Raw genomic sequence first — 55,774 nt, forward strand, 5'->3', positions numbered from 1 at the left:
GGCGCACCGGCGCCGGGGTCGCGGGCGCCGCCGGGCGCGACACGGGGAACTCCGCCCGGACCGCGGCTGCCAGTGCCGCTCGGCGCTGACGGGCCGCGCCCAGCCGATCGGCGAGCCCCTGGTACGTCGCGCGGGCCCGCTCGACCTCGCCGCCGAGCGCGACGATCTCCCGGTCGAGCCGGACCACCTCGGCGGCGGCCGGGTGCGGCGGCCGGCCGCACCCGGAGCAGCCGGAGCCGAGGTCGGCCGGTGCGCCGCAGGCGGGACAGGGGTAGCCGGTGTTCTGCACCCGGCCATCATGGTGGCCGGGAGATCACCTGACCAGAGTGCGGGTACTCAGGGCCGGGTGTGCTCGTGCACCCAGGTGGCGTAGCCGGGGTCGCCGCTGTCCACCCGGGTCACCAGGATCTCCGGCACCTCGTACGGGTGGCTGGCCCGGATCTGCTCCACCAGCGCGGCGGCCCGGTCCGGCGCCGTCTTGAACTGCACCGACCACTCGGTGCTGGTCTCCACCCCGGAACGCCACCAGTAGGTGCTGTCCACCTGGCCGCCCACCTGCGCGCAGGCCGCGAGCCGACCGGCGACGGCCGCGGCCGCCATCACGTCAGCGACCGAGCGGGCGTCCACCACAGTCGTCACCACGCAGATCTGGTCCACCAGCGCACCCTACGCGGCAGCGTCCCGGTTGGCCGCGATCCACTCGTCGATCCGGGCCCACCAGTCGAAAAGCCAGTCGATCCGCTCCTGGCGACCGGTGGGCACCTCCTCGGGCGGCACCGACCAGAAGCGCATGGTGATCCGCTTGTCCATCGGCAGTTCCCGCCACACGTCGCCGACGGTGAGCATCCGGTCCAGGCCGGTGTGCGCCACGAAGATCACCCCGGCGTCGGGCGCGGCGTCCAGCGCCGCGAGCAGCCCGCCCGGCTGCGGGGCGAGCACGTGCCGCATCCGTTCGGCGCGCCGCGCCATCCGTTCCAGGCCGAGGCCGCGCAGCCGGTCGATGGCCCGCAGCCGGCGGCCGGGGGTGAAGTTGCCGCCCTCCGGGAAGATCACGAACGCGTCGTCGTCGTCCAGGCCGTGGGCCAGGTGCCCGATCTGCTCGGTCAACGATCCCCGGCCCTCGGGGCCCGGCGCGAGGAAGCGGTTGGGCAGCCGGTTGAGCAGCACGTCGACCGCCGGATCCCACTGAAGGCTGTCCTTCAGCACGATCCGCGGCTCCCGGTTGAACCAGTTGACCAGGGCGTGGATCAGGATGAACGAGTCGCCCGGGCCGGCGTGCCGGCAGAGCACCAGCTCGGGCCGGCCGGGCAGGGCCGTGTCGGGGTCGGTGCCCACCACGTCGATGCTCAGGTGCAGCGCCCAGCGGGCGTGCCAGAAGAGCGCCCGCAGGAACCAGCCGGCGAGCACGTAGTGCGCCCGCTGGAAGGCCGGCGACCGGACCCGCCAGCCGAAGCCGGAGGCGACCCAGAGCAGGAAGAGCGCGAGCAGCGCCGTCGCGTCCCAGACCAGGTAGACGCAGCCGAGCCAGAGCAGGCGCAGCGGTCGCAGCCGGCCCGGGACCAGCGGCGAGGCGGCCGCCGCGAGCAACGCCCACACCGGCAGGGTCGTCACCACCAGGAAGGCGAGCAGCACCACGCCGGGGGCCAGGAGCAGCCGGCGTACCCACTGCGGCGGCAGGGGCATCAGTGTTCCAACTGCGTCGCCAGGTAGCGCCGGGAGGCCGTGTAGGCGCGGCTGATCCGCCGCCCCACCGCCGCCATGTCCCGGTACGCCCACGGCGTGTCGTCGCGCGGCTCCAACCCGCCGGTGGGCAGCACGTGCACCTCCACCCCGTCGGGCAGGGCCGCCATCTCCCGGGCGAACCGGTGCCGCCGGGCGATCTCGAACGCGACCTGGGCGATCTCCCAGGGCCGCCGGGGCGGGCTCAGCTCCCGCTCGATCCGGCCCACCTGGAGGACGAAGATCCGCGTGGCCCCCACGGCGACCGCCTCGCCGATCGGGATGGAGTTCACGATCCCGCCGTCGACGTAGTGCTGGTCGTCGATCCGGGCGGGCGGCAGCAGCCCCGGCACCGAGGCGGAGGCGAGCACGGCCGGCACCAGCGGCCCGCTGTCGAACCAGTGTTCGGCGGCGCGTTCGATGTTGGCCGCGCAGCAGCGGAAGGGCACCTGGAGATCGGCGAAGGTGGTCTCCGCACCCAGCTCGGCCTCCAGCAGCTTGCGCAGCGGGCGGGGCGAGTGCAGGTGGGTGCGGGCGGCGAAGCGGCGCAGTTGGCGGGCCACCGAGTCGCCGTACACCTCACTGGCCTCGGGTGAGGCCCAGAGCCGGACCAGCCGGTCGGTGACCGCCTCGGACGGTTCGGCGGCGACCAGCGCGCCGTTGACCGCCCCGATCGAGGTGCCGAGCACCACGTCGGGCCGGATGCCGGCCCGGAACAACGCCCGCAACATGCCCACCTCGACCGCGCCGAGGACACCCCCGCCCCCGAGCACGAACGCCACCGGTCCCGACATGGCTTCATCCTGGCACGGGCGGAAAAGGGGCCGTCCGGTGCGGCCCGGCGAGGTGGCCCGGGGTGGCGCCGGCGGCCGGGCCCCGGTTCCGCCCGTCGGGGTCCGGCCCCGGAAGGTAGCCGACCGTTGACAGGCCCGACACATTCGCGCAACCTGATAGCGCTCCCACAGCGAGGCAGGTGCGATCCGTGAAGCCAGCACTGCACCCCGGCCGATTGCTGGCCCGCCGGTACCGGCTCGTCGACCAGATCGGCGCCGGCGGCATGTCGGTGATCTGGCGGGCGCGCGACGAGGTGCTCGACCGGGTCGTGGCGCTGAAGGTGCTCGCCCCGTCGCTCGCCGCCGACGCCCGCTTCCGCGACATGGTGCGCGAGGAGGCCCGCGCCGCCGCCCAGCTCGTCCACCCGCACGTCACCTCTGTGCACGACTACGGCGAGACGGTCGCGCCCGACGGGTCGATCACCTCGTTCGTGGTGATGGAGCTGCTGGCCGGCGAGGAACTGGAGGTCCGGCTCACCGAGGGGCCGCTGCCGTGGGCCGAGGCGGTCGAGGTCGGCGCCCAGGTGGCGGACGCGCTCGCCGCCGCCCACCGGCTCGGCATCGTGCACCGGGACATCACCCCGGCCAACGTGATGATGACCCGGACGGGGGTCAAGGTGCTCGACTTCGGCATCGCCACCCGGATCGGCGCGCCGGACGACGACGAGGACGGGGGCACCTTCGGCACGCCCGCGTACGTGGCGCCGGAACGGCTCGACGGGGCGCCCGCGCAGCCGGCCACCGACGTGTACTCCCTCGGCGTGCTGCTCTACGAGGCGCTGTCCGGTCGGGTGCCGTACCCGGCGGACACCTGGGAGCAGCTCAGCGAGGCACTCGCCGGGGACGGCCCGCCCCCGCTGGCCGCCATGCCGGGCCTGCCGCCGGAGGTGGCCCGTACCTGCCTGCGCTGCCTGGCGCGGGACCCGCTGGAGCGGCCCACCGCCCGCCAGGTCGCCACGGTCCTGCGCGACCAGTTGCTCCCCGCCGACCCGCAGGCCGCCACCATGCTCGCGCCGACGGTCACCCTCCCGACGCTGCCGACCCCCGCGCCCACGGTTGACTCCGCCCCGTCGACGGGTGCGGCGGGCGGCCCGGCAGGACCGGCCGGGGCGGAGCCGGAGGGCCCGGCGGCATTGGCCGGGGCGGAGCCGGACGGCGGACCCGAGTCGCGCAGCGCCCGCCTCGCCCGCGAGCGCCGCCGACGCCGGTTGCCACGGCCGGTGCTGATCGTGCCGGTCGTGCTGCTCGTGGGGGTGGCCCTGGCCGTGCCCACGATCGGTCAGGAGGAGGCGAGCCCGCCCCGGTCGCTGCCCACCACGGGCCCGTCCGACCCGTCGCCCTCCCCCACGCCGACGGCCGACGCCGCACCGGCCCCGGCGGCCTCCCCGACCCCGACCTCCACCCCGCCGGTCGCGCCCAAGCCGACCCGGACGCCCCCGGAGCGCGCCGACCTCATCGAGGCGGCCAACCGGGTCGACGGGCTGATCGACGCGGGCCTCGACGACGGGGGCATCCGCCCCGACGTCGGCCTCGACTTCCGCAACGAGCTGCGCAACCTGACCGACGCGGCGCGCGCCCGGTCGGGCGACCTGGGCGAGCGGATCGCCCGGCTCCGCGAGAAGGTCGCCATCCGGCGCGGCGAGGGCGCCGTCACCGACGCGTACGCCCGCCGGCTGGACAGCGCGATCACCGCGCTCGGGGCCGCGCGGCTCTGACCGCCGGGCGGTCAGCGGGTCCGGGCCCGGACGGGCTCCCGGGCCGCCGCGGGCGGGGCCGACTCCGCGATGAAGCGGCGGTACACCTCCTCGTACCCGGCGGCCATCCGCTCGGTGGAGAAGTTCTCCGCCACGTGCGCGACGCAGGCCGCCGGGTCGAGGTCCGTCGCCGCCCGCAACGCGCCGGGCAGCTCGTCCACGCGCTCGCAGATCAGGCCGGTCCGGCCGGGCCGGACGAGTTCCGGCACCGCGCCCCGGTCCAGCGCCACCACCGGCGTGCCGGTCGCCATCGCCTCCACCATCACCATGCCGAACGGTTCGTCCCACTGGATCGGCATGATCAGGCACCGGGCCTCGACCAGCAGCCGCAGCGCCTCGGCCCGGTCGGCGTCGAGCACCACCCGGACGTCCTCGCCGAGCAGGGGCCGGACCACCTGGTCGTAGTAGCGGTGCTCGGCCGGCTCGTTGCACTTGCCGGCCAGCACCAGCGGCAGGCCGGCGGCCCGGCACGCCCGGATGGCGAGGTCCGGGCCCTTGTCGGGGCTGAACCGGGCCAGCCAGAGCACCGGCCCGTGCCCGGGCGCGGTCTTGTGCGGGACGCCGCGGACGTCCATCGCGTTGTGCACCGTACCGACCCAGGGCAGCGGCGGATTGAGCCGGCGCTGGGCGTGCGAGATGGCCACCAGCCCGACACCGCTGTCGGTCTCGCTGAGCACGTCGCCGTACTCGCCCACGGGGTTGCCGTGCACGGTGGCCACGGTGGGCACGGCTCGGTGGCCGGCGATCAGCGGGCCGATGGTGGTGTGGTCGTGGACGACGTCGAAGTCGCCCGCGTGGACCCGGTGGTTGACCCGGGCCAGGTGGGCCAGCTCGGGCAGCGCCTCGCCGAGCCGCTCGAACTGGAGCTCGGGCACCGTGGAGACGAACGCGGCCGTGGTCCCGTGCTCGCGGCCGGCGCCGAAGACGGTCACCGCGTGGCCCCGGTCGACCAGCGTCTCCACCAGGCCGGTCACCACCTGTTCCAGCCCGCCGTAGCCGGGCGGTGGCACCGACAACCACGGTGGCAGCACCATCGCGATCCGCAACGGCCGCTCTGCCGATCGGTCGGGCGACGGACGGTCGACGGCCACGGACACCTCCCTGTCGGTCACTGCTGTGGAGCACCGGGCCGGCCTCGTCGCGACCGGTTCCCCGCTGCGCGGGCGGGATCGGCGACGGTTTCCCGTCGGCGGCACCACTAAACCGGACGATCCGGGCGCTCACCGCCCAGGAGGAGCCGCTCCCGCACCGCCCGCACCCCCTCGCCTGACCAGGCCACCCGCTCCGCCTCGTCCCGCTCCCACCAGGAGCGCACGACCCCGGTGAGCACGACCGTGTCCCCGTCCAGCTCGACGGTCACCCGCTCCGTGCCGACACCACGCGCCATCGCCCGCTGGAGGTCGCGCCGGGTCCGCTCGGGGTCGGGACGGGTGGCGGGCCGCACCTCGACCAGGTTGGTCACCCCCCGTACGCCCCGCAGCCGGCGCAGCTCGCGCTCGGCGGTGCGCCGCTGCCAGCCGAACTCCACCTGACCGCGGAGCATCACCCAGCCGTTGGCCACGGTGACGTCCAGCCGCTCCGCCGGGACGAAGCTGTCCCACTCCAGCGCCCGGCTCGCCGCGATGGCGATCTCGGCGTCCGTACGCCCCGGCTCGCCGGCCAGGTGCACCCCGACGTCGTCGGCGACCGCCCGCACCCCCCGTACGCGCTGCGCGCAGCGCTGCGCCGCCCACTTCCGCGCGTACCCGTCGACCCAGCCCGTCAGGGTCACCACGCCGTCGTGGACGGTCACCCCGATCTCGTTCGGCTGCACCTGGGCGTCCCAGGCCAGTTCGTCGAGCACGTCCCGCTGGATCCGCTCGTCGGTCCGAACGGCCGCTGCCGTGGTCATCGCACCCCTCCGTACGCCTCGCCGGGTCCTGCCTGTCCGACGGTGCCGGCGCGACGGGTGACGGCGGTTCACCCGGACCGGGTGAACCGCCGTCGAGAGGGAGCGGCGGGTGACGGAGCCAACCCCCTTGGCCCCGCCACCCGCCGCCGGAGGGAGGAGGAAAGTCTTCGGTTGCCGGTTACGACGTCTCGGCGAGCGTCACGGTTGCCCTGGCTTCGGTGCCGTTGCGCTTGTAGGTCACCTCGACCCGGTCGCCGACCTTGCCGGCCTGCACGGCGCCGACCAGGTCGTCCGAGTCGTTGACCACCTTGTCGCCGAACCGGGTGACCACGTCGCCGCGCTGCAACCCGGCCTTCTCGGCGGGGCTGCCCGGGGTGACGGTGGCGACCAGGGCGCCGCCGCCCTCGGCGGCGGTCACGCTGACCCCGAGCGACGGGTGGCTGACCTTCTCGCCCCGCTGGAGCTTGCCGGCGACGTCCTTGGCCTTGTTGCTGGGGATCGCGAAGCCGACGCCGATGTTGCCGCTGCTGCCCTGCCCGGCGGTGGCGATCGCGGTGTTGATGCCGATCACCTCGCCCCGGGTGTTGACCAGCGCGCCGCCGGAGTTGCCCGGGTTGATCGGCGCGTCGGTCTGGAGCAGCCCCGCGATCGAGCTGGCTCCCTGGCTGGGCTCCTGCCGCTGCTCGCCACTGCCCGCCTGGATGGTGCGGTCCCGGGCGCTGAGGATGCCGGCGGTGACCGAGCCCTGCAGGCCCAGCGGGCTGCCGAGGGCGAGCACCTGGTCGCCGACCTGCATCGCGTCGCTGTCGCCGAAGGTGGCGGGCTTCAGGTCGCTGACGCCGTTGGCCTTCACCACCGCCAGGTCGGTCTTCGGGTCGGTGCCCCGGATCTGGGCCTGGGCGGTCTTGCCGTCGGAGAAGGTCACCACCACGCTGCCGTCGGTGGCGGAGGCGACCACGTGGTTGTTGGTGAGCACGAAGCCGTCGGCGGTGAGGATCACGCCGGAGCCCTCGCCGTTGTCCGTGGCGATCGAGACGACGCTGGGCTGCACGGCGGCGGCGATCCGGGGCAGGTCGGCGCTGTTGATGACCGGCGCGGCGGAGTAGGTGCGGGTGATGCCCGAGTCGCCGTCGACGGCGAGCGCGAGCGCCCCGCCCGCGACGCCCGAGCCGAGCATCAGCGCGAACACCGCGACGCCGGCGCCGGCGAGCTTGGCGATCCGGCCGGGTCGAGGGCCCGCCGTCTGCGGTGCCGCCCAGGGCGGCACCGGCTGGCCGGAAGGGTGCGGCTGCTGGCCGTACGGCTGTCCCGGCTGGCCCCCGCCGCTCCAGCCGGACTGCTGGCCGTACCAGGGCGCGCCGGGGTGACCGGCGGCCTGCGCGTGGCCGGGCTGCGGATAGCCGGGCTGGCCCGCGACGTGCGGGTGACCGGGCTGGCCCGCGACGTGCGGGTGACCGGGCTGGCCCGCGACGTGCGGGTGACCGGGCTGGCCCGGGAACTGCGGGTAGCCGGGCTGGCCCGGGAACTGCGGCTGTCCGGGCTGGCTGCCGGCCTGCGGCTGGGGCTGGCCGGGGACCGGGTGCTGCGGAACGGCCGGGGCGGGCGCGAAGGGGCCCGGCGGGGTGGGCCGGTCGGGCGAGCCGGCAGCCTCGGGGGCGCGGGCCGGCTCGGCGGCGCGCGGGGCGCCGTCGCCAGCGGCCGGGTTGTCGGCGGCCGGGCCGGACTCCGCGGTACGGGGCGCCTCGCCGCCGGCCGGGGCGGAGCCACCGGCGGCCGGGGCAAAGTCGCTGCCGGGCGCGGTGGTGAAGCCGACGGTCGGGGCGGACTCGCCGCCGGACGCGGTGGCGAAGCCGACGGTCGGGGCGGACTCGCCGCCCGGCGCGGTGGTAAAGCCCGCAGTCGGGGCGGAGTCACCGCCCGGCGCGGTGGCGAAGCCGACGGTCGGGGCGGAGTCACCGCCGGCCGGGGCCGTCGGGGCGGAGTCGGACTGCGCGCGCTCGGCGCGCGGCAGCTCGGCGGTGGGGTGCGACGGCTCGGCGTCGGGGTGGGCCGGCCGGCGCTGCGGGTCGGACTCGTGCTCGGTCATGCGTCCACCTTGACGCGCGGCACTGCGATCCGCCTGGAACGCACCTGAATGTTGGCTGAAAGTCACTCGCCATCACCCTCGGCCCCCGGCACGAGCGGGAGTCGGACCCGGAAGGTCGATCCCCCGCCGGGGGTCCCGGCCACCTCGACGGTGCCGTGGTGGGCGCGCACCAGCGCCGCGACGATGGCCAGGCCGAGCCCGGTGCCGGTGTTGCCGCCGGCCCGCCGGGTCCGCGCCGCGTCCACCCGGTAGAAGCGCTCGAAGACGCGCTCCGCCTGCTCCGGGCTGAGCCCGGGGCCGGTGTCCACCACCTCCACCACGGCCAGGTTCCCGGGCTCGGACCGCAGCCGCAGGGTCACCGAGGCCTCCGGCGGGGTGTGCGTGAGGGCGTTGGTCATCAGGTTGCCGATGATCTGGCGCAGCCGGGCGTCGTCGCCGTAGACCACCAGCGGGCCGGACCCGGGCCTGACCTCCAGCTCGATCCGGCGCTCCGGCGCCACCACCCTGGCGGCCTCGACCGCCTCGCTGGCCAGCACGGGCAGTTCCACCGGAGCGAGGGAGAGCGGTCGCTCCCGGTCCAGCCGGGCGAGCAGCAGCAGGTCCTCCACCAGCAGCCCCATCCGGGCCGCCTCCTGCTCGATGCGGCGCAGCAGGTCGGCGGTCTGCTCCGGCGCCCTCGCCGCGCCCTGCCGGTAGAGCTCGGCGAAGCCCCGGATGGTGGTCAGCGGGGTCCGCAGCTCGTGCGAGGCGTCCGCGACGAACTGCCGCATCCGCTCCTCGGATCGCCGGGCCCGCGTCTCGGAGGCCAGTGCCGCGCCGGCCGCGTCCCGGGCGGCGGCCTCGGCGGACCGGGCGGCGGTCTCCGAGGCGGCCCGCGCGGTGAAGGCGACCTCGATCTGCGTCAGCATCGCGTTCAGCGCCCGGGAGAGCCGTCCCAGTTCGGAGGTCGGGCAGGGTTGCCCCTCCTCGGGGTCGGGCACTCGCCGGGTGAGGTCGCCACCGGCGATGGCGGCGGCCGTACGCTCTATCTCCACCAGCGGTTTCAGGCTGGTCCGGACGATCGCCGCGCCGATGGAGGCGAGCAGGATCAGCACCGCGCCGCCGACCAGCAGGTCTATCCAGACCAGCTGTTTCACGGCGCGGTCCACCTGGATGAGCGGCTGACCCACGGCCAACACCGAGCCGTCCTTCTGCCCCGCGTAGACCACCCGCCAGCGGGTGTGGCCGTCCCGGGACAGGACGGTGCGGGGCTCGCCCACCCGCGCCGCGAACCCGCTCCAGTCCGTGGGAAAGCTCGGCAGTTGCTCGGGGTCGAGGCTCTTGACGTCGTAGACCGTCGGGTACACCTGGTCCTCGTCGGCGATCGCGACGACGTAGCTGCTGGGCAGCATCGCCTGGACCTGGCGGCTGCGCAGCCCGGGAAGCGCCTGCCCGAGGCCCTCGTTGGCCGACTTGATCTGGCCGTCGACCTGGCCGACCAGGTAGTCGCGGAGAAAGAAGGCGGTCAGCGAGCTGATCACCAGCAGCGCGACGGCGACCAGGGCGAGCACCGAGGCGACCAGCTTCACCCGCAGCGGTACGCCGCGCAGCCAGGCCTTGCCCTGGTGGAGCGGGTTCACGCCGCCGGCTTGCGCAGGACGTAGCCGACACCCCGCAGCGTGTGGATCAGCCGGGGCTGGGTGTTGTCCACCTTCCGTCGCAGGTAGGAGATGTAGGACTCGACGATGTTGTCGTCGCCCCGGAAGTCGTAGTTCCACACGTGGTCGAGGATCTGCGCCTTCGACAGCACCCGGTTGGCGTTCAGCATCAGGTAGCGCAGCAGCTTGAACTCGGTCGGCGAGAGCTGCACCCGCTGGCCGGCCCGGTGCACCTCGTGGGTCTCCTCGTCCAGCTCCAGGTCGGCGAAGGTGAGCCGGGAGGGCGCCTGCTCGCCGCTGCTGGTCCGCCGCAGCACCGCCCGGATCCGGGCGGTCAGCTCCTCCAGGCTGAACGGCTTGGTGACGTAGTCGTCCCCGCCGAGGGTGAGCCCCCGGATCTTGTCGTCGGTGGCGTCCCGGGCGGTGAGGAAGACCACCGGCGTGCGGGTGCCACCCTCGCGCAGCATCCGGATGACCTCGAAGCCGTCCAGGTCTGGCAGCATCACGTCGAGCACCACCAGGTCGGGCCGGTGGTCCTTGGCGGCGTTGAGGGCGGCGCTGCCGCTCGTCGCGGTGGCCACGTCGAAGCCCGCGAAGCGCAGGCTCGCGGAGAGCAGTTCGAGGATGTTGGGATCGTCCTCGACGACGAGCAGTCGCGCCTCGGTCTGGGTAGCGGCCATGCCGCCCATCATCCGTGTTCTCGCTGCGTCCGCGCTGGGCGGTCGCTGGAAAGAACCTGTGAGCGGGCGCGGGGCTCAGCGCAGCAGCCGACGCAGCCCGTCCAGCGCGCCGTCGAGCAACCGGACGGCGGTACGCAGCTGCGAGTCGCTCGGCCGGCGCGCCCGGACCAGGGCGCCCACCTCGACGGCGAAGGCGGCCAGCCGCTGGTCGAACTCGTCCAGCGGGGTCGACCCGGGCGCGGGTGCGGGACCGTTCGCCGACGACGCGCCGGTGGGGGGTGTGGGTGAGGGGGCGGGCGTCGGGCCGGAGCCGGGGGGCGCCCAGCGGGTACGGCGGGTCTGCCGGGCCGCCTCGCGCAGCTCCCGCTTCAGGTCGCGGACGGAGCCGCGTACCTCGTTCTGGATCTCCCCGGCCAGCGCGGACAGGTCCTCGACCGAGGCGGCGATGTCCGCCTCCAGGGCGGTCAGCTCGCCGGTCCGCTGCCGAAGCTCGGCCCGGCCCGCCTCGGTGATCTCGTAGACCTTGCGACCGCCAACGGCGGTGTGGGTGACCAGCCCGTCGGCCTCCAGCCGCTGCAGACGGGGATAGATGGTGCCGGCGCTGGGCGCGTAGAGGCCGAGGAAGCGTTCCTCCAGCAGGCGGATCAGCTCGTAGCCGTGCTTCGGGCCGTCGTCGAGGAGCTTGAGCAGGTAGAGCCGGAGCCGCCCGTGACTGAACACGGCGGTCACGGCAGCTCCTCCTCGTCGTCGTCCACCGGGCGGGCGAGCAGCGCGATGCTGCCCGACGTGGCGGACGCGGAGAGCGTACCTCCACCCGCGCCGAGCACGGCTTCGCTGTCGACCATGCCCCCCGGGGCGGCGCTGCCCCGCACCTGGGGGAAGCCGCTGGTGATCCGGCCCGATGTGGTGTGCAGGCGGACCGCCAGGTCGCTGTCGGCGCGGACCCGGACGGTGATGCTGCCGGAGATCGTGTCGAGCCGGATGTCGCTGCGCCGGGGATTGTCCAGGTCGCAGGTGATCGCCCCGGAGACGGTCTGCGCGCGGACCTGGCCGGCCGCGCTGTCGGCGAGGGTCACCTCGCCCGAGACCGTCTCCAGGTCGAGGTCGCCGGCCACGCCCAGCGCCTCGACAGGGCCCGACATGGTCTTCGCCGACGTCCTGCCGCCCAGCCCCTTCAGGGCGATCTGGCCGGAGGTCACCTCCGCCCGGGTCCGGCCGCGCAGGCCCGACGCGACCAGTGAGCCCTCCACCAGTTCCAGGTCGGCCAGCACGTCGGCGGGGACCGCGACGGAGACGTCGACCCGGGGCAGCCGGGACAGCGGGCCCAGCCAGAAGACGAACTCCGAGAGCCGCCGGCGCCGCTGCTGGCGGACGGTGAGCCGGCCGTCGTGGTGCTTCACGAGGACCGGCCGGTTGCCGACCCCCGTGACGTCGACCCGGGCAGGACCGTCGGTGGCCACCACGTTGAGGCGACCGCTGAGCAGGCGTACGTCCAGGCGGGTGACCGTCCCGTCCAGCGTGATCCGCTGCGGGGCGTGCACGGTCCAGTCGGCCATCGGGTGTCCTTCCTCGGCGACGCGCCGCCACGGGCGCGTCGGATGACAGGACACTAACGCGATACATCGCGATATGACAAGCGGCGTCCCAGGTCACGCGGCCAGGTCGAGCCCGCGCCGGCGCCCGCCGGGCGGGGTACCGGCGGCGGCGAGGTGCACGACCGACTCGGCCGCCCGGGCGAGCAGCCGCCGGTCCGCGCCCCGGGCGGGATGCAGAGCGGCGGAGACGGTCACCCGGACCTCCAGGCCCCGGGCGGCCAGCACCCGACGCACCGAGCGGAGCAGGTCGTCGTCGCCGACGAAGGCGGCCGCCGTGGTCGGCGCGCCGGTCGCGGCGCACCGGTAGCCGATCCGCAGCGGCACCACCGGTGCCTGGGCGTCGACCGCCGCCTGGAACAGCGCCGGGCGGAACCCCCGGCCGGGCCGGCAGCCGACCGCGTCGGCGGTGCCGCACCAGGTCGTACCCTCCGGGAAGACCGCCACCGGGCGACCGGCGCGCAGCGCGGCGGTGACCCGGGCCACCGTCGCGGGCAGGTCGCGGGGGCGGGAACGGTCGACGAGGACGGTGCCGGCCGCGGCCGCGAGCAGCCCGACCAGCGGCCAGGACCGGACCTCCCGCTTGGCCACCATCCGGGCCGGCGCGACGGCCAGCAACGCCAGCACGTCCAGCCAGGAGGCGTGGTTGGCGACCAGCAGCGCCCGCCGCCGGGGCGACCGGCCGCGCACCACCAGGCGCACGCCGAACGCGCGCAGCGTCCACCGGGCCCAGCCGCCCACGGCCGCCGCCCGGCCGCCGGCCGGCAGCACCGGCAGCAGCGCCGCCAGCCCCGTGCCCGCCGCCAGCATCGCGAGGACCGCGAGCAGCCGGCCCGCCCGCCGGGCCGGCGACACGCCCGGCACCTCGCCGTCGACCGGGAGACATCTCGGCCCGCACCCCGACGCGGGCAGCCAGAGGCGTCCGGCCGCGCTCACCGTTCGGCCCCGCCGAGGAAGTGCCGCAGGTAGCGGGGGTTCATCCGGTCCAGGGAGAAGAGCACGTAGAAGTCGGCCACCCCGAAGTCCGGGTCGTACGCCGGCTCGCCGCAGACCCAGGCCCCGAGGCGCAGGTAGCCGCGCAGCAGCGGCGGCAGGGCTCCCGCCGCCGGGCCGTCGACCGCCGCCGGCGCGGTCGCCGCACCCGGCTCGGCGAACCAGGGGCGCCTCGGCCGTACGCGCAGTCGCGGCGGGGCCAGGTGCCGGGCGGAGACCTCGTCCCACACCCGCGCGACGGCCCCGCCCCCGTCGGCCACCGGCACCGATGCGCAGCCGCCGAGCCAGCGCGAGCCGCGCAGGTGCAGGTAGCGGACGATGCCGGCCCACATCAGGTTGATCACCGCCCCGGAGCGGTGGTCGGGGTGCACGCAGGACCGGCCGGCCTCGACCAGGTCGTCGCGCAGCGGGTCGAGCGCGGCGAGGTGGAACTCGGTCTCCGCGTACCGCCGGTCGGTGCGCCCCGGCGGGAGCAGCCGGTACGTGCCGACCACCTCCGCGGTGCTCTCCTGCCGGACGATCAGGTGGTCGCAGTACGGGTCGAAGTCGTCGACGTCGAGCCCGGCGGCGCCCGGGCGCAGGACGGCGCCGAGCTCGGTGGCGAACACCTCGTGGCGGAGGCGTTGCGCGGCCGCGACCTCGCTCGGGTCGTCGGCGATCAGCAGGGTGTAACCGCTGGTCGTCAGGGGTGCGCCAGCGGCGTGCAGAACGGCCATGGGACCTGTGTAGGCGGCCCGGGTTGCCGGCCGGCGGGGTGAGGGGTGTCGATGAGGTGAACGGCCCGTGCCGGTGTCGGGCCGACGGCGCGCGAGGCTGCCCGGGGGGCCTCCTCCGTACCCGCCCGCTCTCCCGCGACCCGCCGCGCGGGTGGCCTCGGTCCGGCCGGGACGCGGCCCCGTTTCAGCGGGTGACGCGCAGGTCCCGGGCGAGATGCGAGCGCCGGAACCCCACCGTGGCCAGGCGCCGCAGGTCGGCCCGGTTGTCGTGCATGAGCTGGACGTGGAAGTAGTTGACGTACTCGAGCGCGGCGAAGATGCCGAAGGCCAGCCCCGGGTACGACTGCGCGCCGGGCGCCCGCACGGCGGCCACGGCGCAGGCGGCGACCACGGCGGCCAGGAGGACCGGCAGGACCGCGCGCGCGGTGGCGAAGTGCCGCCGGCCGGGCAGGCGCGGCTCCCCGCGGCGCAGTTGTCGCAGCTTGAGCGCCCAGTACGCCGCGCCCACCACGAGCAGGGCCGCGAACGCCCCGAAGCCGGCGAGGTTCACCGCCGTCAGCGGCAGGCCCACCACCTGGAACCACAGCCACTCCTGCAGGGGAACGTTCAGCATCTCCCACCCGGCGAGGAAGCGGAGCCGACGCCGGGCCGCCTCGCGCGCCGGGCCGGCCCGCAGGTAGGTCCTGGGCACGGCCCCAACAGTGGCACAGCGCCGGGAGAACACCGGTAGGCATGGGCTGCCCGCAGCGGCGCCCCGGTCCCGCCCTGTCACGGGGTGACCGAGGTCAGTCTCGTGGGCGCACGGTTTGCGACGGCGCGGAGTCCGGGGGGCCGGGCAGCAGCAGGGCGACCGCTCGTCGTACGGCCTCGATGTCGTCCTCGCCGGGAGTCCCGTTGTCGCGCATGGCGCGGCGGGCGACCGCGTAGGGCAGGTCGACGACGGCCAGCACGACGTCCGCCAGGCGGTGCCCGGTGGCGTGGGCCACGGCGGTGAGGGCATCGCCGAGGGCGCGGTGGTGGGTCTGCGCCTGCCGGGCGAGCTCGGGTGACGTGTCGCCGCGCAGCAGGTCGCGCAGGGCGTGGCGCAGCAGGAGGGCGGCGTCCTCGGGTTGGGACCGACACCAGGTCAGGACAGCGACCGCGGCGCGGACGCCGGCCTGCGCGTCGGCGGGTGCGAGGGCCGCCAGGTAGACGCGGAGGAAGCGGTCCTGCGCCCGCAGCCAGGCGGCGGCTACGAGGTCGTCGCGGCGGGGGAAGCGGTGGTACACCGAGCCGCTGGAGGCGCCGGTGGCAAGACAGACGGCACGGGCGGAAGCGGCGGCCGGCCCGCCCGAGAGCACCAGCGTGCGGACGGCGTCGAGCATCACGTCGGCCGAGTGCTTGACCGGCTGCGGCATGGGGTAGAGACTACCCTCTACTTGAAATAGCGAATGTTCTCTAGGGGAGTCATGGTCCGCAACATCCACGAGCGGCAGCTCGCGGCACCTTCCGCAGCCGTGGGCGCGTTGATCGACTCCCTGGCCACCCCGGACGACCGGTTGTGGCCGCACGGGCAGTGGCCGGCCATGCGGCTCGACCGCCCACTCGGCGTCGGCGCCCGCGGCGGACACGGGCCGATCGGCTACACCGTCGTCGCGTACCAGCCCGGGGCACGGGTCCGGTTCGAGTTCTCCGCGCCGGCAGGCTTCCGCGGCCACCACGAGTACGAGGTCCTACGGGTCACCGACCAACGCTGCCTGCTGCGTCACTCCCTCGTCATGACCACGCGGTGGCCGGCGTGGGTGAGCTGGCCGATGGTCTACCGCCCGTTGCACGACGCCCTGATCGAGGACAGCCTGGACATGGCGGCCCACCACCTGGGCCTGGCCTCGACCCCGCCGCACCGCTGGACACGGCGGGTCCGGGCCCTGCGGTCACTGATCCGCCGACGGCGGCCCTGACGGCAGCGCCCGTGCCGGTGTCGGGCCGACGGCGTGCGAGGCTGCCGGGGGGCGTACCGGCGACGGGGCCGGGCGCCCTCGCCGGAGGTGTCTGATGATCATCGAGTCGCGCTTCAACGGGCCACCCGGCTCGGGCAACGGCGGCTGGAGCGCCGGGGTCTTCGCCGCCGGTGCCGGCGGCCCGGGGCCGGTCGAGGTGACCCTGCGTCGCCCGCCCCCGCTGGAGACCCCGCTCACTCTCGTCGACGGGGAGGTACGCGACCCGGAGGGCCTGGTCGTCGCCCAGGTCCGCCCCGCGGAGGACCCCCGGGCGGTGGTGCCGCCGGTGGACCTGCCGGCCGCGCGGGCCGCCTCGGCGGCGTACCCCGGGCTGGCCGACCATCCCTTCCCGGGCTGCTACGTCTGCGGCCCGGACCGCGCCGACGGGTTGCGGATCTTTCCGGGTCGGCTGCCGGACGGCCGCACCGCCGCGCCGTTCCGCGTGCCCGGGCCGGTCACCACGCCCACCGTCTGGGCCGCGCTGGACTGCCCCGGCGGCTGGGCCGTGATCGCCCCCGGCCGGCCGTACGTCCTCGGGCGGATCGCGGCGGTGGTCGCGGCGCTGCCCGAGCCGGGCGACGAGTGCGTGGTGACCGGCGTGATGGTCGGCGGCGAGGGGCGCAAGGCGCTCGTGCACACCAGCTTGTACGCCCCCGACGGCACCCTGCTGGCCTGGGCCCGGGCGACCTGGATCGCCGTGGCGGACGACGTCGGATAATCGTCCCTGGGGATGAGGGCCTCCTGCCTGAGGCGGAGGTGGATCTAGGAAGTGCGCCTGATTGACCTGGTTGCGCGCGCCCGCCACGCTGTGTCACGGCGTACCCCGACGCCACCGCACGAAGGAGAGCAATGACTGACGGGCAGAGAAGCCCCACCGGTGACGGTCAGATCGTGGTGTCCGGCCTGACGAAGCAGTACAAGAACGTCCGGGCCGTCAACGACCTGTCGTTCACCGTCCAACCGGGGCGGGTGACCGGCTTCCTCGGCCCGAACGGCGCCGGCAAGACCACCACGCTGCGGATGCTGCTGAACCTGGTCACGCCGACCAGCGGGACGGCGACCATCGGCGGGCGGCGGTACGCCGACCTGACCGACCCGCTGCGGCACGTCGGCGCCGTGCTGGAGGCGTCCAGCGCGCACAAGGGCCGCACCGGCATCAACCACCTGCGGGTGATCGCCGCGGCGGCCGGGCTGCCGAAGCACCGGGCCGAGGAGGCGCTGGCGCAGGTCGGGCTGACCCCGGCGGCGAAGCGCAAGTTCAAGGGCTACTCGCTCGGCATGAAGCAGCGGCTCGGCATCGCCGCCGGCATGCTCGGCGACCCCCGCGTGCTGATCCTCGACGAGCCCGCCAACGGGCTCGACCCGGAGGGCATCCGGTGGATGCGCGGGTTCCTCAAGAACCTCGCGCACGAGGGCCGCACGGTGCTGGTCTCCAGCCACCTGCTGTCGGAGATGCAGCTGCTCGCCGACGACGTGGTGATCATCGCGGCCGGGCAGCTGGTCCGGCAGGGCACGGTCGAGCAGGTGATCGGCTCGATGGCGCAGGGCGTCCGGGTCCGGGTCCGCACCCCGCAGGCCGACGCGCTGACCGCCGCCCTCAAGGAGGGGCCGGCCACCGTCGACGTCGACGAGCACGGCGTCCTGCTGGTGGGCGGGGTGGACGCCCCGACCGTGGGCCGCGTCGCCCTGACGGCGGGCGTCGAACTGCACGAACTGACCACGGAACGGCCCGACCTGGAACGGGTCTTCCTGGAGCTGACGGCCGGAAAGGCGGGCATCCGATGAACCTCGTCCGGTCCGAGCTTCTCAAGATCCGCACCACCAGCACGTGGTGGTGGCTGGCCATCGCCGCGTTCCTGTCGATCGTGCTGGCCTTCGCGCTCAACGCCTGGGTCGCCAACGAGACGTTGAGCGGCAAGGGCGACAACCTGGGCGTCACGGGCGACCAGGCCTCCGCGGGGGCGCAGGCCGCGAACCTCTACACCTCCGGGCAGTACCTGGGCCTGATGTTCGTGATGCTCATCGGCATCCTGATGGTCACCAACGAGTTCTTCCACCAGACGGCGACCACGACGTTCCTGGCGACGCCGCGGCGCACGTCGGTGATCCTCAGCAAGCTGGTCGCGGCCAGCCTGCTGGGCGTCGGCTTCTGGCTGGTGACCACGCTGATCGACCTGGCCGCCGGGGCGGTGTTCCTGTCGGCCAACGGCCACGGCACCCTGCTCGGCGAGTGGGCCGTGCAGCGGGCGCTGCTGCTCAACCTGCTGGCGTACGCGATCTGGACGGTCCTCGGCATCGGCATCGGCACGCTGATCACCAACCAGCTCGGCGCGGTGATCACCGCCGCGGTGCTCTACCTCGTCGGCACGCAGGTGGTGGGGCTGCTGTTCATGCTGCTGTCGAACGTGCTGGACAGCCAGGCCGTGGTCAAGTGGCAGGTGATCTGGCCGGCCGTCGCCTCGACGGTCATGGTCAGCGAGGGCCAGACGGACTTCACCCCGGCGTGGTGGGTCGGCGCGCTCGTGCTGATCGGCTACGCGGTGGTGAGCGGGGTCGTCGGCGTCCTGATCACCCGGCGGCGCGACATCTCCTGACACGTTGCGACGGCGGGGGTGGTGCCGAACACCACTCCCGCCGCCGCGCGACTGGGGCCGATCCCCACACCGGCCCTTACCAGCAGTCGCCCGGACACGCAGCGTTTGGTGAACTTCTGGCATCTTCTGTGAAACCGGCCACCCGGTGGAGGCGGAAATGCCTGTGCCATCCGCACGGCGTAGCCTGGGAGCCGTCTCGTGCGCGCTCGAAGGCAGGGCGTCACCGGACACCGCGTGACACACAAACCCGCGTGAAAGAGGCGATTACCGGCCGTGTCGACCCAGCAGACTTCGCAGGAGAACCCACTGGCGGGTTTCGGCCCGAACGAGTGGATCGTCGAGGAGATGTACCAGCGCTACCTCGCCGACCCCACCAGCGTCGATTCGGCCTGGCACGACTTCTTCGCGGACTACCGCCCGGCGCCCGGCGCCGGGAAGCCGCGCGGAGCTGAGCAGGCCCCGAAGCCGGCCGCCAGGCCGGAGCCCGCCGGGCAGCAGGAGGCGGCCACCGCGGTCGCGCAGCCGGCGGAGAAGAAGCCGGCGGAGAAGAAGCCGGAGCCCAAGCCCGAGCCCAAGCCCGAGCAGCCCGCCGCCAAGGCCGCCCCGGCCAAGCCGGCGCCCGCGAAGGCGGCCCCCGCCAAGCCCGCGGCGGCCAAGCCGACCGCGACCGGCCCGCAGACCACCCCGCTGCGCGGCGTGGCCGCGAAGATCGTCCAGAACATGGATGCCTCGCTGGCCGTGCCGACCGCCACGAGCGTGCGCGCCGTCCCGGCCAAGCTGCTGGTCGACAACCGCATCGTGATCAACAACCACCTCACCCGTGGGCGCGGTGGCAAGGTCAGCTTCACCCACCTCATCGGGTACGCGATGGTCCGCGCCCTGGTCGCCCACCCGGAGATGAACAACTCCTTCGCCGAGGTCGACGGCAAGCCGACCATGGTCCGGCCGGAGCACGTCAACCTGGGCATCGCGATCGACCTGGTCAAGCCGGACGGCAGCCGCAACCTGGTGGTCCCCTCCATCAAGGCCTGCGAGCAGATGGACTTCCGGCAGTTCTGGCAGGCGTACGAGGACGTGGTCCGGCGCGCCCGCCGCAACGAGCTGACCATGGACGACTACTCGGGCACGACGATCTCGCTGACCAACCCGGGCGGCATCGGCACCGTGCACTCGATGCCGCGGCTCATGCAGGGCCAGAGCGCGATCATCGGCGTCGGGGCGATGGAGTACCCGGCCCCCTACCAGGGCATGTCCGAGGCCACCCTGGCCGAGCTGGCCGTCAGCAAGGTCATCACCCTCACCAGCACGTACGACCACCGGATCATCCAGGGCGCCCAGTCCGGCGAGTTCCTGAAGGTCATGCACGAGCTGCTGCTCGGCGAGCACGGCTTCTACGACCAGATCTTCACCTCGCTGCGCATCCCCTACGAGCCGGTGCGCTGGATGCGCGACGTCGCGGTCAACAACGAGGGCCAGATCAACAAGACCGCCCGGGTGCACGAGCTGATCCACGCCTACCGCGTGCGCGGCCACCTGATGGCCGACACCGACCCGCTCGAGTTCAAGATCCGCAAGCACCCCGACCTGGACGTGCTCCAGCACGGGCTGACCCTCTGGGACCTCGACCGCGAGTTCCCGGTCAACGGCTTCGCCGGCAAGCAGCGGATGAAGCTGCGCGACATCCTCGGCGTGCTGCGCGACTCGTACTGCCGGCGCGTCGGCATCGAGTACATGCACATCCAGGACCCGGAGGAGCGGCGCTGGATCCAGGAGCGGATCGAGCGCAAGTACGAGAAGCCGTCGCCCGAAGAGCAGAAGCACGTGCTCAACCGGCTCAACGCCGCCGAGGCGTTCGAGACCTTCCTCCAGACCAAGTACGTCGGGCAGAAGCGCTTCTCGCTGGAGGGCGGCGAGTCGCTGATCCCGCTGCTCGGCGAGGTGCTGGAGGCCTCCGCCGAGGGCGGGCTGGACGAGGTCGTCATCGGCATGGCCCACCGGGGCCGGCTCAACGTGCTGGCCAACATCGTCGGCAAGCCGTACGAGAAGATCTTCTCGGAGTTCGAGGGGCACCTGGACCCACGCTCCACCCAGGGCTCCGGCGACGTGAAGTACCACCTGGGCCAGAACGGCAAGTTCACCACGCCCGACGGCGACCACGCGGTCAAGGTCTCGGTGGTGGCGAACCCGTCGCACCTGGAGGCCGTCGACCCGGTGCTGGAGGGCATCGTCCGGGCCAAGCAGGACCGGATAGACCTCAAGCTGGAGGGCTACACCGTGCTGCCGCTGGCGGTGCACGGTGACGCCGCCTTCGCCGGCCAGGGCGTGGTCGCCGAGACCCTCAACCTCTCGCAGCTGCGCGGCTACCGCACCGGTGGCACCGTCCACGTGGTGGTCAACAACCAGGTCGGCTTCACCACCGCCCCGGAGTACAGCCGCTCCAGCCTCTACAGCACCGACGTCGCCCGGATGATCCAGGCGCCGATCTTCCACGTCAACGGCGACGACCCCGAGGCCGTGGTCCGGGTCGCCCGGCTGGCCTTCGAGTACCGGCAGGCGTTCAACAAGGACGTCGTCATCGACATGGTCTGCTACCGCCGGCGCGGGCACAACGAGGGCGACGACCCGTCGATGTCCAACCCGCAGATGTACAAGATCATCGACTCGAAGCGGTCCGTCCGGAAGCTCTACACCGAGGAGCTGATCGGGCGCGGCGACATCACCGTGGAGGACGCGGAGGAGCTGCTGCGCGACTACCAGTCGCAGCTGGAGCGGGTCTTCAAGGCCACCCGCGACGCGGCCACCACGCCGCGGCAGCTCAGCCGCCCCAAGCGGGAGGACGAGCCGGAGCCGCAGGTGGAGACCGCCACCGACGCCGCCGTCGTCAGGGCCGTCGGCGAGGCCCACGTCAACCTGCCGGAGGGTTTCACCCCGCACAAGCGCATCCAGCAGCTGCTCGACCGGCGGGCCAAGATGTCCGTCGAAGGCAACATCGACTGGGGCTTCGGCGAGATCATCGCGTTCGGCTCGCTGCTGCACGACGGGGTCACCGTCCGGCTCGCCGGGCAGGACTCCCGCCGGGGCACCTTCGTGCAGCGGCACGCCTCCGTGGTCGACGCCCAGACCGGCAACGACTACCTGCCGTTGCAGTCGCTGACCGGCGACGGCGAGCGGTCCCGGTTCTTCGTGCACGACTCGCTGCTCAGCGAGTACGCGGCGATGGGTTTCGAGTACGGCTACTCGGTGGAGAACATCAACGCGCTGGTCTGCTGGGAGGCGCAGTTCGGCGACTTCGTCAACGGCGCCCAGTCGGTGATCGACGAGTTCATCTCCTCCGGCGAGGTCAAGTGGGGCCAGCGCTCCGCGGTCACCCTGCTGCTGCCGCACGGCCACGAGGGCCAGGGCCCGGACCACACCTCCGGCCGCCCGGAGCGGTTCCTGCAGATGTGCGCCGAGGACAACATGCGGGTGTCCATCCCGACCACCCCGGCGAACTACTTCCACCTGCTGCGCCGCCAGGCGCTGTCGCCGAAGCGCAAGCCGCTGGTGGTGTTCACGCCGAAGTCGCTGCTGCGGCACAAGCTCTGCGTCTCCCCGGTGGAGGACTTCACCACCGGCACCTTCCAGCCGGTGCTGCCCGACTCGGGCGCCCCGGCGCCGGAGCAGGTGAAGCGGGTGCTGCTCTGCTCGGGCAAGGTCTACTACGACCTGTTCCAGGCCCGCAACGAGCGCGGCGTCACCGACACCGCGATCATCCGGATCGAGCAGCTCTACCCGATGCCGGTCGAGGAGATCCGGGCCGCCCTGGCGGCGTACCCGAACGCCGAGGACTTCGCCTGGGTGCAGGAGGAGCCGGCCAACCAGGGTGCCTGGTCGTTCGTCGCTCTCAACCTGCTGGAGCACCTGGCGGACGTCCGGCTGCGCCGGATCTCCCGCCCGGCGGCGGCGGCCCCGGCCGTCGGCTCGGCGAAGATGCACGAGGTCGAGCAGACCGCGCTGATCGAGGCGGCCCTGCCCCGCCCGTGACCTGACGCACCACCCAGCGCACCGGGGCAGAGCCGTCGACACGACGGCTCTGCCCCGCTCGCCGTCCCGCCCGGCCCGCACGCGACGGCACCTGTCCGCACCGGCGCGAGAATCCGGCGGCGCCTGGCCACAACAGCACAAGGGCCCGGCGGGGCCTGGCCCCACCGGCGCGAGGGCCCGGCGGGGCCAGCCCGCGCGGAGCGCCGGGACGCACACCGACCACGAGGAGGCAACGGAGAGCATGTACTTCACCGATCGAGGCATCGAGGAACTGGTCCAGCGCCGAGGCGACGAGCAGGTCAGCATGGAGTGGCTCGGCGAGCGCCTGCGCGACTTCGTCGACCTCAACCCCGAGTTCGAGACCCCGATCGAGCGCTTCGCCACCTGGCTGGCCCGCCTCGACGACCCCGACGACGAGTAGCTCTACCCGAGTCAACGGGCGCGGCGTTACAGTGGCGTCGGTCTGTCCGCTCGACGGGTCGGGGTACGGCATGGAGACGCCCAGCGGCGCCACGATCGCGCCGGCCGACGGCGCCCACCGCCGTCCCGCCCGCGCGCGGGCCCCGGAGCGAGCGGGGCCCCGGAGCGACCGGCAGTGGGCCCCGGAGCGGGCGGGGACCCCGGAGCGGGCGGCAGAGGCGCCGTGACCGACGGCTGGGCGGACGTCGCCGAGGTTCCCGGCGCGCGAAAGACGCTGGAACGACACAGTCGCGTCCTGCGCGAGGAAATCCTCGGGGTCGCCGCCCACCTCGCCCCCGGGCAGAGGCTCCCCGTCCCGATGTCCCGGGAGCCGGAGGAGGACCTCTGGCACGAACCACTCTGGTACGCCCGCCGGGCGACGCTCCGTCTCACCACCGACTTCGGCTCGGCCGAGGTTGTCCAGCACATCGCGCACCGGCTCGCGGCGCAGGGCTGGCACACCGATCTCGACGCCTCCTCGACGGCGGTCGCCACCGCGTCGGCCACCCGCGACGGCTTCTTCCTCTGGCTCATGGCGTTCCCCGGCTTGTCCCGGGCCGACCTCGGCGGCAGCACCCCGCCCGTCCTGCTCTACGCGGATCCAGCCGGCATTGCCGTCGGCCCCCCTCCCCCTCCCGCGCCGCCGGAGCGGTTCGTACCGCCCGAGCCGGTCGTCACCGAAGCCACCCGCGAGCCCGGTCACGTGCTCTGCCTCGACTGCGACGGGATCGGCTGGTGCCCGGAGTGCCTCACCCGGGGATACCTCCTCGACGACAGCGGCGAGCGGCGGCGGTGCGTCGTCTGTTTCGGCTCGAAGGTCTGCCAGATCTGCGGCGGCTTCGGCCAGAAGCGCCTCGCCGACATGCCCTCCTGGATGCGCCGCCAATACCCCACCGACCCCACCCACTGACCCCACCCAGCGCCGTTGATCATGGCGTTGTCGGTAGCCGGTCCCGGCGTGTCGTGACGGCAACGTCATGATCGACGAAAGGGGGGCGAAGGACCCGAGCCGGGTGCCCGGCGATCTTCTAGGGTGGGTGCGTGGCCCGGAGTGTGTACCTGACCAGCGTGGGATCCGGCGGCGGAAAGTCGACCGTCGCCCTCGGCCTGGCGGAGCTGTTGTCCCGGCAGGTCGAGCGGATCGGCGCGTTCCGGCCGCTGGTGCGCGGGCACGGCCCCGACCCGATCCTCGCCCTGCTCAGTGACCGCTACCGGATCGAGCTGCCGCTGGCCGACCTGAGCGGCACCAGCTACGCCGAGGCGACCGCGCTGGTCGCCGACGGGCGGCGGGAGGAGCTCGTCACCGGCATCGTCGAGCGGTACCGGGAGGTCGAGCGGCGCTGCCCCGCCGTGGTCGTGGTGGGCAGCGACTTCGCCGACGGCGGCGACGCGGCCGGTCCCCGCGAGCTGGCCTTCAACGCCCGGCTGGCCACCGAGTTCGGCAGCGTGGTGGTGCCCGTCGTCGACGGCTTCGGGCAGGAGCCGGCCGCGATCGCGGCCGCCGCGCGCGGGGCGTACCACGATCTGGAGGACCTCGGGGCGACGGTGCTGGCGGTGATCGCCAACCGGGTCCCCGGCCCGATGACGCTGCCCGAGCTGCCCGTCCCCACGTACGCCATCCCGGAGGTGCCGACCGTCTCGGCGCCGACGGTGGCCGAGGTGGCGGCGGCGCTCGGCGCCACCCTGCTCGCCGGCGACGACGACGCGCTCAGCCGCGACGTGCTCGACTACGTGGTCGGCGCGGCGCACGTGCCGACGCTGCTGGACCACCTGACCGAGGGCGCGCTGGTGATCACCCCGGGCGACCGGGCCGACCTGCTGGTGGCGGCGAGCGCCGCGCACGTGGCCGGCCAGGTCTCGGTCTCGGGGTTGGTGCTGACCCTCGGCGAGCAGCCGGACCCGCGGGCGATGCGGCTGGTCGAGGGGCTCAACACCGGGCTCGCGGTGCTCTCCGTGCCCAGCGACAGCTACGACACCGTCGCCGCGTCCAGCCGGATCGAGGGACGACCCAGCGCGGCCAACCCGCGCAAGGTGGAGGCCGCGCTCGGCGCGTTCGAGCGCTGCGTGGACACCGACGACCTCGCCCGCCGGCTACGGGTCAGCCGCTCCGAGCGGGTCACCCCGCTGATGTTCGAGTACGACCTGATCGACCGCGCAAGGGCCCGGCGCCGGCACCTCGTGCTGCCCGAGGGGGCGGAGGAACGGATCCTGCGGGCGACGGAGATCCTGCTGCGCCGGGGCGTCGCCGACATCACCCTGCTCGGCCGCCCGGACGACGTCGCGCGGCGCACCCGCGAGCTGGGCATCGACATCACCGGCGCGCAGGTGGTCGACCCCGTCACCAGCGGGTGGCGCGACGAGTTCGCCGCCACGTACGCCGAGCTGCGCGCACACCGCGGCGTGACCCTCGACCTGGCCCACGACATCGTCGCCCAGCCCAACTACTTCGGCACGCTGATGGTGCAGACGGGCCACGCCGACGGGATGGTCTCCGGCGCGACCCACACCACCGCCGCCACCATCCGGCCCGCGTTCGAGATCATCCGGAACGTGCCGGGCGTCTCGGTCGCCTCCAGCGTCTTCTTCATGCTGCTCGCCGACCGGGTGCTGGTCTACGGCGACTGCGCGGTCAACCCCGACCCGGACGCCGCCCAGCTCGCCGACATCGCCATCTCCTCGGCGGAGACGGCCGCCCGGTTCGGCATCGAGCCGCGGGTCGCGATGCTCTCCTACTCCACCGGCAGCTCCGGGGCGGGCGCCGACGTGGAGAAGGTCGCGGCGGCCACCAAGCTGGTCCGCGAGCGCCGGCCCGACCTGCTCGTCGAGGGGCCGATCCAGTACGACGCGGCGATCGACCCGGCGGTGGCGGCGACCAAGCTGCCCGGCAGCGAGGTCGCCGGCCGGGCCACGGTCTTCATCTTCCCGGACCTGAACACCGGCAACAACACGTACAAGGCGGTGCAGCGCTCCGCCAGGGCGGTGGCCGTCGGGCCGGTGATGCAGGGCCTGCGTCGACCGGTGAACGACCTGTCCCGGGGCGCCACCGTGCCGGACATCGTCAACACCGTGGCGATCACCGCCATCCAGGCCGCCGCCACCGAGGAGTCGTCATGAACGGTCCCACCGCCCCGCAGGAGCGGGTCCTCGTCCTCAACTGCGGGTCGTCGTCGGTGAAGTTCCGGCTCTTCGACGGCGACCGGGTGGTCGACAAGGGCACCGTGGAGCGGGTCGGTGAGGCCGGCGGCGGGCCGGCCGACCACGAGACCGCCGTCCGGGGCATCCTCGACGGGCTGGACCTGACCGGGCTGGCCGCCGTCGGGCACCGGGTGGTGCACGGCGGGAAGCGGTTCGGCGAGCCGGTGCTGATCGACGACGCGGTGCTGACCGCGATCCGCGACCTCGTCCCACTCGCGCCGCTGCACAACCCCGCCAACCTGGCCGGCATCGAGGTCGCCCGGGCGGCGCTGCCGGAGGTGCCGCAGGTCGCCGTCTTCGACACCGCGTTCCACCACACCCTGCCCGAGGCCGCCGCGACCTACGCGATCGAGCGGGACACCGCCGAGCGGTACGGCATCCGGCGCTACGGGTTCCACGGCACCTCCCATGCGTACGTGTCGCGGCGCACGGCCGAACTGCTCGGCCGCCCGTACACGGAGGTGAACACGATCACCCTGCACCTCGGCAACGGCGCGAGCGCCTGCGCGGTGGCCGGCGGCCGGAGCGTGGCCACCTCGATGGGAATGTCCCCGCTGGAGGGCCTGGTGATGGGCACCCGCAGCGGCGACCTGGACCCGACCGTGATCTTCCACCTGCGCCGGGAGGGCGGGCTCTCCGTCGACGAGATCGACGACCTGCTCAACCACCGCAGCGGCCTGCTCGGGCTGACCGGCGCCAACGACATGCGCGAGGTGCTCACGCGCCGGGCGGACGGCGACCCGGCGGCGGCGCTCGCCTTCGATATCTACTGCCGGCGGATCACCGGCTACGTCGGGGCGTACTACGCCCTGCTCGGCCGGGTGGACGCGGTCACCTTCACCGCCGGCGTCGGCGAGCACGCCGCGCCGGTCCGCGCCGCCGCCCTGGCCGGCCTGGACCGGCTCGGCATCGCGGTGGACCCGGAGCGCAACGCCGCCGCCGGCGACCGGGTCATCTCGCCCGAGGACGCCGAGGTGACCGTCTGCGTCGTCGGCACCGACGAGGAGCGCGAGATCGCCCTCCAGACCCGCGCGGTGGTCGACGCGGCCGGCTGACCGGCCAACCCGTCGGCACGGCACGAGCAGGTCGATCGCCCAGCCCGGCTACTGCAGGCCGCCCTGCCGGCGGGCGTTCACACCCCGCCGGTCGAGGCCGGCGCGGGGTCGCCGCCGGCCTCAGCGCCGGCCCTTGCCGCGGCGCCGCGCGGCTCGGGTACGCCGGACCCGGTCGGGTCCCGGCCCTCGGCGGGGTGATGCGGGTGCGGGCCGGTCGAACATCCCGGTCGGGACGAGGGCCGCGAAGACGAGCGCCCCGCCCGACGCGGCGACCAGCAGCCCGAACGGGATGCCGCCCCAGGAGTTGAGGAAGAAGACCGAGTCGTCGGTGTTGCCGTTGGCGGCGACGAACTCCCCGGGGCGCTCCGGGTCGACCCAGAGCGTCATCACCTCGGGCGGATCGCGCAGACAGCCACCGGCCGAGCCGCAGAGGATGCGCTCGTTGTGCTGGACGCCCTCGTAGTCGTACCAGACCTGGACGGTGTCGGTGCCGCCGCCGCGTCCGACGTTGTCGCGCCGGTCGGTCACGGTGGCCTGGACCGGGACGCCGTCCGCCCGCAACCGCTCCGCCTTGGCGTGCAGGTGCCACTTGTACGCACCGGTGGCCACCGCGTTCGTCAGCCCCGCGAACAGCAGCACCAGGCCGAGGACGGCGCTGCCCCGGTGGATGCCGCGAAGACCGGAGCGGAGCCTCCTCCACCGTCCCGGGGCGCGCTCCGCACCGGGTGGTGGATGGGCCGAACCCGGCCCCGGGCCGCCTGGTGGCTCCATGCGTTCAGCTCAGCGCGAGCCAGGCGAGCAGGGCGACCAGCACGACCGCGACCGCCGCCGCGCCGACGAGCAGCGGCGTCCGGGACGGGCCGGCCGGGGCCTCGGGCTCGGCGGTGTGGGCGAAGGCGCGGAACGCCGCGGTGTTGCCGCTCGGGTCGGTCTGGTTCTCAGGCATGGCGGTGACCCTAGCCAAGCCCGTTCCGTGCCGCCGTCCACCGCGCGCGCCCCGGCGTCAGGTCGAGCCGGCCGGTGGAGGCGATCCGGCCAGGTGGCGGGGACGTCCGGTCCGGACGGCGGGGCCGGTCCGGGTCGTCGGGCACCTACCGTGAAGCGGTGGGGATCAAGCGGCTGGTCGCCGTGCTGACGATGACGCTGCTGGCCGGTTGCGCCCCGGCGGCCACCGCCGCGCCCGGCGCACCGCCGCCGGCCCGTCCGGCGCCCACGGCGGCCTACGCCGTCGGCGTACGCACGTTCACCGTCGACCCGGCCTCGGCGCGCCCCCTCCCGGTGACCGTCTGGTACCCGGCGGAGGGCGGCGCGGTGGCCGCCGGGCGCTTCCCCGTGGTGGTCTACAGCCACGGGCTGCACAGCCTGCCCGAGCTGCACGCCGGGCTGACCGCCCGCTGGGCCGCCGCCGGCTTCGTGGTGGCCGCCCCCGCCTACCCGCACACGCGGCGCGGCGCGGCCCGGTTCAGCCGTGCCGACGTACGCCACCAGCCGGCCGACGGCTGGCGGCTGATCCGGCACCTGGTGCGGCTCGACGCCCAGCCCGGCGACCCGCTCGCCGGGCACCTCGACGTCGCCCGGGTCGCGGCCGCCGGCCACTCGGCGGGCGGCTTCACCACGGCCGGCATGTTCACCTCCGGGCGGTCGGGGCGGCTGCGCGCCGGCATCGTGATCGCCGGGGGCGGGATGGCCGGCAGCTTCGCCGGGCCGGCGGCCCCGCTGCTCTTCGTGCACGGTACGGCGGACCGGATCGTGCCGGTCACGGTCGGCCGCGCCGCCTACCACCGCACGACCGGCCCGACCGCCTTCCTGAGCCTGCTCGGGCAGGGCCACGGCGAGTACCTGACGCCGGGGTTGCCCGGCTTCGACCAGGTCCTCGCCACCACCACCGATTTCCTCCGCTGGACGCTCTACGGCGACCAGGCCGCCGGCCGCCGCCTGCCCGGCGACGCCCGCTCCCCCGGCGTGACGGCGTTCGAGACCCGCCCCACCGGCTGACCCGCCGTCCCGGCCCCGGAGGCGGGCCAGGCAGTTGTGGCGGCCGGCGGAGGCGAGCGTGGTGAGGCGGCCCGCGGAGGCGGACGACGCAGCCGGCGCGCACGAAGGCCGCTTGCGGTGGCGGACGTGCCGGGCCGCACAGGCGCGTGCGTGGCGGACGTGCCGGGGCCGCACAGGCGTGCGTGGCGGCCGGGGTGCGTAACGCCGTGGCGCGGGGAGGACCGCCGGGCTACGGTGCCGCCGTGGACGGTCTCGCGGGGCGGCAACTGGATGGCATCGCCGAGCTGGCCGGGCTGGCGTCGGCGGCCGGCATCGAGGTGTGGCTGCGGGGCGGCTGGGCGATGGACTTCCACCTGGGCGAGGTCACCAGGCCGCACGTCGACGTCGACTGGTACTGCTGGCGCGCCGACGCCGACCGGCTGGCCGGCCTGCTGCGCGGGCACGGCTGGCGGCCCGACCCGAGGATGCCCGTCGACGTGCAGCTCGACCTGATCCGCGACGACGTCGAGATGAGCCTCGCGTACCTGGCGCGGGACGCGACGGGGCAGGTGGTGGTGGGCGCCGGCCCGTGGACGGGGACGGCGCTGCCGGACGGGATGCTGACCGGTCCGCCCGGTCGGATCGGCCCGCTGACCGTCCCGATGATCTCGGTGGCCGCCCAGATCGAGTTCAAGGAGATGTTCCCCGTCTGGATGCCGGACCGGCCCCGCCGTGCGAAGGACGCCGCCGACCTGACCCGCCTCCGCGCCACCGGTGCCGCCGAGCGTCACTCATGATCGGTTGATGCTCCGCCGGGCTCGGAGCCGCGTAGCGCCCGGGCCGACGTCAACGGATCATGGGGGCCGGACCCCGTGGACCGGCCAGGCGGGCCGGGACGTGGGCGGGGTCACCGCGTCGATCCTCGGCGGGCGGGGGCGCACCGCGAGGCACAATCGGTTCCATGCCCCGTCGTGTCACCCCCGCCCTACTCGCCTCCGCACTGCTCACCGCCGGCCTGGTCGGCTGCTCCGACGACGCCGGGCCGGCCCCGCAGGCGGCGGTCCCGCAGGCCACGGCCCCGGCGCCGCCCACGCAGGCGGCCGCCCCCACCCCGCGGGTGCCCGCAGGCACCGCGCCCGAGCGGGCCTTCGCCGTCGGCGTACGGCAGCTGAAGCTCAACCGCGACGGGGACCGGCCGCTGCCGGTGACCGTCTGGTACCCGGCGGCCGGGAGGCCCGGTGGGCAACCGGAGCGGTCGGCGGACGCCGCCACGGGGAAGTTCCCCGTCGTCATGTTCAGCCACGGGCTGAACGGTCGACCGGCGGACTACGGGACGCTGCTGACGCGCTGGGCGGCGGCCGGGTTCGTGGTGGCCGCGCCGACCTTCCCGCACACCGCCCGGGGCGGCGACGGCAACGTGCTCGACGTGCTCAACCAGCCGGCCGACGTGTCGTACGTGCTGACCGAGGTGCTCGCCCTCGACGCCCGCGCCGGCGACCCGCTGCGCGGCCGGCTGGCCACGGACCGGGTGGCGGCGGCCGGGCACTCGGCCGGCGGGGTGACCACCATCGGCCTCTTCACCGCCGGCCGGGACGAGCGGCTGGACGCCGGGGTGGTCTTCGCCGGCACGGCGCTCGGGGTCGGCACCGCCTTCGCGGGCGCCGCCGCCCCGCAGCTCTTCGTGCACGGCGAGGCCGACGAGGTGGTCGAGTACGCCGCCGGCAAGGCCGCCTACGACAAGGTGCCCTGGCCGAAGGCGATGCTGAGCCTGCCGAAGGGTGACCACGGCCGGGCGCTGCTCAGCGACGGCGCCGCGCTGCGGGTGGTCTCGGACACCACGGTCGAGTTCCTGCGCTGGTCGCTCTACGGCGACCAGGCCGCCAAGGGCCGCATCCCCACCGACGCCGCCCGCGACGACATCGCCACCCTCGACAACCGCCTCTAGACCGACGGTGGCCGCCCCGCGGGCGGCCACCGTGCCGGCCGGCCGGTCCCAGTCGTCGTCCTGGCCGGGGAGGCCACCGGTCCCGGCCTCAGGCGGTGTGGTCGACGACGACCTTGCCGAAGACGTCGCCGGAGTGCAGGCGGGCGAAGGCGTCGGCGACCCTGCTGAACGGGACCACCGTGTCCACCACCGGGCGCACGTCGTGCTCGGCGCAGAACGCGAGCAGGGCGGCCAGCTCGTCGGGGGTGCCCATCGAGGTGCCCAGGATCTCCAGCTGCATGGCGAAGACGCGGCGCAGGTTGACCTTCGGCTCGTGCCCGGCGGTGGCGCCGGAGACCACGATCCGGGCCATCGGCGCGGCGGACTTCAGCGAGTGGTCGAAGGTGGCCGCCCCGACCGTCTCGACGACCACGTCGACCCGTTCCGGCAGCCGGGCGCCGGGCTCGACGGCGGTGGCGCCCAGCTCGGCGATCCGTTCCCGCTTGGCGGCGTCGCGGCTGGTCGCGTACACCCGCTTGCCCATCGCGGCGGCGAGCGCGACGGCCGCCGTGGCCACGCCCCCGCCGGCGCCCTGGACCAGCACGGCGGCGGCCTCGTCGACCCGCCCCTTGGTGGTCAGCATCCGCCACGCGGTCAGCCAGGCGGTCGGCAGGCAGGCCGCGTCCGCCGCTGCCAGCCCCGCCGGCAGGGCCAGCAGGTTCGACCGGGGTACGGCCACCCGCTCGGCCAGCGTGCCGGGGAAGTGCTCCGAGAGGATGGAGATGCCGCGCGGGTCGCCCGGGGTGGGGATCACCGGGTAGACGACGACCTCGTTGCCGTCCGGGTCCACCCCGACGGCGTCGCAGCCGAGGATCATGGGCAGCTGCTCCGCGCGCAGCCCGACCCCCCGCAGCGACCAGAGGTCGTGGTGGTTGAGGGAGCTGGCCCGCACCTGCACGGTCACCCAGTCGTCGGCCGGGTGGGTCGGCTCGGGCTGCTCGCCGACGGCGAGCGCGGCGAGCGGGTTGGCGTCGTCGAAGCGGGAGACGAAGGCGGCACGCATGATCGGCACGGTAACAAGCCGAGCCCTCGACAAGAAGGGCACACCGGTGTGGGAAGGGCTCCTTCCTGCCGCCCGGGCGGCAGGAAGGAGCCCTTCCGCGTCCTTCAGCGGGTGACGCCGTCGCGGCGGGCGGCCTCGGCCACCGCCGCGGCCACCGCGGGGGCGACCCGGGGGTCGAGCGGGGACGGGACGATCGCCTCGGCGGTGAGCGACTCGGCCACCACGCCGGCGATGGCGTCGGCGGCGGCGACCTTCATCCCGTCGGTGATCCGGGTGGCCCGGGCGTCCAGGGCGCCCCGGAAGACGCCCGGGAAGGCCAGCACGTTGTTGATCTGGTTCGGGTAGTCGCTGCGGCCGGTGGCGACGACCGCCACGTGCCGGGCGGCCACCTCCGGGTGCACCTCGGGCGTCGGGTTGGCCAGCGCGAAGACGATGCCGCCGGGGGCCATGCCGGCGATCGCCGCCTCCGGGATCTGCCCGCCCGAGACGCCGATCAGCACGTCCGCGCCGCGCAGCGCCTCGGTGACGTCGCCCTCGCGACCGCCGGCGTTCGTGCTCGCCGCCAGGTCGGCCTTGGTGCCGGTCAGCCCGGACCGGTGCCGGCCGATGATCCCCTTGGAGTCGCAGACGACCACCTGGTCGGGGTTCACCCCGCCGGCGATCAGCATCTTCGTCACCGCGACCCCGGCCGCGCCGGCGCCGCTGACCGTCACCCGCAGGTCGCCGAGCTTGCGGTCGAGCAGCGTGGCGGCGTTGCGCAGGGCGGCGAGCACGACGATCGCGGTGCCGTGCTGGTCGTCGTGGAAGACCGGGATGTCCAGGGCCTCGTCCAGGCGGCGCTCCACCTCGAAGCAGCGCGGGGCGCTGATGTCCTCCAGGTTGATCCCGCCGAACGACGGGGCGAGCGCGCGCACCACGGCCACGATCTCGTCCACGTCCTGGGTGTCCAGGCAGACCGGCACCGCGTCGACCCCGGCGAACTGCTTGAACAGCACCGCCTTGCCCTCCATCACCGGCAGCGCCGCGCGCGGGCCGATGTTGCCCAGCCCGAGTACGGCCGAGCCGTCGGTGACGACCGCGACGGTGTGCGACGCCCAGGTGTAGTCGTCGGCGAGCGTCGGGTCGGCGGCGATCGCCTCGCAGACCCGGGCCACGCCCGGGGTGTACGCGAGAGAGAGGTCCTCCCGGCTGGTCAGCGGGACGGTCGAGGCGACGGCCATCTTGCCGCCCCGGTGCAGTCGGAAGACGGGATCAGCGGGGTCCACGGGGGACGACGACATGGTGACTCCAGGATCTGTCGAGCAGACGGAGCGGCCGGCGCGGGCGCGAGGTGGGGCGCCGAGCGGCGGCACGCGGTGCGGGGGTCACCCGGGCACGTTTCGAGCATAGTGTCGCCACCGTCACACCGATGTGAGCGGGGTCATATCCGACTCGGGCGCACCCGCGCGGGCCGGGGCCAGTAGCGGGCCACCACCCGGCCCCGCACGTCGGCCACGCCGTAGGCCCGGGAATCGTCGGTGACCAGGTCGTTGTCGCCGCGCAGCCACCAGCCGCCGTCCTGGGCGCGGACCGCGCGTTTGACCACGAGCAGGTCGGGGCGGCTGCGGAAGACCGCGACCACGACGTCGCCGGGGCGCACCGCCCGGCCGCCGGGGCGGACCAGCACCGCGTCGCCGTGCCGCAGCGTGGGCGACATGGACGGACCGGTCACCAGGACGGCGGTCAGCGGCCACCGCAACCGGGGGCCCACCGCCGGGTGATCGGTCCCCATCGGTTTCCCCTCCACCCGGCCTCCCCGGAGCGCGTCCAGGAGTAATGTCGTCTTGGATCATCGCAAACTTCCCATGGAGGATCCTGATGCGACTTCCGCGCATCCTTACGCCCCGCGTGACCGCCAGCGCCCACTGCGACCTGCCCTGCGGCGTCTACGACCCGGCCCAGGCCCGGATCGAGGCCGAGTCGGTGAAGGCGATCTGCGAGAAGTACCAGGCCAACACCGACCCCGAGTTCCGTACCCGCGCCATCCTGATCAAGGAGCAGCGCGCCGATCTGGTGAAGCACCACCTGTGGGTGCTGTGGACCGACTACTTCAAGCCGGCCCACTTCGAGAAGTACCCGCACCTGCACCAGCTGTTCAACGAGGCCACCAAGCTGGCCGGCGCCGCCGGCGCGAAGGGCGGCACCGACCCGTCCAAGGCCGACGAGCTGCTCCAGAAGATCGACGAGATCTCCAAGATCTTCTGGGAGACCAAGCAGGCGTGACCCTCACCGGTCCGCCGACGATCCGGCCGGCACGTCCCGAGGACGTGCCGGCCGTCGTCGCGATGGTGCACGAGCTGGCGGAGTACGAACGCGCCGCCGTCCAGTGCCACCTCACCGAGGGGCAGCTCACCGCCGCCCTGTTCGCGACCGCTCCAGGTCGCGGCGCGGCGTCGGACGCGCCGAGCCGGAGCAGTCGTGGCCCGGCTCCGGCGCTGCACGGCCACGTGGCCGTGGACGGCCGGGACCAGCCGTTCGGGTTCGCGCTCTGGTTCCTCAACTTCTCCACCTGGGCCGGCGTGCACGGCATCTACCTGGAGGATCTCTACGTCCGCCCGGCCGCGCGCGGCACCGGGGCGGGTCGGGCGCTGCTGGCCACCCTGGCCGCGATCTGCGTGGAGCGGGGCTACCGGCGTCTGGAGTGGGGCATGCTCGACTGGAACCCCGCCGCCGGCTTCTACGCCTCGATCGGCGCGCAGCCGATGGACGAGTGGGTCCCCTACCGCCTCAGCGGGGACGCCCTGACCGGTCTCGCCGCACAGGCACGTGGCGGTCCCCACACGTTCGGGCGACCGAGCGGGTAGAGTCCCCGACCGGGGGGATGAGTGGTGACTCAACTGACCGGGCAGCCGACGACCGACGACGACGTCGTGCACCTCACCGTGCCCGCGGACGGGGGCTACCTCGGGGTGCTACGTACCGCGACCGCGGGGCTCGCGGCGCGGCTCCAGTTCGCCCTCGACGAGATCGAGGACCTGCGCATCGCCGTCGACGAGGCGTGCGCCATGCTGCTCGCCATCGCCACCCGCGACGCGGAGCTCGACTGCCGCTTCGCGGTCACCGACGACGCGCTCACCGTGGAGGTGACCGTGCCGACCGTCCGCGGCGCCACGCTCCCCGCCGAGTCGTCCTTCGCCTGGAAGGTGCTCACCGCGCTGACCACGTCGGCGGCCGCGACGGCCGGCGACGGCCGGGCCACCATCTCGCTGCTCACCCGGCGCGCCTCCCACTACTGACCGTCCGCCCGGCGCCGCGCCCGGCGGGGGTCACTCGAAACCGAGGGCCCGGGTGGTGGGGGTGCTGACCATCAGGGCGGTCACGCCGAGGCCGAGCGCCATCAGCGGCACGCCGAGCCACGCCATTCCGCCCTGGACCATGAACCACCCGATCGGCAGCAGCATCAGCTGGAGCACGATCGCCGGGGCCCGGGCGCCCGCCCGCCGGCGCGTCAGCGCGCCGCCCAGCGCCCAGAGGGCCGCCGCCGCGCCGATCGCGAACGCGGTCACCAGCAACGCCGACGTGAGGTCGGTGGTGGTGGCGGTGAGATCGGCCCAGAGCAGCCACGCGGCGACCAGTCCCACGGCGACCGCCTCGGCCCGCAGCAACCGGACCGCCCAGCGCAGGGTGACGGGGATCGGGTCGGAGTCGATGGTCACGCGCGCCACGATACCCGTGGCGGAGCGCGGTACAGTGCCGCCCATGCGGGCCGTCCTGGTGGTCAATCCGAAGGCCACCACCACCAGCGAGCGCAGCCGGGACGTCCTGGTCCGGGCACTGCGCAGCGAAGTCGACCTCTCCGTGCGCTACACCCGACGGCGGGGGCACGCGACCGCCCTGGCCCGCGAGGCGGCCGAGGAGGGCGTCGACGTCGTCGTCACGCTCGGTGGCGACGGCACGGTCAACGAGGTGGTCAACGGCCTGATGACGGCGCAGCCGCCGACCATGCCGACCGGCATCACGCCGGCTGAGCGGCTGCCCGCCCTCGCGACCGTGCCGGGCGGCTCCACGAACGTCTTCGCGCGGGCGCTGGGCCTGCCCCGGGACTGGCCGGACGGCACCAGCATGATCCTGGAGGGCCTGCGGCTGGGCCGGTACCGCACGATCGGGCTCGGCCGGGCCGACGACCGCTACTTCACCTTCTGCGCGGGCTTCGGCGTCGACGCGGCGGTCATCCACCGGGTGGAGCAGGCCCGTCGGCGGGGCCGGGTGTCGACGCCCGCCCTCTACTTCCGGTCCACCGTCGCCCAGTACTTCCTCAACTCCGACCGCCGCCACCCGGCGATCAGCCTGGAACGCCCGGGCGAGCTGGCGGAGGGCGAGCTGGCGACGGTCATCATCCAGAACACCGCGCCGTGGACGTACCTGGGCGACCGCGAGGTCAACCCGAACCCGGAGGCGTCGTTCGATCTGGGTCTGGACGTGCTCGCCCTGCGACAGCTCCAGGTGGCCAGCACGACACGCACAGTGACGCAGTTCTTCTCCCGGACGCCGGATCCGCACGGCCGCCAGGTGCTCCGGCTGCACGATGTCGCGGAGTTCACCCTGGTCTCGGCCCGGCCGCAGGCGTTCCAGCTCGACGGCGACTACCTTGGCGAGCGGGAGAAAGTCAGATTCACATCCATTCCCGCCGCACTGAGAGTAATCTGCTAGGTCTCGGGTACTGCCGTAGGTCGACGCGGTCGCGACACCAGACCGATGCGACGGCCGCCACACCGAGGGGCAGGTGCCGGAAATGTCAGCAATGTCACGCGGACTGTACTATATTGATCCTCGACAGTGGTACGCCGGGTAACCAGGGAAGCGCTGGAATCCGGACAAAGGGGTTGTGGGCTTGCTCACCGCCCGGAGTTTTTCCGAGCGTCACCCTTGACATCCCGGGCGTTCGTGAAAGTATTCACAAGCGAACTTGAGTTACCGGGACATTGCCTGGATACGCTCGTGAGGTTGAGCTGTTCCAGCAGGTCCGCGGGGCCGACACGGCCTGCTCACGCACTGCCGAATAGGCGTACGCGAACCGTAACCATTCGGCGCTGCGGATGCATATAGGAAAAGCAACAGAAGCAATATCTGCCACCCACCCAGAATGAGGAGTGTTGCCGCCATGGACTGGCGTCACCATGCTGTCTGCCGCGACGAGGACCCGGAGCTGTTCTTCCCGATCGGGACGTCCGGGCCGGCTCTCCTGCAGGTCGAGCAGGCCAAGGCCGTCTGCCGGCGCTGCTCCGTGACCGACCAGTGCCTGCAGTGGGCGCTGGAGTCCGGTCAGGACGCCGGCGTCTGGGGCGGGATGAGCGAGGAGGAGCGGCGGGCTGTCAAGCGCCGCGGTGGCCTCCGGGTGCTGCGCGCTCACTCCGCCTGATCCCCACGCACCAGCGACACGCCCCGGCCGGGTACGCCCGCCGGGGCGTCTCGCTGTCCGCACACCCGTCTCCGCTGTCCGCACACGCGTCTTCGTACCCGCCGGACGCCTCTTTTGATCATGGACGGGCCGTGAGCCCGGCCACCCGGCCGACGGCGTCCACGCGCCGCAGGACCAGGTCTGCCAGCTCCGGCGCGTCGGTCAGCGGGGCGGACACCGCCACCGCCCCGGCGCCCCGCGCCGCCACGGAAACGGCGTCGTGGAACAGGCCCGGGGCCAGGAAGTACGCCGACACGGCCACCCGCTCGGCGCCCCGGGCCCGCAGCCGCGCCACCGCCGCCGCGACGGCCGGCGGAGCCGCCGAGGCGTACGACACACGGGTGGGCACACCGAGACCGACGCGCAGCGCGGCGGCCACCCGACCCACCGACCCGCGCGCCCGGGCGTCCCTCGTGCCGGCCGCCGCCAGCACCAGCCCGTCGAACCGCCCCGGCCCCGCCTCGCCCAACCGCCGGCGCAGCCCCGCCAGCAGGCCGGCGTCCACCTCGCCGTCGGCGGGACCGAGCACGTCGGTCACCCGTACCGCGATCGGTGGCCCCGCCTCCCGGGCGGCCGCGACCGCCGCCGGGACGTCCACCCGCCGGTGGTACGCCGCGGTGAGCAGCAGCGGCACCAGCACCGCCCGGGGGTGCCCGGCGGCGGCCAGGCTCCGCAGCACGCTCGTCGGTCCCGGCTCGGTGTGATCGAGCCAACTCGCCAGCACCGGCGTGCCCGGCCGGGCGGCCGACACGGCCCGGGCCAGCGCCCGGGTCGCCTCGGCGGCCCTCGGGTCCCGGCTGCCGTGGGCGACCAGGACCACCGGGTCGGCCGCCCCCGACGGCCCGGGCGCTCCCCACGTGGGAGCGCCCGGGACCGGCCCGGTCAGACGTGCAGTCCGCACTCGGTCTTCTCGAACATGGCCCAGCGGCCGGCCCGGGGGTCCTCCCCCGCCTTCGTGCGGCGGGTGCACGGCCAGCAGCCGATCGAGCCGTAGCCCTGCTTGAACAGCTCGTTGACCGGCACGTTCCAGCGGGCGACGTAGGCGTCCACGTCGGCCTGCCGCCAGGCCGCGATCGGGTTGACCTTGACCTTGCCCCGACGGGCGTCGAAGGTCACCACCGGCGTGTTCGCCCTGGTCGGCGACTCGTCCCGGCGCAGCCCGGCGGCCCAGGCGTCGTAGCCCGCGAGCGCCCGCTCCAGCGGCTCCACCTTGCGCAGCTGGCAGCAGTCGTCCGGGGCCTTGTTGAACAGGCGCGGGCCGTACTGGCCGTCCTGCTGGCCCACGGTCAGTCGCGGCCGGATCGACCGGACGTTGACCGGCAGCGTCCGGGCCACCTCGTCGCGGACCCGGAGCGTCTCCGGGAAGTGCAGTCCGGTGTCGAGGAAGACCACGTCCACCCCCGGGGCGACCCGGGAGACCAGGTGGGCCAGCACGGCGTCGGCCATGGAGCTGGTGACGCAGAACCGATCGCCGAAGGTCTCAGCCGCCCAGCGCGCGATCTCCAGCGCGGGCGCCCCCTCCAGCTCCCGGCCGGCCTCCTCGGCCAGCGCGCGCAGCTCGCCGGGGTCGCGCCGGGCCGGGTCGGCCGGCGCCGGGCCGACCAGGCCCAGGCCCGCCGCGGAGACGAGGCCGGGCCGGTCGCCCGTCCCCCCGCTCACCGGGCCACCGCCCTGCCGAGCAGGCCGGTGAACTTCACCGTGAACACCCGGGCGCACGCGTGGCACTCCCAGGCGCCGTGGCCGGCCTCGCTCGGCCGCAGGTCCTCCTCGCCGCAGTACGGGCAGTACAGCGGCGCGGAACGAGTCTCGCTCATCGCGTCACCTCGCTGCGCCCGGCACCGCGACGAAGGACACGGAGTCCGCTGACTCGCTCGCTGTGCTCGCTCATCGGAGTTCCTCCTCGTCGACCCTGATCACCCAGTTGGCGAACGTCTCACCCGCCGCCCGGCCGGCCAGGTAACGCCGGGCCAGCCGCTCCACGTACGCCGGAAGCTCGTCGGCGGTGGTCTTCAGGCCGCGCAGCTTGCGGCCGAACCCGGCCTTCTGCCCCTCGGCCATGCCGAGCCCGCCGCCGAGGTGGACCTGGAAGCCCTCCACCTGGGTGCCGTCCGGGCCGACCACCAGCTGGCCCTTGAGGCCGATGTCGGCGACCTGGGTGCGGGCGCAGGCGTTGGGGCAGCCGTTGAGGTGGATGGAGATGTCGGCGTCGAAGTCGCGCAGCCGCTCCTCCAGCCGGGCCACCAGTTCCTCGCCGCGCGCCTTGGTCTCGACGATGGCCAGCTTGCAGTACTCGATGCCGGTGCAGGCCATGGTGCCGCGCCGCCAGGCCGACGGTTGCGCCTCCAGGCCCAGCCCGCGCAGCTGGCGCACCAGCGAGTCGGTCCGCTCCGGCGCCACGTCCAGCACCAGCAGCTTCTGGTACGGGGTGAGCCGCACCCGCTCGCTGCCGTGCGCCTCGACCACGTCGGCGAGCCGGGCGAGCTGCCCGCCGGAGACCCGCCCGACCACCGGGGCGGCCCCAACGTAGTTGCGCCCGTCGCGCTGCGGGTGCACGCCGATGTGGTCGACCGGCTTCTCCGGCAGCTCCGGGGCCGGCCCGTCGAGCAGGGCCCGGCCCAGGTACTCCTTCTCCAGCACCTCGCGGAACTTCTCCACGCCCCAGTCGGCGACCAGGAACTTCAGCCGGGCGCGGTTGCGCAGCCGGCGGTAGCCGTAGTCGCGGAAGATGCCGACCACGCCCGCCCAGACGTCCGGCACCTCTTCCAGGGACACCCAGACGCCGAGCCGCTGGGCCAGCATGGGGTTCGTGGAGAGGCCGCCGCCGACCCAGACGTCGAAGCCCGGGCCGTGGTCCGGGTGGTCCACCCCGAGGAAGGAGATGTCGTTCGCCTCGTACGGGGTGTCGACCAGCCAGGAGATGGAGGTCTTGAACTTGCGCGGCAGGTTGGAGTACGCCTTGTCGCCGACGTACCGGCGGACGATCTCGTCCACCGCCGGCGTCGGGTCGACCAGCTCGTCACGCGCCACCCCGGCGACCGGGCTGCCCAGCACGACCCGGGGGCAGTCGCCGCACGCCTCGGTGGTCTGCAGGCCGACGGACTCCAGCCGGCGCCAGATCTCCGGCACGTCCTCGACCCGGATCCAGTGGTACTGGATGTTCTGCCGGTCAGTGATGTCGGCGGTGTCCCGGGCGAACTCGCGGGAGATGTCCGCGACCACCCGGAGCTGCGCCAGGTTGAGCTCGCCCCCGTCCACCCGGACCCGGAGCATGAAGAACTCGTCCTCCAGCTCGTGCGGCTCCAGCACGGCGGTACGGCCGCCGTCGATGCCCGCCTTGCGCTGGGTGTAGAGGCCCCACCAGCGGAACCGGCCGCGGAGGTCCTGCGGGTCGATCGAGGCGAACCCGTGGTGCGCGTAGATGTTCTCGATCCGGGCCCGTACGTTCAGCGGGTCGTCGTCCTTCTTGATCCGCTCGTTCGGGTTGAGCGGCTCGCGGTGACCGAGCGCCCACTGACCTTCCCCCCGGGGCCGGCGGGGGGCCCGGGCCGGTCGGGGGGACGTCGGGTCCCCGGCCCGGGCCGGAATGCTGCTGACCGCCATGGCGGCGTCCTCCGTTGTCTGCGGTGCCTCGGAGACACGCAAGGCGCGCGGCCGACCCGTCGGAACGGGCTGGCGACAACGGTGTCGGAGCAGCCGGCGCGAGGCGCGCCCGAGACAGATTGGTCGGGCGTCGTCAGTGGGCCGGACAGATCGCGCTGCGCACGCGGCCGTAATCGACGTGGCGGCGGGCCACGAAGCGGCGGACGACAGCGGCGGTCATGCAAGTCATGCTGCCACACCCACCGGGGGCCGGCCAACGAGCGCGTGCGGGATCCCACATCACGGGCCACCCCTGGCCACGGCTGGTGCTAGGCTCCGCCGCCACCCGAACGGGGGACACCTCCAGGACCCGACCCGCACGTCGAGGCCTCCGCACACCCCGACCTGTCCAAGGTCGGCTTCACCACGGTCGGTCTGGTGGAACGGGTCCAGCGCCGGCACGGCGAGACCGGTCCGGCGGCCGAGCTCTACCGGCAGTCGCTGCGCGAGACGTTGCCCCGGTTCGTCGCCGCGTTCGGGAAGCACGGGTCACGGTCGAGGAGTGACGCCGGTGCCCGATCGGCGGATCGGCGGATCGGCGCACCGGACGGCCGGACTGTGTGACGCTGCGGTACGTGACCGGTTCCGCTGACCTGCCCGGCGCCCGCGTCCCGCCTGCGCGCGAGGCGGTGGGCGGGCCGGATCGCACGGGCCGGGTGATCTGGATCGGGCCGGCGCTGCTCACCCTGGCCGTCGTGCTGACCGGAATCGACCACGCGCAGCCGTGGCGCGACGAGTTGGCCACCTGGAGCGCGGCGAGCCGGTCGCCCGGGGACCTCGTCCGGCTCGCCGGCACCATCGACGCGGCCACCAGCCCCTACTACCTGTTCATGCACGCCTGGGTGGCCGTCTTCGGCGACTCGGTGACCGCGCTGCGGCTGCCCGCCGCGCTGGCCATGGCCGCCACGGCCGGGCTGACCGCCGTCCTCGGGCAGCGGCTGCTCGGCGCCCGGGCCGGGCTGCTCGCCGGGCTGCTCCTCGCGGTGCTCCCGGGCACCTCCCGGTACGGCCAGGAGGCCCGCCCGTACGCCCTGGCCACCCTCCTGGCGGTGCTGGCGACCCTGCTGCTGGTCGAGGCGACCGCCCGACCCCGGTGGACGCGCTGGGCCGGGTACGCCGCCGCCGTGGCCGCGCTCGGGCTCACCCACCTGGTCGCGCTCACCCTGCTCGCCGCGCACGCGGTGACGGTGCTCGCCACCGTCCGTACGGGGCCGCCGAACCGTCCGCTGCGCTGGGTGCTCGCCCTGCTGCCGACCGTGCTGCTGCTGACACCGCTGGTGCTTGTCGCCAGGGAACAGCGTTCCCGTCAACTCGGCTGGGTGGAGACCGCCCGTCCCGACGACCTGGCCGCGCTCGCGGGCGGGGTGGCGCAGAGCGGGGTGGTGGGCGGGGTGCTGGTGGGGCTCGCGGCACTCGGCGCGGCACGGCTGGGCCGACGCGCCCTGCTGCCCGGGCTCGCCGTCCTGCTGCCCGTGCTGTTGCTCTTCGCCGCGGGGCTGGTCGTGCCGCTCTGGGTGCCCCGGTACCTGGTCTTCGTGGTGCCCTTCGCCTGCCTGCTGGCCGGCGCGGCGCTGACGGCGGTGCCGCTGCCACCCGCGCTGGCCGTCGTCGCCCTGGCCGGGCTGCTCGGGCTGCCCGACCAGGCGGGGCTGCGGCGCACCCACGAGTGGCCGCGCAGCGCGACGGTGGACTACCGGGGCGTGGCCCGGATCGTCGCCGACGGTCAGCGGCCCGGCGACGCGGTCGTCTACTCCCCCCGGGAGAGCTGGCTCTTCCTCGACCTGGGACTCGCGTACCACCTGGGCGACCGTCGTCCCCGCGACGTGCTGGTGACCGAGGACCAGACCCGCCGGGGCGACCTGTGGGCCGCCGAGTGCGCCCGCCCGGCCGAGTGCCTGGCCGGCGCGGAACGCCTCTGGCTGGTCGTGGCCGGTCGCCGCGACGATCCACTGGCCGCCGTTCCCGGCGCGAAGGGCGACGCGCTGCGCGCCGAATTCACCGTCGAACGGGTCTGGCCACGCCCGGGCCTGACCGTAGCCCTGCTCACCCGCTGACCCACCCGCCCCGGCCCTGCTCCCCTGCCCCGTTCCCCTGGCCTCCGTCCCCGGTCCCGGCTCCTCGTCCCCGTCGCTCGTCCCCGCCCGCCAGCGCCGGCTCCCTCACCGGCTCGATCGTGTGACGGTGAGCCGGTGTGGCGGGCGCTCCCAGGCCGGTTTCCCAGCAACTGATCATGGCGCCCGACGGCGGCTGCGACGACAGCGACAGGGCGACAGCGGCATTCGCACCAGCGTCGCCGGTGCACCCGGGTCAGCCGGCGGAGCGGCCCTCCGGGGCGTTGCGCACCAGCGGAACGACGAGCGTCGCCTCGGTGCCGCCCTTCGCGCCGTCGCGCAGCTCGATGGTGCCGCGCAGCTCGCCGGTGACCAGCGCCCGGACGATCTGCAACCCGAGATTGCCGCCCCGCTCGGCGTCGAAGCCGGGCGGCAGCCCGCGCCCGTTGTCGGTGACCGAGACGTGCAGCATCTTGCGGAACCGGTGCGCCGACACCACCACCTCCGGCGCGACCGGACCAGCCGCCTCCACCACGGCCGCAACGGGCGCTCCCAAAAAACGCTGCTCAGCCGAGACGGGCGCTCCCGAGGCGGGCGCTCCCGGAGCGTGCGGCTCAGCCCCGACCTCGGCGGGCGTCGCCGAGGCAGGCGTCGCCCCGGCAGGCATCGCCGCAGCAGACGTCGCCCCGGCAGGTGTCGCCGCAGCAGGGGTGCCGGGGCCGGCCGGGCCGGCGGGCGTCTCGGCGTCCGGCGGGAAGCCGTGTTCGACGGCGTTGAGCAGCAACTCGTTCAGCACCATCACCAGCGACGTGGCCACCTCGGCGGGAAGCACGCCGAAGCTGCCCTCGCGACGCATGCCGACCGTGGCCTCGGTCGCCGCCACCTCCGTCGCGGCGCTGGCCACCCGGTCGACGATGCCGTCAAACTCGACCGCCTCGTCGCTGGACATGGAGAGGGTCTCGTGCACCAGCGCGATGGAGGCGACCCGGCGTACCGACTCCTCCAGGGCGACCCGGGCCTCCGGCATGGACACCCGGCGGGCCTGGAGCCGGAGCAGGGCGGCGACGGTCTGGAGATTGTTCTTCACCCGGTGGTGGATCTCCCGGATGGTGGCGTCCTTGGTGATCAGGGCGCGGTCGCGGCGGCGTACCTCGGTGATGTCGCGGACCAGCACCAGCGCGCCGATCGGCACCCCGGCGGGCATCAGCGGCAGCGCCCGGGTGAGCATCGTCGCACCGCGCGCGTCGATCTCCCGGCGGGGCGGCGCCTCGCCGCGCAGCGCGGCGAGGATGCCGTTCGCCGCGTCCGTGCCCTCCAACGGGTCGCTCGCCAGCCGGCGGTGCAGCGCCGCCAGGTCCTCGCCCACCAGGTGGGAGGCGTAGCCCAGCCGCCGGTACGCCGACTGCGCGTTCGGGCTGGCGTAGGTGACCTTGCCACCGGCGTCGAGCCGGACCAGCCCGTCGCCGACGCGCGGGGCCGACGTGGTCTCCCCGGGATGGCGCGGCGGCGGGAAGGTCCCGTCAGCGATCATCTGGGCCAGGTCGTCGGCGGTGGTGAGGTAGTTCAGCTCCAGCTGGCTCGGGGTACGCGCGGTGGAGAGGTTGGTGTCCCGCCCCACCACGGCGATCACCTCGCCGGCCTCGCCGTCGGTGGTGCGCAGCCGGACCGGGATCGCCTCGTGCCGGGCCGGCACGTCGCCGTACCAGACCGGGTCGCCCTCCCGCCAGATCCGGCCCTGCCGGTGGGCCACCTCCAGGTGGGCCACCTCGGGCCCGCCGACGATCCGCCCCACCTGGTCGTCCAGGTACGCGGTGGGTGCGGTCGTCGGCCGGACCTGGGCGACGCAGAGGAACGCCCCGTCACCGTCCACGGGCACCCAGAGCAGCAGGTCGGCGAAGGACAGATCGGACAGCAACTGCCAGTCGCCGGCGATCCGGTGCAGGTGGTCGATGTCGGCCGGACGGAGGCGGGTGTGCTCCTCGGCGAGGTCGCGCAGCGTGGACACGCTGACCAGCGTGCCACGACGGGCGTCACATCGTCGCGGTGACCTTCTTCAGCCCGCGCGGTGCGTCCGGGTCCTCGCCCCGAGCGAGCGCGAGCGCCAGCGCCAGGCGCTGCAACGGCAGGATGTCCAGCAGCGGCGCGTACCGCTCGTCGACCTCGGGGACGGCCATCCGGGTGGCGCCCTCGACGTCGGCGGAGCCGACCACCACCACGTCGGCGCGACGCTCGCCGAGCCGGGGCAGCACCTCGCCCATCGACCGGCCACCCGGCCCGGAGCCGACCACGGCGAGCACCGGCACGTCCGGGTCGGTCATGGCGAGGGGGCCGTGCAGCAGGTCGGCGCCGGAGAACGCGAGCGCCGGCAGGTAGGAGGTCTCCATCAGCTTCAGCGCGGCCTCGCGGGCGGTCGGGTACGCGTACCCGCGACCGGTCGTGACGAGCTGCCCGGCGAACCGGTAGCGGGGCGCGAGCTGGCCCGGGGTGGGGTCTTCCAGGGTGCGGGCGGCCAGCTCGGGCAGGGCGGCGAGCGCCTCGCGCTCGTCGGCGGGCAGCGCGCCGTCGCCGGCCCGGATGCCCTCGACGAGCATCAGCAGGGCGAGCAGCTCGGCGGTGTAGGTCTTGGTGGCGGCCACCGCGCGCTCGTGCCCGGCGGCGATGTCGACGCTGAGTTCGGCGACGCCGGTCAGCCGGGAGTCGGGCGCGTTCGTGACGGCGAGGGTCAGCGCGCCGGATGCGCGGGCGGTCCGCAGCACCTCGGCGAGGTCGGGCGAGCCGCCGCTCTGGCTGACGCCGACGACCAGCGCGTCGGAGAGGTCCGGCCGGGCGCCGTAGAGGGTGACGACGCTGGGCGAGGCGAGGCCGGCGGGCAGACCGAGCCGGATCTCGGTCAGGTACGCCCCGTAGAGGGCGGCGTGGTCGGAGGTGCCCCGGGCGGTGAAGACCACGTGCCGGGGGCGACGCTCCGCGATGACCGCCGCGACCCGGGCGATCGCCCCGGCGTGCTCGGCGGAGAGCAGCCGCTCGTAGCCCGCCGGCTGCTCGTCGATGTCGGCGGCCATGCCAGCCCCTGCACGCGTCACGGAAACTCCTCCCACTGCGCGATTGCCGCGCGTTTCCTGCTCAGTCTTGCACGTTTGATCTGATCAGAGCAATCGAACGAGCAGTAGTGCGCAGATGATCACCATCTCGACGCAACATCACCTAGGCTTGCCCGGCCCGACCGGAGCCCCGACGAGCGAGAGGACCACGTGCCCGAGGACGACCGGCCGCTGCCCGCGGCCGAGGAGCTTGCCCTGGCCCGCCTCGCCATGGACGACGGCGACCTGGCACACGCGGCCGGTCACGTCGCCGCCGCGCTGGCCCAGGCCCCGACCCTGCCCGAGGTGCACGAGACCCTCGCCCGGCTCGCCGCCGCCGACGGCGCGGGCGGCGTCGAACTCTTCCCGCTCCAGGGCCACGCCTTCGTCGGCGCCGTGGTCGCCCGCGCCCACCTGCTCGCCGCCGCCGGCCGGCCCGCGGAAGGGCTCGACCTGCTGGTCGCGGCGACCGGCCACGCGCCGGCGACGGACTGGGCCGGGGTGCCGTGGGTCACCACCCCCGAACTCGCAGAGCGCCTCGATCCGGACCGGACCGCCCGGATCCTGATGCAGGTCTGCGCCGCCGTGGCCGACCCGGTGCCCCGGGCCGACCGGGCCGCCCTGGCCTCCTACCTGGCGCTGGCCCGCAACGCGGTCACCGTCCATCCCGAGCACGGCCTGCTGCTGGGCGCGGCGTCCGCGCTGGCCAGGCGGGTCGGTGAGATCGACCTGGCGATCCGCTGGGCCGCCCGGGGCGTACGCGCGAAGCCGTCGAAGATCGGCGAGGTGTGGCTCGGGTACGCGTACCGCAGCGCCGGCCGGACCCGCGAGGCGCTGGCGGCACTCGGTCGCGCCGTCGCACACGACCCCGACGACCTCACCGTCTACGCCGACATCGCCGGGACCCTCGCCGACAACGGGCGGCTCGACGAGGCGCTCGACTGGATAGACCGGGCGCTGGCCCGGGACCCCTCCTTCGAGTGCGCCGTGCACACCGCGCACCGGCTGCGGCACCAGCGCGACGGCGACGTGGCGCACCTGGTCGCGCTCGCCGACTTCGTCCGGGACCACCCCGACGACACGCACGAGCACGGCGACCTCGCCGAGAGCTGCCGGGGCCGGCCCTGGCTCGGGCAGGTCACCCCGGCGACCGGGGCGGTGGTGGACGCGCTGCGCCAGGCCGTCACCGACGAGCACGTCGGCCTCGGCGCCGTACGGCTGGACTCGCCCGCGCCGCCCAGCGCGATGCGTACCGCCGCGACGGCCGCGCCCGGGCTGCGGATCGAGGTGGCCGGCGTGCCCGATCCGGACCCGCGCGAGCCCCGGCGGGCGACCGCCCGGCAGCTCTGGCACCACGACGGGACGACCGTCGTGCCCGCCGTGCCGGCGCCCTCGCCGGAGGCGGCGGCGCGGGTGCGGCAGCTCGCCCACCCGGCGTGGCCGCACCCGCCGGCGGCGTACGACGCGGCGGTGGGCCTGGCCACCCTGGAACTGGCCGACCTGCTCGGCCTGCTGGCGCACCCCCCGGAGGTGCCGCCCACCGCGCTGGGCCGGGTACTCGGGCAGGACCCCTCGCTCTGGGTGCGCTGCGTCCAGGTGTGGGCGTGCCTCGGCCTGCTGCACCACCGCACCGACGAGCCGTGGGCGGAGTCGACCCGGCGCCGGGTGCTGCTGGACCTCGTCTGGGGGGTCGAGGACTGGGTCACCGAGGCGGCCCTGTTCGCCCTGGTCACCGCCGCCTGGGTCGACCCGGAGGTACGCCCCGACGTGGCCCGCGTGGTGACCGAGCGGTTGACCGACGTGGCGACGGTCGCCCGGACGCGTCCGGTGCCGATCGCGCCGTCCCTGGCGCACCTGTCCCTGGCGAGCCCGGCCCTGGCCCCGGAGACGGCGGCCCTGGCCGCCTCGCTGATCGCCACCAACCCGGTTCCCCGGCCGCGTTCCCGCCTGCGCCGTCTCTGGCGGCGCCTCACCCGCCGGTGAGCCGCCGGCCCTGGCGGCACTGGGCCGCCGTTCCTTGGCGCCGGCCCTCCTGGCGGCGCCTCACGCGCACCGGTGGGTCGCCGTCCCTGGCCACGCCTCAGGCGGCGGTGAGCTCCAGTCGGAGTCCGAGCAGCTCCACGTCGTCCAGGGGCGACCAGTCCCGCTCGGGCGCCCGCACGAAGCCGCGACGCCGGTAGAGCCGCTGGGCGGAGGCGGCGAAGCCGCTGCGGACGCAGATGACCACGGCGGAGCAGCCCAGCTCGGCCGCCCGCGACACGCAGGCCTCGACCAGCGCCGCGCCGACGCCTCGCCCCTGCGCGGCGGGGTCCACCGCCAGCATCCGGAACTCCGCCTCGCCCGCCCGGGACAGCTCGGCGTAGCGGGTGCCGGGCAGGACGAAGGTCACCGAGCCGAGCAGCTCGCCGGTGGCGACGTCGGCGGCGACGAACACCTCGCCGTCCTGAGCCCGGGACGCCACGTCGGCGAGCACGGCGGCGTAGCCGTGCTCGTTCTTCAGCTGCCCGTCCGCCTCGTACGCGGCGACCGTCAGCCGGGCCACCGCCGTGAAGTCGTCCGGCCCGGCGAGGCGGACCGACAGGCCGGTCAATCGATCACCGCGATCAGGTCACCGTCCTGCACGACGTCGCCCTCGTTGACCGCGAGCTGCTTGACGACACCGTCGGACTCGGCGACGACCGGGATCTCCATCTTCATCGACTCCAGGATCACCAGCGTGTCCCCCTCGGACACGGTGTCCCCGGCCGACGCGACGACCTTCCAGACGTTCGCCACCATCTCGGCGCGGATCTCCTCGGCCATGTCCAGGGCCCTCCCTCTCGCGGTTGCCTGCCGACGTATCCAATCATGCGGGCGACCTCCGGCGGGCGTGGAGCGGCCAGGGCGGGGTGGATGATCGACTCCGGGGCGGCCCGCCCGGGCGCCCCGGCCTCGGGCGGCCCGGCGGGGCGGGCGGCGGCCTCCGGCGTGTCGGGCGGCGCGGCGTACGACCGGCGGCCCCGGCGGACGACGGCGGGTGCCGGCCGCACTAGCATCAGCGGGTCGGACCCCGGCGCCGGGAGGACCGGTGCGTGCACCGGCGCCGAGCTCGTGCGCAGGCGGATCCGACCATCACGAGGAGGTCACCATGGCGAAGAAGGCCCGTAAGAAGAAGGCCCGTAAGAAGAGCAGCGCGAACCACGGCAAGCGCCCCAACTCCTGACCGGCGGCCGGGCCCCGCGGCCCGGCGTCGACCAGTCGGCGGAGAAGCCGGTGGCCCGGGTCGGACGACCCAGGCCACCGGCTTCTGCTGTCTCGCGGGCGCCGACTGAGGTCGGCTGCCGTCGCCGGCCCGACCTCAGTCGGCCAGCTCCTTCGACTCGGTGCTCTCGAAGACGACCAGCTCGGTGAGGCGCAGCCGTAGCCGCTCCCGCAGCTGGTCGGGCGCGGTCTCGTTGCCGCAGCAGCGGGCGACCAGCGCCTTCACCTCCTGCTCGATGCCGTACTCGCGCAGGCACGGCCCGCACTCGTCGAGGTGGTGCCGGATCAGCGTGCGCCGCTCCTCGCCGCACTCCAGATCCAGGTAGAGGTAGACCTCCGCGATGACCTCTCGGCAGTCCGTCTCGTGCGGATCTCCACAGCTCATGTCAGACCTCCCGGCCGGCGGAAGCGGTCGAGCCCTTCTTCGACGCCGCGGCGCTGAAGCCCCGCTCGGCGGCGTACTGCTCGAGCAGCTTGCGCAGATTACGTCGGCCCCGGTGCAGACGCGACATGACCGTGCCGATGGGCGTGCCCATGATGTCGGCGACCTCCTTGTAGGAGAAGCCCTCGACGTCGGTGAGGTAGACGGCCAACCGGAACTCCTCCGGCAACTGCTGGAGGGCCTCCTTGACGTCGCTGTCCGGCAGCCGGTCCAGCGCCTCGGTCTCGGCCGAGCGCAGCCCGCTGGAGGTGTGCGACTCGGCCTCGGCGAGCTGCCAGTCGGTGATCTCGTCGGTCGGCGCCTGGATGGGCTGGCGCTGCCGCTTGCGGTAGGAGTTGATGTAGGTGTTGGTCAGGATCCGGTAGAGCCAGGCCTTCAGGTTCGTGCCCTGCTCGAACTGGTGGAAGGCGGCGTACGCCTTCAGGTAGGTCTCCTGGACCAGGTCCTCGGCATCCGCCGGGTTGCGGGTCATCCGCAGCCCGGCAGCGTAGAGCTGATCGACGAAGGGCATCGCGTCCCGCTCGAAGCGGGCCCTGCGCTCGTCCGTCTTCTCGGTGGTCAACCGCACATCCCCTCGCGTCGGATGCTGTCCCGCCGAGGATACGCGTACGGACGTGCCCGCAGATTCACTTCCGGCGGGTGTGCTCGTACTCACCGCGGCCGGGCCGACCGGCGGCACCACCGCGGGCCAGTCCGGACCGCCCAGCAGCCGTCGCAGCTGCCACGCTCCCCGCTCGTCCCGTTCCCGGACCCGCGTCTCGGTCGGCACCCGGTCTCCCCCCTCGCCAGAAATGTCGTCCCGGGGGGTGCAACGTCCCCGACGGGCCGGAGCATTCCGCTGGCCTCCCCCGTTCCCGGCCCCGGCGCCGACGGAGGCGGGCGCTGGGACCAGGAAGGGCCTGGGAGGACCGGCGCCGCCCGCCCGAACCGGGCGTCCGGCGCCATCCGATGCAACGACCCGCCGCGGCCACCGGACACGGCCCGCCGGAGCGCCCGCCGCCGTCCGCCGGGCGCGCGCCCACACCCGCGCCGGGCCAGGGCGGGCGCCGATCCAAGGCGCGGCGGGCACCGATCCGGGCCGCGGCGGACGCCGATCCGGGCGTGGGGACGAGGGCGGTGCGGGCGACGGGGCGGCGCTCAGCTGCGCGCCCAGCCCTGCCCGCGCAGCCAGTCACGCACCACCGCGGCCGTGCCGGCCGGGTCCCCCCGCAGGTCGTGCCGCTCCCCCGGGCGGGTCACCACGTGCACCCCCGGCCCCGGCTCCGGCACCCCGAACGGGTCACGGTCGCCGTTGACCACGAGGGTCGGCAGGCCGGTCGCCAGCTCCGCCGCCCGCGACCGCTCCGGGCGGCCCGGCGGATGCAGCGGGAACGCGAGCGCGACCACCCCGGCGGCGCCCACCGCCGACGCGGTGCGGCACGCCACCCGCGCGCCGCTGGACCGCCCGCCCACCAGCAGGGGTACGCCGGGATGCCGCTCCCGCAGCACGGCGAGCACGGCGGTCCACGCCTCGTCGAGGTGCCCCGCTGGAGCCGGCGCGCGCCGACCGGCGACGCGGTACGGCTGGGTCACCCGGGCCACCACCAGCCCGGCGCCGACCGCCGCGTCCCGCAGCGCGCACAGGTCGGGGGCGTCGACGTCACCGCCCGCGCCGTGGCCGAGCACCAGCAGGGCGCTCGGCGTCCCCGCCGGCAGGTCGGTGTCGACCCGGGCGGGCCCGCGCGGGGTCGGAAGGTCGTCGTCCTGCGGCATCGGCCCATTCTGCGGCCTCCGCGGGCCTCGGCGACCTCGACCTGGCCGAGAAGGGCACGACGGGCAGCCGGCCCGCCGACGCGGCGGGCCGGCTGCGACCGGTTTCAGTCGACGGTCAGCTCAGCGGCACCAGGGTGAGCAGCCGGTCGCGGACCGGCGGACCCGCCTCGCCGGCGGCCTCCGGATCCGGTTGCACCTCGTCGCGCCAGGCGACCAGCATCGCCCGCCGTTCGCGCGGCGTGGTGCCGCCCCAGACGCCGTGGCAGTCACCCACGTCCAGCGCCCAGGCCAGACAGGAGCCCTGCACGTCACAGCTCCGGCAGAGCGCGACGGCCGCGTCAGCCGGTTCGTTCGGCGCCGGAAAGAACGTTTCCGGGTCGACGTTCTGGCAGGTTCCTCTGGTTCGCCACGCCTCGTCCTGTCGCCGCTCCCGCAACGCCCGCAACAGCCGCGGATCTCGTCGTGCGGCGGCCACCTCGTGCGGGCGGGGCATACGTGCCCGTGTCATCCACCCACCTCCCCCGTGGGACCGGCAAGATCGGTGCGCGTCGTTCGCCCCGTGCGAATCGCCACCCACCACCGGCGCTGTGTTGTATCGCACTTCCGGACACCGGGACAAGACTTCACGGCGAATATGGGTGAACAACGGTGCGACGTTTCGCCCGCAACTCTGGCAAATCACGCCCGACAATGTGTCGGACTGTCAGAAAAGCGTCATCTCCTCCGACGCGGCGGCCCGGGCGAGCGGCACCCGCTCGGTCAGCTGCGGCCCGTCGTTGCGCACGTCCCCCACCGCCGTCCCCACCGGGCGGATCTCCAGCGTCGCGAGCCAGTCGGGCGGGGGCGGCGCGAGCAGGCCCTCCGGCTCGTCGGTCGACGCCAGCCACGCCCCCCAGCGCTCGCGGGGCAGCAGCAGCGGCATCCGGTCGTGCACCTCGGCCAGCTCGCCCAGCGCGGCGGTGGTGAGCACGCTGAAGGTCAGCAGCGGGCCGCCGGAGCCGTCCCAGACCGACCAGATGCCGGCGAAGGCGAGCACCGAGCCGTCCAGCGGGGTCATGTAGTAGGGCTGCTTGCGCCCGTCCGCCCCGCGGACCCACTCGTACCAGCCGTCGGCGGGGACGAGGCAGCGGCGGCGGGCGAAGGCCCTTGCGTACGCCCGGCTGGTGGCGACCGTCTCGGCGCGGGCGTTGATCATGCGGGCGGCCCCCGCGGGCGACCGGGACCAGGAGGGGACGAGCCCCCAGCGGCCGACCGACAGCGCGCGGTGGCCCTCCGGGCTGACCCGCACCAGCGGCACCGGATCGGTGGGCGCGACGTTGTGGTCGGGGTCGACCCGGCCGTCGGTCTCGTCGAGGGACTCGAACAGCGCGCTCAGGTCGCCCGCGCTCCGGGTCGTCGCGTACCTCCCGCACATGCCGCACACGCTAACCCGCCGCGCGCCGCGCGGCTGTCCCGCTGACCGGGAGGACGCGTGCCGGCCGGCGTCACCGGCCGTCGGACGCGGCAGAATGTAGGCGTGGGGAACCTGATCGCGACCCGGCCGCCGCAGCCGTGGACCGCTCCGACCGCCTCCGATCCGGTCGCGGCGACGCTGCGCCTGCCCGGGTCCAAGTCGATGACCGCGCGCGCCCTGGTGCTGAGCGCACTGGCCGGCGGCCCCTCGACCCTCGCCGGGCCGCTGCGCGCGCGGGACACCGAGCTGATGGCCGCCGGGCTGCGCGCGATGGGCGCGCACATGTCGATCAGCGACGACGAGCGCTGGCTGGTCCGCCCCCACCCGCTGGTCGGCCCCGCGCACGTCGACGTGGGCCTGGCCGGCACCGTGATGCGTTTCGTCCCGCCGGTGGCCGGCCTGGCCGACGGGCGGATCACCTTCGACGGCGACCCGCAGGCCCGCACCCGGCCCCTCGGCCCGCTGATCGGGGCGCTGCGCTCCCTCGGCGCCCGCGTGGACGCCCCCGCCACCGGCAGCCTGCCGCTGACCGTGCTCGGCGCCGGGCGGGTGGCCGGCGGCGAGGTGGTGATCGACGCCTCCGCGTCCAGCCAGCTGGTCTCCGGGCTGCTGCTGGCCGCGCCGCGCTTCGACCGGGGCGTGGTGGTCCGGCACGTGGGCCCGCCGGTGCCCTCCGCGCCGCACCTGCGGATGACGGTGCAGATGCTCCGGGCCGCCGGCGCGGCGGTCGACGACGGCACCCCCGACGTGTGGGTGGTCGAGCCGGGCCCGCTGACGGGGCGGGGCTGGGAGATCGAACCCGACCTGTCGGGCGCCGTGCCGTTCTTCGCCGCCGCCCTGGTCACCGGCGGGGAGGTGACCCTCCAGGGCTGGCCGCGCAGCAGCGCCCAGCCCGTCGAGCAGCTCCGCTCGCTGCTCCAGCGGATGGGCGGCGAGGTGACCCTCTCCACCGCCGGGCTGACGGTCCGCGGCACCGGCGCGGTGCACGGCCTGACCGCCGACCTCTCCGACGTCAGCGAGCTGACCCCGGCGCTGACCGCGCTGGCCATGCTCGCCGACTCGCCGTCGGTGTTCACCGGCGTCGGCCACATCCGGGGCCACGAGACCGACCGGCTGACCGCGCTGGCGCGGGAGTTCGCCGCGCTCGGCGCCGACATCACCGAGTCCCCCGACGGGCTGGAGATCCGGCCCCGGCCGCTGCACGGCGGGGTGTTCGAGACCTACCACGACCACCGGATGGCGCACGCCGCCGCGGTGGCCGGGCTGGCCGTTCCCGGCATCGAGTTGAGCGACGTGGCGTGCACCTCGAAGACCATGCCCGAGTTTCCGGCACTATGGTCGGCGATGGTGACCGGCAAGAGCTGACACGACGGGGGGCGGGTCCTGACGACCAGACGGCGGGAGTACGACGAGGACGACGTACGGGTCCGTCCCGGCAGGTCGTCGCGCCCGCGTACCCGTACCCGACCCCGGCACTCCGACGCGGTGGACGGCTTCGTGATCGCCGTCGACCGGGGCCGCTACACCTGCGTGCCGCCCGACGCCGGGCCGGACACGCCCCTGGTCACCGCGATGCGGGCCAGGGAGCTGGGGCGCAAGTCGGTGGTGGTCGGCGACCGCGTCGGCCTGGTCGGGGACACCTCCGGCGCGGCCGGGGCGCTGGCCCGGATCGTCCGGATCGCCGAGCGCACGTCGGTGCTGCGGCGCACCGCCGACGACGACGAGACGACCGCCGAGGGGCGGCTGGAGCGGGTGGTCGTCGCCAACGCCGACCAGCTGGTCATCGTCAGCGCGCTGGCCGACCCGCCACCGCGCACCGGCTTCATCGACCGGTGTCTGGTGGCCGCGTACGACGCCGGCATCGAGCCGCTGCTCTGCCTCACCAAGGCCGACCTGGCCGGCCCCGAGGCGGTGCTCGGCTACTACGCCGAGCTGGAGCTGCCGTACGTGCTGATCCGCCCGGATTCCGACCTCGACGCCCTGCGCAGCCTGCTCGCCGGGCGGATCTCGGTCATGGTGGGGCACTCCGGGGTGGGCAAGTCGACGCTGGTCAACCGCCTCGTGCCGGACGCCGCCCGGGCGGTCGGCACGGTCAGCGCGATCGGCCGGGGCCGGCACACCTCCACGAGCGCGGTCGCGCTGCGACTGCCCCGGCTGCCCGACCGCGACGACGATCCACGGCACCTCCAGCCCGGCGCGTCTGCCGCCGCGCCGCGACCCGGAGCCGCCGCCGGCTGGATCGTGGACACCCCCGGGGTGCGCAGCTTCGGGCTGGCGCACGTCTCCGCCGACAGCCTGCTGCACGGCTTCCCCGACCTGGTCGAGGGGACGGTGGACTGCCCCGCCAACTGCCCGCACACGCCCGACGAGACCGCCTGCGGGCTGGACGCCTGGGTCGCCGCCGGCAAGGCCGACGCGCGCCGGCTGGCCTCGTACCGCCGGCTGCTGGCCTCGCGGTCGGGTGAGGGCGACGCGCGGGAGCCCGACCAGCGAAATCCCGGCGACCCGCTCGC

55 protein-coding genes and 2 pseudogenes (1 of these 57 cut by a window edge) are annotated in these 55,774 nt (G+C 74.6%); 22 read left to right on the forward strand and 35 right to left on the reverse strand.

Annotated elements, in window-relative coordinates; genetic code table 11:
- From AB0G13_RS07725 to AB0G13_RS07740, 4 genes are all read right to left on the reverse strand, one after another.
- On the reverse strand, positions 1-289 hold a 289-nt coding region (locus AB0G13_RS07725), incomplete at its 3' end, for a hypothetical protein (protein WP_357870433.1).
- Between the two features lie 47 nt (positions 290-336).
- Positions 337-657, reverse strand: a complete 321-nt coding sequence (gene cutA, locus AB0G13_RS07730) for a divalent-cation tolerance protein CutA (RefSeq protein ID WP_357088067.1) — start codon at positions 655-657, stop codon at positions 337-339.
- Positions 658-666: 9 nt separating this feature from the next.
- A complete protein-coding gene (locus tag AB0G13_RS07735; RefSeq protein ID WP_357870437.1) occupies positions 667-1,683 on the reverse strand; it encodes a 1-acyl-sn-glycerol-3-phosphate acyltransferase in 1,017 nt (338 codons plus the stop codon).
- Positions 1,683-2,513 carry a patatin-like phospholipase family protein gene (locus AB0G13_RS07740; RefSeq protein WP_357870440.1) on the reverse strand — a complete coding sequence of 277 codons (831 nt, stop codon included), beginning with the start codon at positions 2,511-2,513 and terminating at the stop codon, positions 1,683-1,685. Before AB0G13_RS07740 ends, AB0G13_RS07735 begins: the two co-directional genes overlap by 1 nt.
- Positions 2,514-2,701: 188 nt before the next feature.
- Between AB0G13_RS07740 and AB0G13_RS07745 the strand changes: the two genes are divergently transcribed.
- Positions 2,702-4,267, forward strand: coding sequence for a serine/threonine-protein kinase (locus AB0G13_RS07745; protein WP_357870443.1), 1,566 nt, complete (start codon positions 2,702-2,704; stop codon positions 4,265-4,267).
- Between the two features lie 11 nt (positions 4,268-4,278).
- Here AB0G13_RS07745 and AB0G13_RS07750 read toward each other — a convergent pair whose 3' ends face one another.
- The 11 genes from AB0G13_RS07750 to AB0G13_RS07800 form a co-directional block, all read right to left on the reverse strand.
- Positions 4,279-5,340, reverse strand: a complete 1,062-nt coding sequence (locus AB0G13_RS07750) for a glycosyltransferase family 4 protein (RefSeq protein ID WP_357870628.1) — start codon at positions 5,338-5,340, stop codon at positions 4,279-4,281.
- A gap of 164 nt (positions 5,341-5,504) precedes the next feature.
- Complete coding sequence (locus tag AB0G13_RS07755) at positions 5,505-6,197, reverse strand: BON domain-containing protein (protein ID WP_357870446.1); 693 nt, start codon at positions 6,195-6,197, stop codon at positions 5,505-5,507.
- Positions 6,198-6,375: 178 nt separating this feature from the next.
- On the reverse strand, positions 6,376-8,283 hold the full coding sequence (locus AB0G13_RS07760) for a trypsin-like peptidase domain-containing protein (protein ID WP_357870448.1): 1,908 nt from the start codon (positions 8,281-8,283) through the stop codon (positions 6,376-6,378).
- A gap of 62 nt (positions 8,284-8,345) precedes the next feature.
- Positions 8,346-9,902 carry a HAMP domain-containing sensor histidine kinase gene (locus tag AB0G13_RS07765; protein WP_357870451.1) on the reverse strand — a complete coding sequence of 519 codons (1,557 nt, stop codon included), beginning with the start codon at positions 9,900-9,902 and terminating at the stop codon, positions 8,346-8,348.
- Entirely contained in the window at positions 9,899-10,600 is a 702-nt protein-coding gene (locus AB0G13_RS07770) for a response regulator transcription factor (protein ID WP_089003225.1), read from the reverse strand. The genes AB0G13_RS07765 and AB0G13_RS07770 overlap by 4 nt, the downstream gene beginning before the upstream one ends.
- Before the next feature lie 75 nt (positions 10,601-10,675).
- Positions 10,676-11,329, reverse strand: coding sequence for a PadR family transcriptional regulator (locus AB0G13_RS07775; RefSeq protein WP_357870454.1), 654 nt, complete (start codon positions 11,327-11,329; stop codon positions 10,676-10,678).
- Positions 11,326-12,156: a DUF4097 family beta strand repeat-containing protein gene (locus tag AB0G13_RS07780; RefSeq protein ID WP_357870456.1), complete on the reverse strand. Its 831-nt coding sequence runs from the start codon at positions 12,154-12,156 to the stop codon at positions 11,326-11,328. The genes AB0G13_RS07775 and AB0G13_RS07780 overlap by 4 nt, the downstream gene beginning before the upstream one ends.
- 93 nt (positions 12,157-12,249) lie before the next feature.
- Positions 12,250-13,047 carry a lysophospholipid acyltransferase family protein gene (locus AB0G13_RS07785; RefSeq protein ID WP_357870460.1) on the reverse strand — a complete coding sequence of 266 codons (798 nt, stop codon included), beginning with the start codon at positions 13,045-13,047 and terminating at the stop codon, positions 12,250-12,252.
- A 77-nt stretch (positions 13,048-13,124) separates the two neighbouring features.
- Positions 13,125-13,901, reverse strand: a complete 777-nt coding sequence (locus tag AB0G13_RS07790; protein ID WP_357870463.1) for a GNAT family N-acyltransferase — start codon at positions 13,899-13,901, stop codon at positions 13,125-13,127.
- Between the two features lie 184 nt (positions 13,902-14,085).
- On the reverse strand, positions 14,086-14,592 hold the full coding sequence (locus tag AB0G13_RS07795; RefSeq protein ID WP_357870466.1) for a hypothetical protein: 507 nt from the start codon (positions 14,590-14,592) through the stop codon (positions 14,086-14,088).
- A gap of 94 nt (positions 14,593-14,686) precedes the next feature.
- Positions 14,687-15,298, reverse strand: coding sequence for a TetR/AcrR family transcriptional regulator (locus AB0G13_RS07800; protein ID WP_357870469.1), 612 nt, complete (start codon positions 15,296-15,298; stop codon positions 14,687-14,689).
- A 51-nt stretch (positions 15,299-15,349) separates the two neighbouring features.
- On the opposite strand from AB0G13_RS07800, the gene AB0G13_RS07805 reads away from it, so the two are divergent.
- From AB0G13_RS07805 to AB0G13_RS07845, 9 genes are all read left to right on the forward strand, one after another.
- Entirely contained in the window at positions 15,350-15,841 is a 492-nt protein-coding gene (locus AB0G13_RS07805; protein WP_357870471.1) for a hypothetical protein, read from the forward strand.
- Between the two features lie 94 nt (positions 15,842-15,935).
- Positions 15,936-16,598 carry a hypothetical protein gene (locus tag AB0G13_RS07810; RefSeq protein ID WP_357870474.1) on the forward strand — a complete coding sequence of 221 codons (663 nt, stop codon included), beginning with the start codon at positions 15,936-15,938 and terminating at the stop codon, positions 16,596-16,598.
- A gap of 131 nt (positions 16,599-16,729) precedes the next feature.
- Complete coding sequence (locus AB0G13_RS07815) at positions 16,730-17,665, forward strand: ATP-binding cassette domain-containing protein (protein WP_357870476.1); 936 nt, start codon at positions 16,730-16,732, stop codon at positions 17,663-17,665.
- Entirely contained in the window at positions 17,662-18,474 is an 813-nt protein-coding gene (locus AB0G13_RS07820) for an ABC transporter permease (RefSeq protein WP_357870479.1), read from the forward strand. Before AB0G13_RS07815 ends, AB0G13_RS07820 begins: the two co-directional genes overlap by 4 nt.
- A 273-nt stretch (positions 18,475-18,747) precedes the next feature.
- Positions 18,748-22,497 (forward strand): multifunctional oxoglutarate decarboxylase/oxoglutarate dehydrogenase thiamine pyrophosphate-binding subunit/dihydrolipoyllysine-residue succinyltransferase subunit, encoded by a 3,750-nt coding sequence (locus AB0G13_RS07825; RefSeq protein ID WP_357870482.1) that lies wholly within the window; start codon positions 18,748-18,750, stop codon positions 22,495-22,497.
- 241 nt (positions 22,498-22,738) lie between these two features.
- Positions 22,739-22,918 carry a DUF6104 family protein gene (locus tag AB0G13_RS07830; RefSeq protein WP_121399674.1) on the forward strand — a complete coding sequence of 60 codons (180 nt, stop codon included), beginning with the start codon at positions 22,739-22,741 and terminating at the stop codon, positions 22,916-22,918.
- 222 nt (positions 22,919-23,140) lie between these two features.
- On the forward strand, positions 23,141-23,866 hold the full coding sequence (locus AB0G13_RS07835) for a hypothetical protein (protein ID WP_357870486.1): 726 nt from the start codon (positions 23,141-23,143) through the stop codon (positions 23,864-23,866).
- A 131-nt stretch (positions 23,867-23,997) separates the two neighbouring features.
- A complete protein-coding gene (pta, locus tag AB0G13_RS07840; RefSeq protein ID WP_357870489.1) occupies positions 23,998-26,070 on the forward strand; it encodes a phosphate acetyltransferase in 2,073 nt (690 codons plus the stop codon).
- Positions 26,067-27,206, forward strand: coding sequence for an acetate kinase (locus tag AB0G13_RS07845; RefSeq protein ID WP_357870492.1), 1,140 nt, complete (start codon positions 26,067-26,069; stop codon positions 27,204-27,206). Before pta ends, AB0G13_RS07845 begins: the two co-directional genes overlap by 4 nt.
- A gap of 120 nt (positions 27,207-27,326) precedes the next feature.
- On the opposite strand, the gene AB0G13_RS07850 is transcribed toward AB0G13_RS07845, so the two are convergent.
- Together AB0G13_RS07850 and AB0G13_RS07855 are read right to left on the reverse strand one after the other, a co-directional pair.
- Complete coding sequence (locus tag AB0G13_RS07850; RefSeq protein ID WP_357870495.1) at positions 27,327-27,977, reverse strand: DUF3592 domain-containing protein; 651 nt, start codon at positions 27,975-27,977, stop codon at positions 27,327-27,329.
- 4 nt (positions 27,978-27,981) lie between these two features.
- A complete protein-coding gene (locus tag AB0G13_RS07855; RefSeq protein WP_357870497.1) occupies positions 27,982-28,152 on the reverse strand; it encodes a hypothetical protein in 171 nt (56 codons plus the stop codon).
- Between the two features lie 158 nt (positions 28,153-28,310).
- On the opposite strand from AB0G13_RS07855, the gene AB0G13_RS07860 reads away from it, so the two are divergent.
- From AB0G13_RS07860 to AB0G13_RS07870, 3 genes are all read left to right on the forward strand, one after another.
- The gene (locus AB0G13_RS07860) at positions 28,311-29,201 is read left to right on the forward strand and encodes an alpha/beta hydrolase (RefSeq protein ID WP_357870500.1); all 891 of its coding nucleotides are present in this window, start codon (positions 28,311-28,313) and stop codon (positions 29,199-29,201) included.
- 242 nt (positions 29,202-29,443) lie between these two features.
- Entirely contained in the window at positions 29,444-29,977 is a 534-nt protein-coding gene (locus AB0G13_RS07865) for an aminoglycoside adenylyltransferase (RefSeq protein ID WP_357870503.1), read from the forward strand.
- A gap of 164 nt (positions 29,978-30,141) precedes the next feature.
- Positions 30,142-31,125: a chlorophyllase gene (locus tag AB0G13_RS07870; RefSeq protein ID WP_357870505.1), complete on the forward strand. Its 984-nt coding sequence runs from the start codon at positions 30,142-30,144 to the stop codon at positions 31,123-31,125.
- 88 nt (positions 31,126-31,213) lie between these two features.
- Here the strand turns inward: AB0G13_RS07870 and AB0G13_RS07875 are convergent, their stop codons facing one another.
- The 3 genes from AB0G13_RS07875 to AB0G13_RS07885 form a co-directional block, all read right to left on the reverse strand.
- A complete protein-coding gene (locus AB0G13_RS07875; protein WP_357870508.1) occupies positions 31,214-32,176 on the reverse strand; it encodes a zinc-binding dehydrogenase in 963 nt (320 codons plus the stop codon).
- 95 nt (positions 32,177-32,271) lie between these two features.
- Complete coding sequence (locus tag AB0G13_RS07880; RefSeq protein WP_357870510.1) at positions 32,272-33,447, reverse strand: NADP-dependent malic enzyme; 1,176 nt, start codon at positions 33,445-33,447, stop codon at positions 32,272-32,274.
- 140 nt (positions 33,448-33,587) lie between these two features.
- Positions 33,588-33,938, reverse strand: a complete 351-nt coding sequence (locus AB0G13_RS07885; RefSeq protein WP_357870512.1) for a S24 family peptidase — start codon at positions 33,936-33,938, stop codon at positions 33,588-33,590.
- Positions 33,939-34,024: 86 nt separating this feature from the next.
- On the opposite strand from AB0G13_RS07885, the gene sodN reads away from it, so the two are divergent.
- The 3 genes from sodN (at position 34,025) to AB0G13_RS07900 (ending at position 35,442) form a co-directional block, all read left to right on the forward strand.
- On the forward strand, positions 34,025-34,429 hold the full coding sequence (gene sodN, locus AB0G13_RS07890) for a superoxide dismutase, Ni (RefSeq protein ID WP_088998581.1): 405 nt from the start codon (positions 34,025-34,027) through the stop codon (positions 34,427-34,429).
- A gap of 62 nt (positions 34,430-34,491) precedes the next feature.
- Complete coding sequence (locus tag AB0G13_RS07895) at positions 34,492-35,010, forward strand: GNAT family N-acetyltransferase (protein ID WP_357870631.1); 519 nt, start codon at positions 34,492-34,494, stop codon at positions 35,008-35,010.
- A gap of 24 nt (positions 35,011-35,034) precedes the next feature.
- Entirely contained in the window at positions 35,035-35,442 is a 408-nt protein-coding gene (locus AB0G13_RS07900) for an ATP-binding protein (RefSeq protein ID WP_357870514.1), read from the forward strand.
- Positions 35,443-35,472: 30 nt separating this feature from the next.
- On the opposite strand, the gene AB0G13_RS07905 is transcribed toward AB0G13_RS07900, so the two are convergent.
- Positions 35,473-35,862 (reverse strand): hypothetical protein, encoded by a 390-nt coding sequence (locus AB0G13_RS07905; RefSeq protein ID WP_357870517.1) that lies wholly within the window; start codon positions 35,860-35,862, stop codon positions 35,473-35,475.
- A 43-nt stretch (positions 35,863-35,905) separates the two neighbouring features.
- Here AB0G13_RS07905 and AB0G13_RS07910 point away from each other — a divergent pair, with 43 nt between their 5' ends.
- Together AB0G13_RS07910 and AB0G13_RS07915 are read left to right on the forward strand one after the other, a co-directional pair.
- Complete coding sequence (locus AB0G13_RS07910; RefSeq protein WP_357870520.1) at positions 35,906-36,856, forward strand: diacylglycerol kinase family protein; 951 nt, start codon at positions 35,906-35,908, stop codon at positions 36,854-36,856.
- 451 nt (positions 36,857-37,307) lie between these two features.
- A complete protein-coding gene (locus tag AB0G13_RS07915; protein ID WP_007072794.1) occupies positions 37,308-37,565 on the forward strand; it encodes a WhiB family transcriptional regulator in 258 nt (85 codons plus the stop codon).
- Positions 37,566-37,683: 118 nt separating this feature from the next.
- Here AB0G13_RS07915 and AB0G13_RS07920 read toward each other — a convergent pair whose 3' ends face one another.
- The 4 genes from AB0G13_RS07920 to AB0G13_RS07935 all read right to left on the reverse strand — a co-directional run bounded on the left by AB0G13_RS07920 (position 37,684) and on the right by AB0G13_RS07935 (position 41,204).
- Entirely contained in the window at positions 37,684-38,424 is a 741-nt protein-coding gene (locus AB0G13_RS07920) for a CbiX/SirB N-terminal domain-containing protein (RefSeq protein WP_357870634.1), read from the reverse strand.
- 62 nt (positions 38,425-38,486) lie between these two features.
- Complete coding sequence (locus tag AB0G13_RS07925; protein WP_357870523.1) at positions 38,487-39,263, reverse strand: phosphoadenylyl-sulfate reductase; 777 nt, start codon at positions 39,261-39,263, stop codon at positions 38,487-38,489.
- Positions 39,260-39,418 (reverse strand): IS1 family transposase, encoded by a 159-nt coding sequence (locus tag AB0G13_RS07930; protein WP_121399684.1) that lies wholly within the window; start codon positions 39,416-39,418, stop codon positions 39,260-39,262. The genes AB0G13_RS07925 and AB0G13_RS07930 overlap by 4 nt, the downstream gene beginning before the upstream one ends.
- Before the next feature lie 70 nt (positions 39,419-39,488).
- The gene (locus AB0G13_RS07935; protein WP_357870526.1) at positions 39,489-41,204 is read right to left on the reverse strand and encodes a nitrite/sulfite reductase; all 1,716 of its coding nucleotides are present in this window, start codon (positions 41,202-41,204) and stop codon (positions 39,489-39,491) included.
- Positions 41,205-41,872: 668 nt separating this feature from the next.
- Here AB0G13_RS07935 and AB0G13_RS07940 point away from each other — a divergent pair.
- A complete protein-coding gene (locus AB0G13_RS07940) occupies positions 41,873-43,297 on the forward strand; it encodes a glycosyltransferase family 39 protein (RefSeq protein ID WP_357870637.1) in 1,425 nt (474 codons plus the stop codon).
- A gap of 253 nt (positions 43,298-43,550) precedes the next feature.
- Here AB0G13_RS07940 and AB0G13_RS07945 read toward each other — a convergent pair.
- The 3 genes and pseudogenes from AB0G13_RS07945 to AB0G13_RS07955 all read right to left on the reverse strand — a co-directional run.
- Positions 43,551-43,805, reverse strand: a pseudogene (locus tag AB0G13_RS07945) (ATP-binding protein); the annotation flags it as partial.
- Between the two features lie 240 nt (positions 43,806-44,045).
- Positions 44,046-45,299 (reverse strand): annotated as a pseudogene (locus tag AB0G13_RS07950) (histidine kinase N-terminal domain-containing protein); the annotation flags it as partial.
- 25 nt (positions 45,300-45,324) lie between these two features.
- Positions 45,325-46,356, reverse strand: coding sequence for an SIS domain-containing protein (locus AB0G13_RS07955; protein ID WP_357870640.1), 1,032 nt, complete (start codon positions 46,354-46,356; stop codon positions 45,325-45,327).
- Between the two features lie 189 nt (positions 46,357-46,545).
- Between AB0G13_RS07955 and AB0G13_RS07960 the strand changes: the two genes are divergently transcribed.
- Complete coding sequence (locus AB0G13_RS07960) at positions 46,546-48,357, forward strand: tetratricopeptide repeat protein (protein ID WP_357870529.1); 1,812 nt, start codon at positions 46,546-46,548, stop codon at positions 48,355-48,357.
- Between the two features lie 97 nt (positions 48,358-48,454).
- Here the strand turns inward: AB0G13_RS07960 and AB0G13_RS07965 are convergent, their stop codons facing one another.
- The 7 genes from AB0G13_RS07965 to AB0G13_RS07995 all read right to left on the reverse strand — a co-directional run bounded on the left by AB0G13_RS07965 (position 48,455) and on the right by AB0G13_RS07995 (position 53,222).
- Positions 48,455-48,964 carry a GNAT family N-acetyltransferase gene (locus tag AB0G13_RS07965; protein ID WP_357870532.1) on the reverse strand — a complete coding sequence of 170 codons (510 nt, stop codon included), beginning with the start codon at positions 48,962-48,964 and terminating at the stop codon, positions 48,455-48,457.
- The gene (locus tag AB0G13_RS07970) at positions 48,961-49,182 is read right to left on the reverse strand and encodes a biotin/lipoyl-binding carrier protein (RefSeq protein ID WP_172896635.1); all 222 of its coding nucleotides are present in this window, start codon (positions 49,180-49,182) and stop codon (positions 48,961-48,963) included. The genes AB0G13_RS07965 and AB0G13_RS07970 overlap by 4 nt, the downstream gene beginning before the upstream one ends.
- Positions 49,183-49,711: 529 nt before the next feature.
- Complete coding sequence (gene rsrA / locus AB0G13_RS07975; protein WP_357870534.1) at positions 49,712-49,999, reverse strand: mycothiol system anti-sigma-R factor; 288 nt, start codon at positions 49,997-49,999, stop codon at positions 49,712-49,714.
- A 1-nt stretch (position 50,000) separates the two neighbouring features.
- Positions 50,001-50,825 carry a sigma-70 family RNA polymerase sigma factor gene (locus tag AB0G13_RS07980; protein WP_357870536.1) on the reverse strand — a complete coding sequence of 275 codons (825 nt, stop codon included), beginning with the start codon at positions 50,823-50,825 and terminating at the stop codon, positions 50,001-50,003.
- A gap of 368 nt (positions 50,826-51,193) precedes the next feature.
- Positions 51,194-51,808 carry an alpha/beta family hydrolase gene (locus AB0G13_RS07985; RefSeq protein ID WP_357870538.1) on the reverse strand — a complete coding sequence of 205 codons (615 nt, stop codon included), beginning with the start codon at positions 51,806-51,808 and terminating at the stop codon, positions 51,194-51,196.
- 115 nt (positions 51,809-51,923) lie between these two features.
- Positions 51,924-52,316, reverse strand: coding sequence for a WhiB family transcriptional regulator (locus tag AB0G13_RS07990; protein ID WP_357870541.1), 393 nt, complete (start codon positions 52,314-52,316; stop codon positions 51,924-51,926).
- A 195-nt stretch (positions 52,317-52,511) separates the two neighbouring features.
- The gene (locus tag AB0G13_RS07995; protein ID WP_357870543.1) at positions 52,512-53,222 is read right to left on the reverse strand and encodes an SOS response-associated peptidase; all 711 of its coding nucleotides are present in this window, start codon (positions 53,220-53,222) and stop codon (positions 52,512-52,514) included.
- Positions 53,223-53,324: 102 nt separating this feature from the next.
- Between AB0G13_RS07995 and aroA the strand changes: the two genes are divergently transcribed.
- On the forward strand, positions 53,325-54,626 hold the full coding sequence (gene aroA, locus AB0G13_RS08000; protein ID WP_357870546.1) for a 3-phosphoshikimate 1-carboxyvinyltransferase: 1,302 nt from the start codon (positions 53,325-53,327) through the stop codon (positions 54,624-54,626).
- Between the two features lie 165 nt (positions 54,627-54,791).
- On the forward strand, positions 54,792-55,774 hold the 5' portion of the coding sequence (locus AB0G13_RS08005; protein ID WP_357870643.1) for a ribosome small subunit-dependent GTPase A. It continues 10 nt past the right edge of the window; only the first 983 of its 993 coding nucleotides appear in the window; the start codon lies at positions 54,792-54,794; the stop codon falls past the right edge of the window.

Origin of the sequence: Micromonospora sp. NPDC023633 (assembly GCF_040640035.1) — a bacterium.
Classification (GTDB): Bacteria; Actinomycetota; Actinomycetes; order Mycobacteriales; family Micromonosporaceae; genus Micromonospora.

Excerpts from the sequence above, each read along its gene's own strand:
- AB0G13_RS07830 (WP_121399674.1), top strand. The coding sequence starts at position 22,739 with ATGTACTTCACCGATCGAGGCATCGAGGAACTGGTCCAGCGCCGAGGC.
- AB0G13_RS07935 (WP_357870526.1), bottom strand. The coding sequence starts at position 41,204 with ATGGCGGTCAGCAGCATTCCGGCCCGGGCCGGGGACCCGACGTCCCCC.
- AB0G13_RS07985 (WP_357870538.1), bottom strand. The coding sequence starts at position 51,808 with ATGCCGCAGGACGACGACCTTCCGACCCCGCGCGGGCCCGCCCGGGTC.
- AB0G13_RS07910 (WP_357870520.1), top strand. The coding sequence starts at position 35,906 with ATGCGGGCCGTCCTGGTGGTCAATCCGAAGGCCACCACCACCAGCGAG.
- AB0G13_RS07845 (WP_357870492.1), top strand. The coding sequence starts at position 26,067 with ATGAACGGTCCCACCGCCCCGCAGGAGCGGGTCCTCGTCCTCAACTGC.
- AB0G13_RS07930 (WP_121399684.1), bottom strand. The coding sequence starts at position 39,418 with ATGAGCGAGACTCGTTCCGCGCCGCTGTACTGCCCGTACTGCGGCGAG.
- AB0G13_RS07850 (WP_357870495.1), bottom strand. The coding sequence starts at position 27,977 with ATGGAGCCACCAGGCGGCCCGGGGCCGGGTTCGGCCCATCCACCACCC.
- AB0G13_RS07995 (WP_357870543.1), bottom strand. The coding sequence starts at position 53,222 with ATGTGCGGGAGGTACGCGACGACCCGGAGCGCGGGCGACCTGAGCGCG.
- AB0G13_RS07820 (WP_357870479.1), top strand. The coding sequence starts at position 17,662 with ATGAACCTCGTCCGGTCCGAGCTTCTCAAGATCCGCACCACCAGCACG.
- AB0G13_RS07870 (WP_357870505.1), top strand. The coding sequence starts at position 30,142 with ATGCCCCGTCGTGTCACCCCCGCCCTACTCGCCTCCGCACTGCTCACC.
- AB0G13_RS07895 (WP_357870631.1), top strand. The coding sequence starts at position 34,492 with ATGGTGCACGAGCTGGCGGAGTACGAACGCGCCGCCGTCCAGTGCCAC.
- AB0G13_RS07815 (WP_357870476.1), top strand. The coding sequence starts at position 16,730 with ATGACTGACGGGCAGAGAAGCCCCACCGGTGACGGTCAGATCGTGGTG.
- AB0G13_RS07855 (WP_357870497.1), bottom strand. The coding sequence starts at position 28,152 with ATGCCTGAGAACCAGACCGACCCGAGCGGCAACACCGCGGCGTTCCGC.
- AB0G13_RS07770 (WP_089003225.1), bottom strand. The coding sequence starts at position 10,600 with ATGGCCGCTACCCAGACCGAGGCGCGACTGCTCGTCGTCGAGGACGAT.
- AB0G13_RS07750 (WP_357870628.1), bottom strand. The coding sequence starts at position 5,340 with ATGGTGCTGCCACCGTGGTTGTCGGTGCCACCGCCCGGCTACGGCGGG.
- AB0G13_RS07805 (WP_357870471.1), top strand. The coding sequence starts at position 15,350 with ATGGTCCGCAACATCCACGAGCGGCAGCTCGCGGCACCTTCCGCAGCC.
- AB0G13_RS07885 (WP_357870512.1), bottom strand. The coding sequence starts at position 33,938 with ATGGGGACCGATCACCCGGCGGTGGGCCCCCGGTTGCGGTGGCCGCTG.
- AB0G13_RS07810 (WP_357870474.1), top strand. The coding sequence starts at position 15,936 with ATGATCATCGAGTCGCGCTTCAACGGGCCACCCGGCTCGGGCAACGGC.
- AB0G13_RS07755 (WP_357870446.1), bottom strand. The coding sequence starts at position 6,197 with ATGACCACGGCAGCGGCCGTTCGGACCGACGAGCGGATCCAGCGGGAC.
- AB0G13_RS07790 (WP_357870463.1), bottom strand. The coding sequence starts at position 13,901 with ATGGCCGTTCTGCACGCCGCTGGCGCACCCCTGACGACCAGCGGTTAC.
- AB0G13_RS07760 (WP_357870448.1), bottom strand. The coding sequence starts at position 8,283 with ATGACCGAGCACGAGTCCGACCCGCAGCGCCGGCCGGCCCACCCCGAC.
- AB0G13_RS07740 (WP_357870440.1), bottom strand. The coding sequence starts at position 2,513 with ATGTCGGGACCGGTGGCGTTCGTGCTCGGGGGCGGGGGTGTCCTCGGC.
- AB0G13_RS07955 (WP_357870640.1), bottom strand. The coding sequence starts at position 46,356 with ATGGCCGCCGACATCGACGAGCAGCCGGCGGGCTACGAGCGGCTGCTC.
- sodN (WP_088998581.1), top strand. The coding sequence starts at position 34,025 with ATGCGACTTCCGCGCATCCTTACGCCCCGCGTGACCGCCAGCGCCCAC.
- rsrA (WP_357870534.1), bottom strand. The coding sequence starts at position 49,999 with ATGAGCTGTGGAGATCCGCACGAGACGGACTGCCGAGAGGTCATCGCG.
- AB0G13_RS07915 (WP_007072794.1), top strand. The coding sequence starts at position 37,308 with ATGGACTGGCGTCACCATGCTGTCTGCCGCGACGAGGACCCGGAGCTG.
- AB0G13_RS07780 (WP_357870456.1), bottom strand. The coding sequence starts at position 12,156 with ATGGCCGACTGGACCGTGCACGCCCCGCAGCGGATCACGCTGGACGGG.
- AB0G13_RS07735 (WP_357870437.1), bottom strand. The coding sequence starts at position 1,683 with ATGCCCCTGCCGCCGCAGTGGGTACGCCGGCTGCTCCTGGCCCCCGGC.
- AB0G13_RS07800 (WP_357870469.1), bottom strand. The coding sequence starts at position 15,298 with ATGCCGCAGCCGGTCAAGCACTCGGCCGACGTGATGCTCGACGCCGTC.
- AB0G13_RS07880 (WP_357870510.1), bottom strand. The coding sequence starts at position 33,447 with ATGTCGTCGTCCCCCGTGGACCCCGCTGATCCCGTCTTCCGACTGCAC.
- AB0G13_RS07990 (WP_357870541.1), bottom strand. The coding sequence starts at position 52,316 with ATGACACGGGCACGTATGCCCCGCCCGCACGAGGTGGCCGCCGCACGA.